Origin of the sequence: Sneathiella sp., from assembly GCF_047631475.1 — a bacterium.
Classification (GTDB): domain Bacteria; phylum Pseudomonadota; class Alphaproteobacteria; order Sneathiellales; family Sneathiellaceae; genus Sneathiella.
Window position 1 is genome coordinate 1 of sequence record NZ_JBLHZT010000016.1, and the last position, 56,850, is coordinate 56,850.

The following is a 56,850-nucleotide window of genomic DNA, read 5'->3' on the forward strand; positions in this document are numbered from 1 at the left end:
GGTCACATGAATGGCGGTTCCCTTGGAGGCCGCAAGCAGCATAAGACCCATAATCGACGTACCAGAGACCTCATTTTCGTCTTTTTGGACGATAATGTCTGCGTCGAAACTCTCTGCACATTTTACGAATTTTGCCGCGGCCCGGGCATGTAGTCCGCGATTATTCTGAATAATCAGGTCTTGAGAATGGACCATTATATTATAATCCAGTCTTGCCTAATTCTTGTCATTCAATAGATGGGAAGCGACATTAATATATTTGCGACCTGATTCCTGTGCTGCCGCGACCGCTTTTTGCATATCATCCTCGCCCCGCATGCTAGCAAGCTTGATCAGCATGGGCAGATTGATACCGGCGATCACTTCCACATTGGCTTTTTCCATCACTGAGATCGCGAGATTTGACGGCGTACCGCCAAACATATCGGTCAGTAGAATAACGCCCGATCCAGATTCAACATCTCCCACCGCATTGAGAATGTCCTGACGACGCTGTTCCATATCGTCATCAGGGCCAATTGAAATAGCCCGCACCTGATCCTGAGGTCCCACCACATGCTCCGTTGCGGCGACAAATTCCTGTGCCAAACGACCGTGCGTTACCAATACCATTCCAATCATTCCAAGTGCCTCTCTGACAAAGAATCTCGTTACTATACTGTACTATTCAGTGGTTTAAAGACCGGATTTCGCCATGTCCCGATGAACCAGATGGGTAAAATACCCTTTTCTCTTGATCCGGTCATGAATATTTTCAGCCACGCAGACTGAGCGGTGCCGTCCCCCCGTACACCCGATGGCAATCGTCAGGTAGGATTTCCCCTCGGCCTGATATCGAGGCAATAGTAGTTCCAGCATTTTTTCCAGTTGGTCCATGAAAGGCTCGAACGCCTCATCCTGTCCGACAAAATCAGCCACCTGCTGATCCTGCCCCGTCCCCGGCCGCAATGTCAGGTCATAATAGGGGTTTTGCAAAAACCGCACATCAAAAACCAGATCTGCTTCTCGGGGCACCCCCTTCTTAAACGAAAAAGACACGACTGTCGTCGACAATGCGGGCTGATCCTCAAGACTGAACTGACCGATCAGGATCTGACGCAATTCTGGCAACGACAAAAGCGTACTATCAATCAGGATATCAGCTTTTTCCTTCAAGCGTTTCAAAAGGATCTGCTCTCGTTTGATACCGTCCGCAACCGGCCGGTCGGTGGCAAGCGGATGGCGCCGACGGGTTTCGGTAAACCGGCGTTGCAACACCCCTTCATCACATTCCAGAAACAACAATCGAACGCGGTTATTGCCCTGCGACCGATGCTCTTCGATCAAACTGTGTAATACATCTGCTGAAAAACCAAATGTCCGGCTATCAACACCAACCGCCACATTCTGCCCGCCCTGACGGGCAATTTCAGCAACCAGACCGGAGAGCAGGGAAAGCGGAATATTATCCGCAACATCCCACCCTAAATCTTCAAACTGCTTCAGGGCCGTCGTTTTCCCTGCACCAGACAAACCCGTGACCAGCACAAGGCAGGGACCGGTTTCCGGATCAAGGGGCGTTTCAGGCAGATCATTCATAGGGGCTATCCTCCTGCAGAACCGATATTCCCTGCCTTTGCAGTACCAAATCAACCATTAATTTTACTCTCGCAACAGCAGACGCCGCAGCGCCGTCTAACTGGAATAAAGGCACTGTACGGTTATCAACAGAAAAGTGATAGGACCTTTGCGGAAATCGTTCCATCTGTTCCAGGCGAACCAGATCGCAAACATATAATAGAGGTCGCTCGGCAACAATCGGCAGGCAAATAAGGCCCAGACCACGAACTTCCATCTGTCCCGCCGTTTGCGCAGGGGCGGTGACAATAATCTGATCCTGCACCGGATGCAGTTCGACATAATCATCCGCAATCAGATGGGCCCCATCATCAATCAAGCGCAAGGCCAGATCCGATTTTCCCATACCGGAAGGGCCGCGCAATAAAATAGCGTGGTCGTCAATGGAAACTGCCGTGGCATGCATTCTGATCATGCCCGCACACTGCCGTGAAGATCCGTCTCTGTCAATGATCGGAAAGCCAGCCTATTTTGGTAGTCTGATGGTAAATTTCGCGCCGAGAACCGTCCCGTCAGAGCTCATTCGGTTTTTCGCAGAAATCGATCCGCCATGGGCCTCAATAATCAGCTTCGAGATGCTCAGCCCCAGTCCTGAATGACGCCCAAAACCTTCAGATTGTGGCCGTTCTGTGTAGAAACGGTTGAAAATGGCTTCCAGCTTGTTTTCCGGAATGCCCGGCCCCTGATCCTCGACATCAACCTGAACCCAGTGAACGCCAGCGCTGTCTTTTTCCTCTGTCGCCCGAACAAGCACCCGGCCCCCATCCGGCGAAAAGGACATTGCGTTATCGATCAGATTTCGCAGCACTTGACCCAAGCGACCCGGCGCCCCTTCGATCATTATATTGCTGCCTGTGATCTCCACATCTACATGAACGTTACTTTTGACATGCCCATTACCATACATATCAACCACGCTATCGATCAGCTTGATGATCTCTACTGGCTCGCCCTCAGTCCGCGACAATTCGGCATCCAGACGGCTGGCCGCAGAAATATCGGTGATCAAACGGTCCAGCCGTTTCACATCACTGGAAATCACGGCTTCAAGCTGTTTTCGGGTTTCGGCATCTTTTACCCGTCCGAAAGTATCGACCGCCGTTCCAAGAGAAGTCAGCGGGTTTTTAAGCTCGTGCGCGACATCCGCGGCAAAAGCTTCGACCGCGTCCATCCGATCATAGAGCGCCGCCGTCATTTCTCTAAACGAAGTTGAAAGATCGCCAATTTCGTCCTGGCGGGCTGAAAAATCAGGCATATCCACGCGTCGCCCCAAACCAAGGCGGACTTTATCCGCCGCTTCGGCCATCTGGTGAACGGGTTTGGCAATGGTCCGCGCCAGATACAAGGACAGAAGCAGATTGATGACAACTGTAATTGAGATGACAATCAGGGTGGTGACCTGCGCTGCCCGAACGGCCTCGTCAATTTCATGACCGTCCTCGATCAGCAGCAAACTCCCCAAAACATGTTTGAAACCTTGTACGGGGATCGATGCTGTCAGGAAAAGCTGGCCTTCCTTTGTTTGGCGAATAACCGTCCCGATATCCCCTTTCAGCGCCCAGCCCACCTCTTCAAAATCTTCAGAACGAAGGGAGTTGTCGCCGGGATACAGGGGATAATCCTGGCTAACCGGCATCAAATCGGCTGCAAAATCATACAGGCTGCCAAAGAATTTTCTAACCTGACCGGTATTTTCTGGCGGTGGCAAAGGTTCAAAAACAATTTCACGCCCCGCTGAAATCAAAAACCGGCTATCCGCGATCAACGTCCCGCTGCCGTCATACAAGCGAGCCGGGGTGTTGGTTACAACAGACAGGCGGCGCAGGACGCGGCGAATACTCCGCGAATCAAGGGTCAGGCGTTGAACGGAACCACTAAGCGCCACTTCGCGCAAGGCCGCCTCACCAAGCGCGCCCGCGATCAACCGTCCATTGGTTACCAACGCCTGCAATCGTGCTTCAATCAGGCCGGAACGGAACTGATCCAGATACAGAATGCCACCCGCCAAAAATATCACTGAGAAAAGGTTGATCGCCATAATGCGCCGGCCAAGGGACGAGAAAGGTCCCCACTTCCGGGCTTCCCGATTTTCTGTCGATCGAATACGCTTTCCTGACGTCTGATGGCTTTTAGTTTCTGCCGTCAGTGTGTCTGTCTGGTCAGCCGATCCACCGGACCCGTTCCGCTTCATACAGTGATCCTATTTATCCTTGAAACGATATCCTACGCCATACAAGGTCTCAATGGCAGAGAATTCCGGATCAACAGATTTGATTTTTTTACGCAAGCGTTTGATATGACTATCAATTGTACGATCGTCCACATAAATATTGTCGTCGTAAGCAGCATCCATCAACTGATCCCGGCTTTTTACATGGCCGGGGCGATAAGCCAAGGCGTGAAGCAGCATAAATTCTGTCACCGTCAGCGTGACTTCCTGGTCATCCCAGAAACAGGCGTGACGAACACTGTCCAGCCGCAGCTTGCCCCGTTCCAGAACCTCTTCTTCTCCGCCCTCTTCATCACCACTTTTCACCCGGTGACGCCTTAGAACCGTCCGAATCCGTTCGACGAGCAACCGTTGGGAAAAAGGTTTCTTTACATAATCGTCTGCCCCCATTTTGAGGCCCAGAAATTCATCAATTTCGTCATCTTTGGACGTCAGGAAAATAACCGGCAGATTGGAGGTTCTGCGCAAACGGTTTAACAATTCCATGCCATCCATGCGGGGCATCTTGATATCCAGTACCGCCAAATCCGGAGGGCTTTCCGCAAAATCATTAAGAGCCTGTTCGCCGTCCGAGTATTTGGAGACAGAAAAGCCCTCTGATTCCAGCAAAATAGAAACAGTGGTCAGTATGTTCAGGTCATCATCGACCAGGGCAATTCGAGTGGTCACAGTTTGTCCCCTTTTAGGCTTTCCCCATAATATGGAATTACCCGAACAAATTCTATCCTGCATTTGACCGAAATAAGGCAAGAAAGCGACTTAAGAGTGAAATAAGGCACGGAACGCATAAAATCACTTGCGTGGATTCTCCGTATTCGCACCAAATCAGAAGATCGTTCGCAAGTAAAAAAACCTGTCCAATTGGTCAACCGGGAAATACTGCACAAAAATGAACGGTTAATTTGGTCAATGTGAAAACAAATCGATATGAATACGAAATAAGAGCGAAAATGACCAAAAAAAGTTACCGTTTTTTGACACTATTTCCCGGTCCTTTATTGCACCTATTCCTACCGCCGCTTATCTTGATCCAACATTCTCAACATATAGCTAATCGATTATCTTTGGAGAAACACTGTGGAAGAGACGGGACCGCAAAAGAGCAACTACGGGCTTGATAATCAGGGACTCGGGGGCGTTGGCAAGGCAAATTGGAACCTTTCCGCCCCTTCTCTGTATAAAGAAGCCCTAACACGGAATGAAGCCACACTGTCTGAAGGTGGCGCCCTTGTTGCCCTGACCGGTCAACATACAGGCCGATCCGCCAACGACAAATTTATCGTCAAGGAAGCCAGCAGCAAAGACAATATCTGGTGGGGCAAGGTCAACAAGCCTTTTGACGACGCAAAATTTGCCACTCTCCATAAAAAGATGATCGATTATCTACAAGGCAAAGAGGTTTTTGTTCAGGATTGTTATGCAGGCGCCCATCTGGACCATCGTCTTCCTGTCCGGATTATTACCGAATGTGCCTGGCACAATCTTTTTGCACGAAACATGTTCATACAGCCCGAAAAAAGCGAACTGGCTGAATTCAAACCGGAATTCACCGTCCTTCAGGTGCCCTCCTTTGAAGCGGACCCGGCCGTCGACGGAACCCGTTCGGAAGTATTTGTTCTGGCGAATTTTGCAGAAAGACTGGTCATCATCGGTGGCACATCTTATGCCGGTGAAATCAAGAAATCTGTTTTCTCCCTGCTTAATTATCTGCTTCCTGAAAAAAACATCATGCCGATGCATTGCTCTGTGAATGTCAGTAACGCAGGCGACAGCGCGGTCTTTTTTGGCTTGTCAGGAACGGGCAAAACAACCCTGTCAGCAGATCAAAGTCGCGAATTGATCGGCGATGATGAACATGGCTGGGCTGACGATGGTGTGTTTAACTTTGAAGGCGGCTGTTACGCCAAGGTTATCAATCTGTCCCGGGAAGCCGAGCCGGAAATCTATGCAACCACAGAACGGTTTGGAACCGTCCTTGAAAATGTGGTCATGAATGAAGACGGCGTTCTTGATCTGGATGACAACCGCTATACAGAAAATACCCGGGCGTCCTATCCGATCCATTTCATTCCAAATGCCAGTGAAACCGGCATTGCGGGGAACCCTAAAAACGTCATTATGCTAACCGCAGATGCGTTTGGTGTTCTGCCCCCCATCTCCAAGCTGTCATCAGAACAGGCGATGTATCACTTCCTGTCTGGCTATACCGCAAAACTGGCGGGCACGGAAAAAGGGTTGGGCAATGAACCACAGGCAACCTTCTCAACCTGTTTTGGCGCCCCTTTTATGCCACGTCATCCTTCTGTTTACGCAAACCTGCTGGGTGAAAAAATCGAAAAACATGGTGTGAATTGCTGGCTTGTCAATACGGGCTGGACAGGCGGCGCCTATGGCACCGGACACCGTATGCCGATTGCCCATACCCGCGCACTGGTCAACGCCGCCCTTGACGGCACCCTTGCCAATGTTGAGTTTGAAAAAGATCCGTATTTTGGCCTTGCCATGCCAACCGCCTGTGCTGGTGTTCCCAGCGAGATTCTGAACCCAAGAAATACCTGGGCAGACAAAGCGGCCTATGACAAACAGGCGTCTCATCTTGTCACCCTGTTCATCGAGAATTTTGAACAATTTGCCGAGTATGTGGACGCGGAGATTATCAAGTCAGCGCCAAGAAGCGCCTGATCTGGATCGTCCATAATTCGAAAAAGCCCTTGTTTCCAGACAGGGGCTTTTTTATTGGATTATTAACCGTCAAAAAGCGTATGGTGCGTCCCTCAAACAAGGATGAACCCTCATGCGCGACGCCGTTATTTTTGATATGGATGGCCTGTTACTGGATACGGAACGCATTTCTTTGGCCGCGTTTAAACAAACCTGTGACGCCTTTGACCTTCCCTTTGACCCAGCGCTGTATAATACGCTCGTGGGCTGCAACATGGTCCATATCGAAGGCTTGCTCAACAAGAATGTAGAAGCCTTTCCTGGCACCCCGTTTATGGATATGTGGCAGCAGATCTATCATGATGAAGCAGTTATGAAACCTGTGCCTTTAAAAGAAGGCGTGGTTGATTTCCTGACCTTCCTGGAGGCCGAGAATATTCCGCGGGCTGTGGCAACATCCACCGGTTACAAAAAGGCCGTGCGTAAATTATCCAATGCCGGAATTCTGGATTTTTTTCATCATCTGTCGACCGGTGATCAGGTCACCAACAGCAAGCCCCACCCGGAAATCTATTTGCAGGCTGCGGCGAAGCTGGATATTCAGCCGGAACGCTGCCTTGCGCTTGAAGATTCTGATAATGGTGTGCGGGCAGCCCATGGGGCCAATATGCTGGTTTTTCAGATCCCCGATCTGGTTGATCCCTCGCCGTCCGTTCGAAAGCTTGACCACCGGATTATCCCATCCATGAAAGTGGCACACGCCCTGTTCAAGGCCTGAACGCACCGTATCAAGGGGCGCAACCAGACCGATTTTACTGGAGCCTTTGCGCCCAGGTCTGTAAAGATAGCCTATTCTTACCGATGTCCTTGCGCACCGAGATTGTCATATGTGGACTATTTCCCTCTCTGTTCTTCCGATTTTCCTGCTCCTGATTTTGGGGCATGTGCTGCGGCGTTGGCAGTTTCCCGGTGAAGCCTTTTGGCCATTGGCCGACAAACTGACCTATTGGGTTCTTTTTCCGGCTCTTCTGTTTTACCGGACGACAACCGCACCTTTAGGCGGTGAAATGGTCGGGACTTTTGCAATGGCGTTGCTTGGCGCCTTGATAATCAGCGCTGTTATCGCGGTCGGATCCGCAAGATTATTTGGGATTTCCGGCGCGGTGAGCGGCTCCTTGTTTCAAGGGGCCACCCGTCATAACACCTTTATTGCCTTTGCCACCGCCGATATGCTTTTTGGATCGGACGGGCTATTGATCGCCGCTGTCGCCACATCGATACTGGTCCCGCCAACAAACCTGTTCTGTGTCACCGCATTAGTCTTGTATCAAGGAAAAACAGGGACAACCTCCCTGAAAAAAAGGCTTGTTCAGGAACTGGCCCGGAACCCCCTTCTGTTGGCAATCGGTGCCGGTGTTTTCCTGAACCTTTCCGGCATTGGCAGTCTGCCGGTTATTCACGATATGGCGAATATTCTGTCCCGCGCCGCCCTGCCAACCGCTCTTTTATGCGTGGGGGCCGGATTGCATATTCGCGCTATGAAAGCAGAAACCCGTTCGTTGGTTATCTCAAGCATCTGTAAACTGGTTCTGTTTCCTGCCGTTATGATCGGGGTTATTCTGGCCACTGGGCTGGACGGAACAGCCGCTGTCATTCTGGTGATTTATGGTGCCGTACCGACGGCCAGTTCCGGGTATGCGCTGGCCAAACAACTGGGCAGTGATGCAGATGTCATGGCCGCCATCATTACGATACAGACCTTTTTGTCCATGATCACACTGCCCTTATCCATTGCCGTTGCGTCGGCCTATTTTCTAGGCGGCGCTTGACGACCCTTCGATATCCAGAACAGATGGATTTTCCCCGCATAAACGACAGTGCGGGTCAGGCCGTACTTTCACCTTTCTGAAATCAGCATAAAGCGCATCATAAATCAAAAGCTGACCAGACATGCTTTGCCCAATCTGTAACAGCTCTTTTAGAACCTCAACCGCTTGTAACGATCCCATGGTTCCGGCCAAAGCCCCAAGGACACCGGCCTCTCCGCATGTTTGAACCACATCGGGCGGCGGCGGCGCCGGAAATATACAGCGGTAACAGGGATGATCACCCTCTTCATAGGCCTTATAGGTCGAAAGCTGTCCTTCAAATTGCAGCATTGCTGCAGAAACCAGCGGTTTCTTTAGGAAAAAACAGGCGTCATTGATCAAAAAACGGGTCGTGAAATTATCTGACCCATCCGCAACCAGGTCATATCCTTCAAAAAGACGGCGGACATTGTCAGCCGTTAATCGTTCCGCATACGGTATGATTTTTACATCCGGGTTGATCCGCGCAACAGACTGCTGTGCACTTTCCACCTTCGGCCGCCCAATATCAGCAGTTCCATGGGCAATCTGACGCTGCAGATTGGATAAATCCACATGGTCATCATCCACTACTCCGATTGTGCCAACACCCGCCGCCGCTAAATACAGAACCAAGGGGGAGCCAAGGCCCCCCGCCCCGATAACCAGCACTTTGGATCCCAGCAATTTCTTCTGCCCGATACCCCCCACTTCCCGAAGGATAATGTGGCGGGCGTAGCGATCCATCTGTTCATCGGTAAGGTTCATTCCTAGACCCCGTCAAACAGGGCTGTTGTCAAATACCGCTCTGCGAAGGACGGAATGACCACAACAATGGTTTTCCCTTTCATATCAGGGCGTTCCGCGATTTCCAGCGCGGCTGCAACGGCAGCACCAGACGAAATGCCCACCGGAATTCCCTCTTCACGAGCCACAGAGCGGGCCGTTTCAAACGCGGTTTCATTTCCAATGGTCAGAATTTCATCAATCAGGCTGGTATCCAGATTGTCCGGCGTAAAACCAGCGCCGATACCCTGAATTTTATGAGGGCCAGACTGGCCGCCCGACAAGACCGGGCTATCTTCAGGTTCAACAGCGATGATTTTCACATCTTTGTTTTTCTGTTTTAGGATTGTCCCCACACCGGTCAATGTTCCACCCGTGCCAACACCCATAACCACAGCATCCACTTTACCGTCAGTATCTGCCCAGATTTCATCTGCTGTTGTCACTTTATGGACCGCGGGATTTGCCGGATTTTCAAACTGCTGCGGAATAACGGCATTTCCAATCTCTTCAACCATTTCATTAGCCCGGGCAATCGCACCGTTCATCCCTTTGGCGGCTTCTGTCAGTTCCAGATTTGCCCCAAGGAGTTTCAACATTTTGCGACGCTCAATGGACATGCTTTCAGGCATGACCAACGTCAGATCATATCCTTTTGCCGCACAGACAAACGCCAGACCAATACCCGTATTGCCGGAAGTTGGCTCAATAATTTTCGTCCCGGGATTAATTTTGCCAGCATCTTCCAGCGCTTCGATCATGGCAACGGCAATCCGATCTTTCACAGACGCCAGAGGGTTGAAGAACTCCAGTTTCAAAAGAATATCGGCGTTTTGACTGCCAAACCGTTTCATACGAACCAGAGGCGTGGATCCGATCGTATCAATAATGCTGTCATAAATTTTTCCGCGAGGGGCATTAATATCCATGTGTTTGTCCAATTCTGATTAAGGTCAACCCGCCAAAAACGGGAAATCTCTGTTGTCTTTAAATCTCAAATGTACCACTGGCGCGCGGGGCAACCCCGTCGCAATCCGTATTGGTTTTTCTGCAAAGGTCTTCCAGCGTGACCTGATCCAGTTGTTTCAGCATTGCCGCTTGGGCATCCATCCATAAAGGACCAACAACCTTCTGGCCGATCTCAGACGAGAAAATCTGATTTTCACCTTCTGTATCAGCCTCGCTGATCACGCGAACAATATCGCCGGCTGTAATGCGGCGTCTCTCCCGCGCCAGGCGATACCCGCCCCGCGGACCCCGGACGCCTTTCAGAATACCCGCATGAACAAGCTGTTGCATAACCTGTTCCAGATATCGCTGCGGTATTTTCTGACGCTGGGTAATCTCCTTGGATTGAACCGGGTCCGGTCTTGCATTAAACGCAATATCAACCACGGCTTCCAGCGCATACAACATTTTCTTTGGTAAATGGAGCATCGCCTTATCCTCTCGCTGCGGCAACACCGGTCGAGCCAAATCCGCCTTCCCCGCGCACCGTTTCCGATAACGTTTTCACTTCAACCCAGCGCGCCTGTGTCACCGGGGCCACGACCATCTGGGCGATCCGGTCCCCCCGCTCGATCACAAAGGTTTCCTGCCCCATATTCATCAGGATGATCCCAAGCTCTCCGCGATAATCAGCATCAATCGTACCGGGCGTATTGGGGAGGGTTATCCCTTTCTTCAACGCCAGACCGGAGCGCGGGCGAATTTGTGCTTCATACCCACTTGGCAGGGCAATTTTTAATCCTGTTGGGACCAACGCGCGATGCCCCGGTTCAATTTTTACAGGCTCGGATACCGCCGCCCGAAGATCCATTCCAGCGCTGTCCGGCGTTTCGTAGGCCGGAAGGGGAAGCCCTTCTGAATGGGGCATTCGGGTGATCTCAACGGAGACATTTGACATTAATTCTTACCTTGAAAATGTTCTGAAATTCGCAGGGCCAACGCAACGGCCACTTCTTTTTTTGTAAGCGTGGGCCACGGATCAACTCCACCACCCGTTATCAGGATGGCGCTATTTTCATCGCCTCCAAATGTGCCGGTTTCGGGACTGACATCATTGGCGACAATCCAGTTACATCTCTTTCTGGTCAATTTGGCCTGACCATTTTCAATCACATTCTGTGTCTCTGCGGCAAAACCGACCACCAGTTCAGGACGGCCTGTCTGCATCTGTGAGACTGTCGCCAGAATATCCGGATTTTCAGCCAGAGTGAGGGACGGGAGCGCACCGTCCTGTTTTTTGATTTTCTGGTCCGACCCGTTTTCAACTCGCCAGTCGGCCACGGCCGCAGCGAAAATTGCCCCGTCCGCTGGCAGTGCATTTTCCGTTGCCACCAGCATCTCCCGGGCGGATTGAACCTGTACGGTTTTAACCCCCTCGGGTTCAGGCAGTCGGGTGGGACCGGAAATAAGTGTTACATCCGCCCCCAATCCAGCCAGCGCCTCTGCGATTGCATATCCCTGCTTACCCGAAGATCGATTGGCAATGTAACGCACAGGATCGATCGGCTCATGGGTCGGACCCGCCGTTACGATCATTTTCCGTCCGGCAAGGGGGCCCGTCGGTAGACGATCGTGAAAAAAATTGGAAATTGCATCCGCCAGCACTGAGGGTTCCGACAATCGGCCCGGCCCAAATTCGCCGCAAGCCATATCGCCTTCTTCTGGCCCGACGACCAGAACACCATCTTCTTTCAATTGGGCAAGATTTCGCTGGGTTGCAGGGTGATCCCACATCCGCACATTCATCGCGGGCGCAATCATCACAGGCTTATCGGTCGCCAACAGGGCAGTACTGGCCAGATCATTGGCCTGACCCGTGGCCATTTTCGCCAGAAGATCAGCCGTGGCCGGAGCAACAACAACCAGATCAGCTGAGCGCGAAAGCTGAATATGGCCCATCTCCGACTCGTCATCCAGATCAAACAGATCCGTATAGACTTTTTCGCCGCTCAAAGCCGCCACCGAAAGAGGGGTTACAAATTCCTGCGCCGCCTTTGTCAGAATGGCGCGGGTCTTTATATTCCGCTTTGCCAACAGGCGGATAAGCTCCAGACATTTATAGGCAGCGATACCGCCGCCGATCACCAGAAGCACTGATTTTTGAGAAGTCACCGTAAATCCGCCTATTTCACTTATCTTTTATGTAAATAAGATAGTTATCTCACCAACTCGGTGCAAGTACTTATTTAACTAAAGGAAATCAGCAATTTAATTAGTGCAGAACCGCCGTCAGGAGATACATCAGGACCGCGCCAGCTGTGACGCCTGTGACAAGATAAAACCCAGCAGAAACTTCCCGCTGCATCGGTCCGTCCGCTGGGTCCGTCTTCTGATCTTTCTGACTTTCCCGCTCTTCAATCAAGGTCAGCAGTCTGTCTGTTTTCGTCACCAGGTCAGGCAGTTTGTTCAAAAAGCCAAGGCCATCTTTGACTATTTGCGCGGCTTTCGCTTCTGGCCCCATATTTTCCAGCATCCATTCTTCAACGGTTGGATGAGCCACTTCCCAGAAATTGACTTTGGCGTTCATGCTTTGGGCGACGCCCTCGGCGGTCACCATGGTTTTCTGGAGCAAAAGCAATTGGGGCTGGGTTTCCATTTCAAAGGTTTCCGTTGTCTGAAACAACTGAACCAGCAGACGCCCCAGCGAGATCTCATCCACAGATTTACCAAGAATAGGTTCACCGATAGAGCGGCAGGCCTGCGTAAAAGCATCCAACGACTTATGCGGCGGAACATATCCTGCCTCAAAATGAACTTCTGCTGCCCGGCGATAATCTCCGACCAGAAAGGCAAAAAGCATTTCGGCCATAAACAGGCGGGTCTGACGATCCATGCGCCCCATAATGCCAAAATCTACCGCGACCAGTTTCCCGTCGTCGGTAATAAACAGATTGCCGTGATGCATGTCCGCGTGAAAAAAACCATCCCGCAGAACCTGTTTGAGAAAGACCCGAATGACAACGGCACTCAAGGCCTGCATATCATGGCCCGCTTCAATGATCTCATCCCGGTTTGACAGGCTGATCCCATCAATCCGGCTTTGGGTCATCACTCGCTTGGCCGTGCGCTGCCAGTCAATTTCTGGAACAGAAAATTCGGGATCACCTTCAAAATTCTCGGCCATTTCCGCCGCAGCGGCCGCCTCCATCCGCAGATCCATTTCCAATTCAACAGACTGTTCAAGAATTTCCACAATCTTTGTCAGGCGCAAGCGTTTGAAATTCGGTTGAAACCGCTCCGCAAGGCCAGAGATCCAAAAGAAAAGACGCAAATCCGTTTGAAAGGCTTCTTCGATATCGGGCCGCAGAATTTTAACAGCCACTTTCCGCCGTTCTGTACAAACCGCGTCAGGGTTTTCTTCCGTTGGCGCCGGGATGCTGTCTTCGACCTCGGCATAATGGACTTGCGCAATAGACGCCGCGGCGATCGGTTTTTCGTCGAACGACACAAAAACTTCGTTCAGTGGACGTTCCAGCTCCCGCTCTACCGTTTCCTTGGCTTTTTCATATGGAAAAGGGGGTAATTTATCCCGCAAATTACCAAGATCCTGCGCAATCTCTTCTCCCAGAAGATCCGACCGAACGGACAATGCCTGACCCAGCTTGATAAAACTTGGTCCCAGCGCCTGCAGGGCGCCGGCCAACCGCTCCCCTTTTCGCAAATGCTGATGAGACGGCGCACCGATCGCAAATAAAGGCAGGATCAAACGCAGTAGCTTCACATGAAGCGGTGCTTTTTCCAGCGTGTCCAAAAGAAAAAGGGCATCAAAGCGCGCAAGTGTCCGCACGACGAATAAAAGACGAAGACTGTTATGAAACCCACGAAACACTATTTTCCCCTATATCCGCCAGGCCGAATGCAACGCCGCAATGCCACCTGACAGCCGACGGAATTTGGCCTGCCCCATGCCCGCCTCGACAATCATGTCCCGAAACGTTTCTGCCTCTGGAAATTTACGAATGCTTTCGGCCAGATATTGATAGCTGGCTTCATCATTGGCCACAGCACCGCCGATTTTTGGCAATATTTTAAAGGAATAAAAGTCGTAGAATTCTTTCAGGCCGGGCAGTGTTACCTCACTAAATTCCAGACACAAAAAGCGACCACCTGGTTTCAAAACGCGCCGCGCCTCCCGCAGGGCCTGCGGGATATCCGTGACATTCCGGATCCCGAAAGCGATGGTATAGGCATCGACGGATTTATCACCCAGCGGCAGGTTCATCGCATCACCGTTCACCCACTGCAAACCGCTTAACCGACCCTGATCCAACGCCCGATCCTGCCCCACACTCAGCATTGCATGGTTGATATCCAGAACAGTAACCTGACCCTCGCCCTTAACCCGATCAAGAAACCGAAAGGCAATATCACCGGTCCCGCCAGCCACGTCCAGCAAATGCTGGCCTGGACGGGGGGCCAGCCAATCGATCATGGCCGTTTTCCATAACCGATGGACGCCGGCACTCATCAGGTCGTTCATCAGGTCATAATTTTCGGCAACACTGTCGAAAACACCCCGAACCATTCCTGCTTTTTCTTCCACAGGAACATCTTGAAAGCCAAAATGGGTTTTCTCTGAGGTCTTGTTCTCGGAAGGATCTGAGGTAGTCATAACGGGCCCCGAAACGGAAGTTGGAACGAATATGCGTTCTTGTTTTGCCTATATTACACCTAAGTGCAAGCACCAAATTTGTCCATAACCCCAAACAAAAGAAGGATACTTTTTTAATTTGGCGATGGTTTTGATCGATATTCGGGCTTACACTGGGGCCATGCCTGAATTACCCGAAGTAGAAACCGTTGCGCGCGGTCTGGAAAATGCCCTGATCGGCCAGTCTTTTACATCTGTCATCCTGAGACGTGCCAATCTTCGCTTCCCCTTTGCCGAGGGGTTCGCACAAACCATTACAGACAATAAAATTGTCCATATCGGACGGCGAGCCAAATACCTGCTGATCCATTTTGCCGATCAAACCGTTCTGATCGGGCATCTTGGTATGTCCGGCAGCTTTCGTATCGACGAGAAAATCACGCCAGAGCCCGAAAAGCATGATCACATGATCCTGAAAACAGGCAACGGGACCACCGTCCGTTACCATGATCCCAGACGATTTGGTTTTATGATCCTGACAACAGAAGATGAAATGGACACCCATCCGCAACTTATGAATATTGGGCCGGAGCCGCTGGGAAATGACTTTAACGGTCCGGTTCTCGCGGCCCGCCTTAAAGGAAAGAAAGGGCCCATTAAAACCGCCCTTTTAGATCAGAAAACCGTGGCAGGGGTGGGCAATATCTATGCCTGCGAAGCCCTTCATCTGGCGGGTGTGTCACCCAAGCGTATCGCCGGAACCATCGCCGGAAAGCGGGCCGACGCCCTGGCCGGCGCCATTCGGCAAGTATTACAGGATGCCATCCTGTCCGGTGGCTCAACATTAAGAAATTACAGCACAACGTCCGGAGAGCTTGGATATTTCCAGCATAAGTTCCAGGTATATGACAAGGAAAACACTCCTTGCCCTAGAGAAAACTGTAAAGGAACCATCAAACGGATCGTACAATCTGGCCGATCAACCTTTTTCTGTTCTTCGTGCCAGCGATAATGCTGGACAAGCGTTTGTTTGGGAAGATAATGGCGGCCAGAAAATTTACTGGAGGATGTTATGGCTTATAAGAATATTATCGTCGAAACACATGAAGCGGTTGGCCTGATCCGCCTGAACCGCCCTGAAGCTTTGAACGCCTTGTGTCAGGAACTGACCGAAGAAATGGGTGAAGCATTAGACGGTTTTGAAGCTGATGAAGCCATTGGCGCGATTGTGATTACAGGCTCTTCCAAAGCCTTCGCCGCAGGTGCCGATATTAAAGAAATGAAATCCAAAAATTATATGGATGTCTACAAAGCGGACTTTATCAGCGCCACGTGGGAACGTGTTACAACTTGCCGCAAACCTGTGATCGCAGCGGTCGCTGGCTATGCACTGGGCGGCGGTTGTGAACTTGCCATGATGTGTGATTTCATTCTGGCAGCAGATAATGCGCAGTTCGGGCAACCTGAAATCAAACTTGGGACCATTCCGGGCGCCGGCGGAACCCAGCGCCTCACCCGTTTTGTCGGAAAATCGAAAGCCATGGAAATGTGCCTGACTGGCCGGATGATGGATGCAGAAGAAGCAGAACGCTCTGGTCTGGTGAGCCGTATCGTGCCAGTGGATGACCTTGAAAACGAAGCCTTGAAGGTGGCAGGCAAGATTGCCGACCTTTCCCAGCCGATTGTGATGATGGCAAAAGAAAGCGTCAATAAAGCCTATGAAACCACGCTGAAAGAGGGAATCATGTTTGAAAGACGCGTCTTTCATTCCACTTTTGCAACGGAAGATCAGAAGGAAGGCATGTCAGCGTTCGCTGAAAAACGCTCTCCTTCCTTCAAAAATCAGTAATGAGACCTGTTTCTTTCCTCGAAAACCGTGGTTTTTTTACGAAAGAAGCAACAATTTACCATTTTCTGCCGTTTAATCGGGATTCACTGTTGACGGCAGAATAATGGCTGGCTATAACCCGGCTTCCGAAATTCGAAGCTAATGTACAGGATTGTCATGGCGCATCATAAATCAGCTATTAAGCGCATCCGGCAGACAGAAACCCGCACCGAGCGTAATCGCGCACGGCGCAGTCGCATCCGCACTTTCGTAAAGAAAGTCGAAATCGCGATTGGAGAGGGTGATCAGTCTAAAGCAAACGACGCGCTACGTTTGGCTCAGTCAGAGCTCGGTCGCGGTGTTGTTAAAGGCGTAGTTAAAGCCAACACAGCATCACGTAAGATTTCACGATTGAATTCACGCGTAAAGGCACTGTCTGCTTAAGACAGTCTCTTAACAACGAGAATCAAGCCGTATCCGAGGTATCGGGCGCGGCTTTTTTTTCGCGTAAATTCGGTGATTTTTGGCCGATTCAAATTATTTCAATTTTCCATATATTTTAATAGTTCCTGATTTTTATCAGTCGGCTTACTATATATTGTAGGTCAACATTTTCTTTGATCTATTCGCCTATTTATTTTTTGCATTTGGGCTCAGGCTCTCTTGCATCTGTGGAAAACTTCAGATTAAATTCACCGCCATTGGGAGCATAAACAGATAATTGATAGCGTCAGATCACTGGTTTTGGGGAACCTAACGAACCGGGCGTGATTTAAAAGGGGGAAGTCCTTCCTTCGCGATTCAAGTCACCTATCTCGACTATCTTTTCAGGTTTATTACGTTCTACCAAACACAGCAGGATTACTCTGCAGTGAACGGATTTTTTGTCCGCCTTTTGTATATTTTTGGACATTTATTTTTAAGGGAAGGCTACATTTAATGACTGCCGACGGGACCCAGACCCAAGAAAAACAATATGCCGGGGACATTACTGTCCATGATGCATGGGATCTTTTGAAATCGAATCCGAAAGCGGTTCTTGTCGATGTCCGGACCAATGCCGAATGGGGATATGTCGGCTTACCGGATCTGTCTCCTTTAAACAAAAAAACCCATACCATTTCGTGGGTCCTGTTTCCGGATATGTCGGTAAACCCGCATTTCATTGAACAGCTCAAGGCCGCACAGGAAAATCCTGAAAGCCCGGTCCTGTTTCTCTGTCGCTCTGGCGTGCGCTCGATCGCAGCTGCGATTGCCGCGACAAATGCCGGCTTTACCGAAAGCTATAACATTCTCGGCGGTTTTGAAGGCGATCTGGACGAGAACCGGCACAGAGGAACCCAAACTGGGTGGAAAGCAGAAAATCTAAGTTGGGTGCAAGGCTGAAATGGCAAGCAGAGAACCATTAACGGTTGGTAAGAACCACTCAGACTGTTGGGGCCGCGTCAGGGATCGCCTGCTTGATGAATATGGCGAAGCAACCTTTAATTCCTGGCTTAAAAATATCGAACTGGATGAAATTAACGGCACCCACGTTAATATGTCTTTGCCGACCAAATTTCTGCGAGACTGGGTGATTAACAACTACGCCAATCGCATTCGTCAGATCTGGTGCCTGGAAGACCCAACCGTTCAATCCATCGACATCCATGTGAAGGAAGCGCGCTCGGAACCGGCGTCCGCACCCGCACAGCAGAACCGCGCCAATGGGACTGCGCCATCAATGCGGGTCAAGGTTGTCGATACCGGCGTGGACAAATTTGACGCACAGGACAATCTTTCCTCGCAACTGGATCCGCGTTTTACTTTTGAAAATTTCGTGGTTGGCAAGTCAAATGAACTGGCCCACGCGGCGGCACGACGCGTTGCAGAAGCCCGCGACAACATCCCGTTCAATCCGCTTTATCTTTATGGTGGGGTTGGCCTGGGTAAAACCCATCTGATGCATTCAATCGGTCATGCGATTTCGGTTAATTGTCCACACAAGAAAGTCCTGTATCTTTCAGCTGAAAAGTTCATGTACCGCTTCATCCGGGCCCTTCGATATAAAGACACCATGAACTTCAAAGACCAGTTCCGGTCTGTGGACGTTCTGATGATTGATGATGTTCAGTTTATTGCCGGAAAAGAATCAACGCAGGAAGAATTTTTCCACACCTTCAATGCTCTGGTTGACCAAAACCACCAGATCATCATTTCAGGGGACCGGTCGCCAACCGATCTGGAGGGCATGGAAGAACGAATGCGATCCCGTCTGGGCTGGGGTCTGGTTGCCGATATTCATCCGACTGATTACGAGTTGCGCCTTGGCATCCTGCAATCAAAAGTCGAACAGGCCAGCATTTCGATTGAACCGCGGATCCTGGAATTCCTTGCCCACCGGATCACCTCAAATGTACGCGAGCTGGAAGGCGCCCTGAACCGGGTTCTGGCCTATTCCGATCTGGTTGGTCGCGACGTTACCCTTGAAAGCACTCAGGAAGTCCTGAGGGACCTTTTAAGGGCCAATGATCGCCGGATCACCATTGAAGAGATTCAAAAACGGGTCGCTGAACATTTTAACATCCGAATGTCAGACATGCATTCCGCCCGCCGGGCCCGGGCCGTTGCCCGGCCTCGACAGGTCGCCATGTATCTGGCCAAACAGCTGACCAGCCGTTCGCTCCCAGAAATCGGGCGCAAATTTGGTGGCCGGGATCATACCACTGTGATGCATGCGGTTCGCAAAATTGACGAGCTGAGAGAAGGCGATGTCTCTCTGTCTGAAGATATTGATCTGCTTAAACGGATGCTTGAAAACTGATTATAAAGGCGGCAGCACGCTCACATTTCCAGCCTAACTCCTTGTAATCCCACTATTTGTTAATCACGGATCCAGCGGGATCCTTTTGTGCATCAAATAAGTTGGGGAACCGGGCATCATCTGATATAGTGTGCCACGGATTGAGCAATCATTTCTGGTGCAGCACGAACAGTGATTCAAGTTTTTGAATCAAGTTCTTATGTTCCACTATAGGATTTATCAGCCGTAGAATAATAGTTGATCTGAAACCCCATTATCAGGCAAAATGGTGTTTCATAATACGTCATGCCTGAAAGCTTAGTTGGGACAATGAAATTAACAATCGAACGCAGCACCCTGCTCACCGCATTGAACCATGTCCAGAGTGTGGTAGAACGCCGGAATACTATTCCTATTCTTTCCAATATTCTATTGAACGCTGACAATGGGACACTGGGTCTGACAGCGACAGATCTTGATCTGGCAATCAATGAACAGATTGCGGCGGAAGTCCTCACATCAGGATCGATCACCGTGCCAGCCCATCTGCTGTATGACATTGTGCGCAAATTGCCGGACGGATCACAGGTTGAACTGGATTACCAAAGCGCGGAAGGTCGAATTTCTGTACGCGCCGGTCGCTCTCAGTTCGCGTTGTCCTGTTTGCCGAAAGATGATTTCCCGATCATGGAAACTGGCGAATTGCCGCACCGTTTCACGCTTTCCACGGCGGAACTGAAACGCCTGATTGATAAAACCCGCTTTGCTATCTCAACCGAAGAAACCCGCTATTACCTGAACGGTGTTTATCTTCACGCTGCAGACAATGACGGCATACCCGTATTGCGTGCAGTCGCAACGGACGGACATCGCCTTGCCCGGGTTGAAACCCCGATACCGGCCGATGCCGAAAATATGCCCGGCATCATCATTCCGCGCAAAGCAGTCAACGAATTGCGCAAACTGATTGATGACACAGATGGCAATATTTCCATTTCCCTGTCTGACAATAAAATATGCTTCTCGTTTGGCGGATCCCTGCTGACCTCCAAATTGATCGACGGCACCTTCCCGGATTATGAACGGGTCATCCCATCTGGAAATACCAAAGTTCTGGAACTGGACGGCAAGACGTTCGCACAGGCTGTTGATCGCGTCTCGACCGTCTCAACAGAAAAATCACGCGCCATCAAACTTACCCTGACAGATGACACGGTCACTCTGTCGGCCACAGGCTCGGAAAGCGGCAGCGCTACCGAAGAACTGGCGGCCAGCTATAGCTCGGGTGATTTGGAAATCGGTTTTAATTCAAAATATTTATTGGATATTACAGGACAGATCGAAGGGGAAAACGCCCATTTTGTTCTGGCGGATGCTCAGTCTCCCACCATCGTCAGAGATGGAACAGACGATGGCGCCCTGTATGTTCTTATGCCTATGCGCGTTTGACCCTGGTTGGGAATTCCTGACCAGATATCCAATTAGGAGCCTTTATTGAACTCTCATGCCCTAACACGGCTGGTTTTGACAGATTTTCGCAACTACACGTCCTTGAAGGTTGAAATCGATACCCGGCCTGTTGTGCTTACTGGCCCGAACGGCAGTGGGAAAACCAACCTGCTGGAAGCTATTTCTTTTCTGACACCTGGACGGGGTTTGCGCCGGGCGACGCTTTCCGATCCTGCGCATATTGATGGAAAAGGGGGCTGGGCCGTGTCCGCACACATTCTGGACGATGGGCTTGAGCGAACGGTTGGTACTGGACTTTTGGCCGTCAATCAGACCTCGGACGGGCGCGAGAAACGAACGGTTCGACTGGATGGAGAAACCCAGTCTGGAACAGCAGCGTTAACAGGCTTGTTAAGCATTTCCTGGCTCACCCCACAGATGGATAGACTGTTTCAAGAAGGGGCGTCTGGAAGGCGCCGGTTTTTGGATCGGATGGTTTTTGGTCAGGATCCCAGCCATGCCAAACGCACAACGACCTTTGAAAAAATAATGCGCGAGCGGAACCGTCTTTTAAAATCGGGCCGACTGGATCCCCATTGGCTGAGCTCGCTGGAACAACAAATGGCAGAACAGGCAATCGCGATTACCGCCGCCAGACTGGAAACAGTCGCACGGTTGAACGGGGCTATGGACCTGTCTGAACCGACGGCAACCCCGTCTGCCTTTCCAAAGGCAGATATTGCACTGGTGGGGGAACTTGAAAAACAGATGGTTGGCCTGACCGCCCTTGCCACCGAAGATATGTACCGGGAAAGATTGGCGAAAAACCGAAAAATCGATGCCGCAGCAGGCAGCACGACCTTCGGCCCGCACCGTAGTGATTTGGAAGTTATCCACAGGGAAAAGGGTCAAAAAGCCCGACTTTGTTCAACCGGTGAACAAAAAGCACTATTAATATCAATTATCCTTAGTAATGCGCGTCTACAGACTGGATTACATGGCAAAGCCCCGGTATTATTACTGGACGAAATTACTGCTCATCTGGATCAGAAAAGACGGCTGGCATTGTTTGATGAATTAACCGACATGAATGTGCAGGCCTGGATGACGGGTACAGATTATTTGTTATTTTCCGAGCTCGGATCACGGGCTCAGTTTTTCACGGTTCAGGCAGGCACGGTTACGCCCGCCCAGATGAACTGAAATAAGGGACGTTACGTATGAGTGAAGTGCAAAATCAGACCGCTGCTGAAGAGTATGGCGCCGATTCCATCAAGGTTTTGAAAGGCCTGGATGCCGTGCGTAAACGCCCCGGCATGTATATCGGTGATACGGATGACGGTTCGGGTTTGCATCACATGGTCTATGAGGTTGTGGACAACGCCATTGATGAGGCGCTGGCCGGGCATTGTGATCTTGTTTACGTCGCACTGAACAGCAACGGATCCGTCACGGTTCGTGATAATGGGCGCGGTATTCCGGTTGACCTCCACGAAGAAGAGGGCATGTCCGCCGCCGAAGTGATTATGACACAGCTTCATGCAGGCGGTAAGTTTGATCAGAACTCCTACAAAGTCTCGGGGGGTTTGCATGGTGTGGGTGTCTCTGTTGTAAACGCCCTGTCCAATCGTCTGGATATGAAAATCTGGAGAAGCGGCAAGACCCATGAAATCAGTTTTGCACACGGCGATTCAATCGAAAGCCTGAAAATTACAGGCGACGCACCGTTCAAAGAAGGCACCGACGAGCTTCTCACCGGAACGGAAATTTCGTTTTTTCCATCAGAAGACACGTTTACAAACGTGAAGTTTGAATATTCCACACTGGAACATCGGCTACGGGAACTGGCGTTTCTGAACTCTGGCGTTCATATCCAACTGAACGACTTCCGCTCGGCCGAGCCGGTTACAACGAACCTGCATTATGAAGGCGGTATTTCAGCCTTCGTAAAATATCTGGATCGCTCCAAAACGCCATTGATCAGCGACACAATTGATTTTACGACGGAAAAAGAAGGCGTAACGGTCGAAGTTTCGCTGGAATGGAATGACAGCTACCACGAAAATGTCCTGTGTTTTACCAACAATATTCCACAGCGCGATGGAGGCACCCATTTGGCTGGTTTCCGGGCCGCGCTTACACGGACCATCAATAAATACGCAACATCCAGCGGGATTGCGAAAAAAGAAAAAGCCTCGATCACCGGAGATGATGCCCGCGAAGGCCTGACCTGTGTAGTCTCGGTTAAAGTGCCGGATCCGAAATTCTCGTCCCAGACTAAAGACAAACTGGTTTCCAGTGAAGTTCGGCCGATTGTTGAAAGCAGCGTCAATGACGCACTGGACCAGTGGTTTGAAGAACATCCAAAAGATGCAACGACCATCATTGGCAAGATTTTTGAAGCCGCTGCTGCCCGTGAAGCCGCCCGAAAAGCGCGGGAACTTACCCGACGCAAAGGGGCGTTGGATATTTCCAGCCTGCCTGGAAAACTGGCAGACTGTCAGTCAAAGGATCCGACCGTTTCTGAACTCTTCCTGGTGGAGGGTGATAGTGCGGGTGGTTCAGCCAAACAGGGCCGGGATCGTCATAATCAGGCCGTCCTTCCATTGCGCGGTAAAATCCTGAACGTTGAACGCGCCCGATTTGATCGGATGCTGTCCTCAACTGAGATCGGAACCATCATTACCGCATTGGGCACCGGGATCGGCGCAGAAGAATTTAATATCGAAAAGGCCCGTTATCATAAAATCATCATCATGACCGATGCGGACGTGGATGGGTCGCATATTCGAACCCTTCTCTTGACCTTCTTCTACCGTCAGATGCCTGAACTGATTGAAAAAGGGTATCTGTATATTGCACAGCCACCGCTTTACAAGGTAAGTCGCGGTAAATCATCCGTCTATCTGAAGGATGAAACAGCCATGGAAGATTACCTGATCGAACAAGGCTCTGAAGATGTTGTTCTGACCCTTGCCAATGGCGAACAGATTTCGGGGCAGGATTTGCAGGCGCTAATCAATCGGGCCCGTAAATGCCGCAATCTGATCGAAGCGATTGCCCGCCAGCATGCAAAATCTGTGGTCGAACAGGTCGCCATCGCCGGTGCCCTGAGTGACGAAATCCTCAACGATCCGGTTCGAGGACCGGAAGCCGCTGATTTTGTCGCGAAACGTCTGGATGCCATGTCCTCTGAAACGGAACGCGGTTGGGTTGGCAAAATCCTTGAAGATTTCAGCCTGCATTTCTCACGCGAGGTGCGCGGCGTCACCGAAGTTCAGCATGTTGACAGCAATCTAATTCATTCTGCCGAAGCGGGCGAATTGAACGCCATGAAAGATGAATTGCAGGAAACCTACAAAAACGCGGCGACTTTTACCTATAAAGATAAAAGCGAGACAATCAATTCTCCGATCGAATTGCTGGACGCTGTACTGGCCCTTGGACGGAAGGGGCTTTCCATGCAGCGCTATAAAGGACTGGGCGAAATGAACCCGGACCAGCTTTGGGAAACCACCTTGGATAATGAAGCCAGAACCCTGTTGCAGGTAAAGGTAAATCACGGGGATGAAGCCGACGAAGTCTTCTCAACCTTGATGGGTGATGTCGTAGAACCTCGCCGGGAATTCATTCAGAATAATGCCCTGCAAGTCCGCGTTCTGGACACCTAATGGACCAGAAATAAACACTGATTAAAGGCGGCATATGCCGCCTTTTTTTATGTCTCTTTTAGTCCTGCTCTGGCAGCTCATCCAGCAGGGGGATATCCCCCAAACCATCTTCCCAACCGGCTTTATGGGCCATCATGATATGCGCATCCGGTTTTTTCAAGACAGGCGTATCCAGACACCCTGCCGGCACCATAAGCAGTCCGGCTTCTTTATTCTCAGTCGGAAGAGAAGAGCCACATAATGAACAGAAGCTTTTCGTATGAAAGCTGCCGGGCAGGGTATATTGGCGCCTGTATTCGCTGCCAGATACCCACAATACACTTCCGTTGGAGGTAAAAAGATTTGCCGCATGAACAGAACCCGTATCTTTACGGCAGCGCGTACAATGGCAGAGGTAGAAGTGGTCAAAGGCCCCTGAAATGTGAAATTTAACTTTCCCACACAGGCAAGAACCTGTAGTTTCTTTATCCATTATACACCCAGTGTTAAATTCTAATATAGTCGCGTAACGTCACATTAACCTTATGCCGTTAGTATTTTAAATATTACATATTCACCTCGCAAGGAAACGCCCTCTGAAAAATCACAGACTGGCGTTGGGTTCTGAAGGAAAACCGGGAATGAAGTTTGTCGCTATTTTAAGTTTAGTTGTTTGTCTGCTGGGAACCAGTACTTCCGCATGGGCCGCCGGTAAAGTATCAAAAGATGTTCGCGATGATGCGGAATATATGATGCGCAAAGTGGTCGAAGACATCCACAATTATAATGTGCGGACAACGGTTACTGATATTACCCGGGATAAATCTATCGAAGTGGTCGCATTTGCGATCAAATTCATTCCAGAACGGATCGACAAAAAACTGGGCGAAGTTTTCTCCTGCGCGCTTGTATCTTTAAAAACCAAAATGAAAAGCGGGAAATCTGCTAAAGCCCAGATCAAACGGAAGGACGAGATTTGCAAAGGCAAAATCACCGGCCGTGTCAAATATGTCGCCAATATCCGGTAATTGGCAGGTTCCAGAAAACACCAACTGCCAATTCCATATTTCTGCCTTAAATTAGAACCAGTTTCAGGTACTATTGAAACTGGTTTTTTATTGTATTGCGGATCTGATTTAGAATGAAAAAAGGCGTAAAAGCTCCTAGTTACGAGCAGCGAAAGCCTCCCGGCAACACAAGGGCGACCGCGAAAAAACCTTCAAAAACCAATCGCACCAACAAAAAAACACCAAAAGATGTCAAAATCCCGTCTGATCATGGTGTGTTCAAGTCCCTGATTAACTGGGGCGGGACCGTTATGCTTTGGGGATTGCTGCTGGTCGGTATCATTCTCGGATATTTTGCCTATACGCTGCCGGATATTTCCGGGATCGATGTCATTGAAAAACGACCCTCTATTGTTCTGGAAACCCGGCATAATGCCCGTTTTGCAACTTATGGGGACCTGTATGGCCGACTGTTAAAACCCGATGAAATCCCTGAGGTTATGAAACAGGCGGTTCTGGCAACCGAAGACAGCTATTTCTACCAGCATTTTGGCGTAAATCCGGTCAGTCTGGTCAGGGCCGCATGGCGCAATTATCAGGCAGGCCGCGTTGTTGCGGGCGGTAGTACCATCACTCAACAGCTGGCAAAGAACCTGTTCCTTACTCCTGAAAGAAGCATGGGCCGGAAAATTCGCGAAGTCCTGCTCGCCTTTTGGCTGGAAGCAAATTACTCGAAAGAGGAAATACTGGCCCTGTATTTGAACCGGGTCTATTTCGGCTCTGGCACCTATGGCATTGATGCCGCCACCCGTAAATACTTTGCCAAACCGATCGAACAACTCTCGACCTCAGAAGCGGCTTTACTCGCCGGGTTATTAAAAGCCCCGACCTATTATGCGCCAACCGTCAATCTGAAACGATCCCAGCAACGTTCAACCGTTGTTATTCGGCGCATGCAGGAAGAGGGATACCTGACCAAGGCAGAGGCGGACCAGTTGGTCAAGAAGCCTGCGACCTTACGCAATGTGGGCAGCGGCTTTAAAAATGTTCGCTATTTTTCAGACTGGATTGTGGCAGAGGTGCAATCTTTCCTTGGGCGCACGGAAGAAGACCTGATCGTTACTACCACGCTTGACCTCACCATGCAGAAACAAGCCGAACAGGCGTTGGAAAAACAGCTGGCGAAAAATGGCAAGAAATATGACGTTGAACAAGCCGCACTGGTTTCCTTAACACCACAAGGGGCAATCAAAGCCATGGTTGGGGGACGGCGATATTCGAAATCTTCTTTTAACCGTGTGACGTCGGCACGCCGGCAGCCGGGCTCGGTGTTTAAGACAATCGTCTATACTGCCGGTTTTGAAGCAGGTCGCGCCCCAAATGACGTATATGTGGATGGTCCCATCAATATAAATGGCTGGAAACCCAATAATTATACCCGACGCTATGATGGCGCCATGACGCTCAGGGACGCCTATGCCCGGTCCATAAATACTGTCGCGATCAAACTGACAGAAGATATTGGCCGGTATAAAGTTGCAGAAATGGCAACCAAGTTGGGATTAACGGGAAACATGCCCACCCACCCATCCATTTCGCTCGGAACAAACGAAGTTACCCTGCTTGAAATGACGTCCGCCTATGCGGTCATCGCCAATGGCGGCAAAGGCGTGTTGCCATATGGGGTGTTAAAAATTCGCAATCAGCAAGGCAAGATCCTGTATCAACGGAAAAGCTCGGGGTTGGGAACGCTGATCAGCGGCAGAACCGTCAACAACATGCGCGATATCATGGCCACGGCCATCAAAAGCGGAACGGGTAAAGCCGCCAACCCCGGATTTGACGCTGCCGGGAAAACCGGCACGACACAGGATTACAGGGATGCATGGTTTATCGGCTTTACCCCCACCCTTGTTACCGGTGTGTGGTTTGGGAATGACACTGGAAAACCCACAAAGAAAGTAACCGGCAGTAATTTACCAGCCTATGCCTGGCGGGATTTTATGAAAGGATCGTTGGGCAAAAATCAGGGGGTTCCTTTTGCAAAAGCCGCAGAAAAACCGGCCAGCAGTCAGGAAAGTATCTGGCAACGAATTGTCAAAACCTTTAGCAACCCATCAGGCGCCACCGACACAGGGTCTGGAAATCAAGGTTCACAGCCAACAGTTTTGCAGGAATATCCCGGGGACGATCAGAAACCTTAAGGCGGGGCAATATCCGTTCAGGCCAGTTCCAGTTTTCGGCTTAGAAAAACGGAATACCAGGTAAAAGTGGTAACGCCCAAGGCCAGAATAATGAGCACCATCGGCAGGGCTGAGCCACTATAAAAGGGCGCAACGGCCATACTGATGACCCCCGAAAATCCCAACAATAGAAAACCCGCCATCGCAGAGGCCGCACCCGCTTTTTCCGGAAACGGGGCCAATGCACCGGCCTGACATTGGGGGACAACAATCCCGACACCCATATTGTAGAAAATCATGGGGACGACAATGGCCAAGGCTGAAGAGGGAAAGAATGACCACAATACCAGCATCAACGCGCCGCCCCATAACGTTAGACCCGTGCCCACCTGGAGGGTTCGACGTACCCCCAGCCATGCCGACAGTTTTGGGCCCAGAAAAGTGCCGGTAATATATCCCAAAACCACTGAGCCAAAATAATATCCGAAATTCTCCGCAGGCACGCCGATCAATTGAATAAGCACAAAGCTTGACCCTGAAATAAAGGCAAACATACCCGAAAAGCATAACGCAGCGGTTATCGCATATCCAACAAAGGCATGGTTCCGAAACAGGTCCCGGTAATTTGTGACAATATGGATCGGCTTAATTGCGAAGTGGTTCTTTTCCGGCAGGCTTTCCCGAATTTTCATCCCGGTAAAGCCGAACAAAAGAACGCCATAACCAATGAAAAAGATAAAAATTCCATGCCAGCTAAAATAGACCGTTATATAGCCCCCTATAATCGGTGCGATCGCCGGCGCCAAACCCATTATACTGCCCATTCTTGAAAATTGCCTGGCGGCCTGTTCGCGCTCATACAAATCCCGCACCATGGCTCGCGGCACAACAATGCCGGCGCAAATCCCAAAACTTTGAAGGACCCGGTACAGGATCAGCTGATAGATGGAGGTCGCCAGAATACAGCCGAGGCTGGAAACAATAAAGATCGCCAGTCCCATCAAAAGAACAGGTTTCCGTCCAAAACGGTCCGTCAGGGGACCATAGATCAATTGAAAAACGGCAATTCCCACGACAAACAAGCTCAATGTCAGTTGAACTTCAGAAATGGTCGTTTGAAAATCACCCACCAAGGTCGGAAAGCTGGCAAGATACATGTCTGTTGACAGCGGACCCAACGCGACGACCGCGGAAAGGAAGAGTGTAAAACTGACGGATGTATGAACCAGCTGCCTCATGAAACCACCTCTTTTGGTGAAGTATGAAGACTACCCCTTTTCACCATTAGGTTGCACCATATTTATGAACCTTTGACCCATTTTCTTTCAGCCAGGCTTTTGCTTTTTCAGTATCGGGACATAATCGTCGGTTTAAACGCCAAAAATCCCGTGAATGATTGAGATGCACCAGATGACACACTTCATGACACACAATATAGTCTACGACAAATTCAGGCATGAAAATCAGGCGCCAGGAAAAATTTAAATTCCCGGCAGACGAGCAACTGCCCCACCGGGATTTCTGATCTTTAACGGTGATCCGCCCAAAGGAAACCCCTGCTTTTTCAGCATATTCAGTTACTTTTTCCAGAATAAGACTGCGGATATGGCGTTTTGCCCAATCTTCGAAACGCCGGGCCATATGGGCTCGCTGTCCGCAAACCAGTATCTCACGACCCTCGATACTGACAACACCGCGCCTATCGGGGCAATGTCTCAAGATATATTCTCGCCCTAAAACCGGAACCATTTCAGCATCGGAAAAAGGCACAGGCGCGTCGATTTTCGCCAATTGCGCCAGCACCCAGCGATGTTCTTTTTCGACAAAGGACAAGGCAGTCGCGTCACTGATCCCACGGGGTAGAACAACCGTGACAGACCGGTTCGCTTCAACCCGGATCTTTAATCGTTTTGCCCGGGCTGATCGGCGCAGAACCAACGGAACATCCTGTCCCAGCGCTGAAAGAGAAGGAAATGCAGTCAGGCACAATCCTCCCCGGGCCAATCCACGATATGATCTTCCAGATCACCCGCAATCCGTTCAGAAATAGACCGACCAAAGACAGAAACACCTGCCTTATGAACCGATTGAGGATCACCCGAAATCAACGGATGCCAGTCATATAGGGGTTTTCCTTCTGATAACCGGCGATAGGCACAGGTTTTAGGCATCCAGGATAAATTGGGGATAACCTCCGGCGTCATGGTGACACAGTCAGGCACCAGTTTGGACCGCCGTTCGTAATTCCGACAGCGACAGGTTTTCAAATCCAGCTGACGACAGGCCACGTTGGTAAACGCAATTTCAGCCGTCTCTTCGTCTTCCAGCTTTAAAAGGCAGCATTTAGCGCACCCGTCACACAGGGATTCCCACTGTTCGTCACTCATTTCTGAAAGCGGTATTTCTTCCCAAAAGGGTTTTTCTGACACAGTCTACTAATCCAAAAGGTTATCGATCAGGACAGTTTATCATGCTTTCGGACAAATTTGCCAATACGCGGCGCAATATATTTTCTGAATTTGGAGCCATTGAACACACCGTAATGGCCAACGCCTTCCTGTTCATAATGTTCGCGTTTTGACTCAGCCAGATTGGTACAAAGATCATGGGCCGCAACGGTCTGTCCGATACCAGAAATATCATCCAGCTCGCCCTCAACCGTCAATAGTGCGGTTTTCTTGATCGAAGATGGCTTAACCAACTGTTCTCCCCGATACAGCATTTCCCCTTTTGCAAGAAGCTGTTTCTGAAAAACGGTTTCGATGGTTTGCAGGTAATATTCAGCGCTCAGATCCATGACGGCGTTATATTCGGAATAAAAACTCCGATGTTTATCGGCACTATCACCATCCCCTTCAACCAGATGTTCGAACTGCTTGAGATGGGCTTCCATATGGCGGTCCAGGTTCATACTGACAAATCCGCCAAGTTGCAGAAAGCCAGGATACACCTTCCTGAAGGCGCCCGGATAAACAATAGGAACATGATGAATAACTGTACGTTCAAACCATTCAAGAGAATGATCCATCGCCAGCTTACACGGAACCGTAGGGTGACGGCGCGTATCGATGGGGCTTCCCATCAGCGTCATGGAAAGCGGGACATTTTCATCGTCTTCTTCTGACATTAGCGCAACAGCGGCCAAAACAGGCACACCGGGCTGACAAACCGCCAATACATGTGTCTCTGGCCCCAGAACCGTGAGGAATTCGCGAAGATAGTCGATATAATCGTTCAAATCGAAACCACCTTCGAAAAGGGGCACCGAAGATGCGTCGCGCCAATCCGTGATATACACATCATGGTCTGGCAACAAGGCCTCAACCGTTCCACGTAATAACGTTGCAAAATGCCCTGACATTGGGGCGACAACCATTATTTTTGGATCTTTTCGACTGGTTTCCCGCTTGAAATGTTTCAACTGACCAAAGGGCAGGCGATGTATAATTTCTTCAGCGACCGGGACAGGTTTTCCGTCAATCGTTGTTTCGTGCAGTCCGAAAGCAGGTTTCCCATGATATTGAGTGGATTCTGCGAACAGTTCGTAGGCCGCGGCCATTGTTCGGGCTTGCGGAGTTTCCGCCATAGGATTAAAAGGGCTGCGAAGCACCTGTGACTGAAACTGAGCCGACATCCTTAAAGGTGAAAGGGCCAGTTTTTGTAGTTCGTTGAACTGATATAGCACAAATATACTCCTTGAAACTCTTCGCACGCGGGCGACGCGATTGAATATTCAGAACGGATAAGCCTATTCTGATTCTCGCTGCAATGCAACATAACACAATAATTATTTAAAATTCGTTGTAATAATTGCAACTTTCTTTCGGCTCCTGTACCTATTTAACCGATATGCCTAACCTGGAGCCTAAGAATGAAACGTTTAGCAGCAACCCTGTTCCTGATGATCTTCACCATCAGTCAACCACAGGCCGCAGCCCTTTTTGGTGAGCATGAGGTTTTTGATGCTGCAGTACAAAACGATCCGGAAGTGATTGAGCAATATCTCCTCAAAGGAGAGAATGTAAATATTCGAGACAGTTCGAATACGCCGCTTCTTGTGCGCGCTGCTGAAGCAGGGGCCGTTTCGATTATCGAAATTCTGATCAAGCACAAAGCCAGCCTGAACCTGAGCGACAAGCATGGAAACACTGCGATCATGCAGGCGGCCGTTCAGGGCCATCCCGAAGTTATCGAGAAACTGCTAAAAGCAGGGGCAAAAGTTGATGTTGAAAATAAACAGGGTGAAACTGCCCTCATCAAAGCAGCAACATCAGGCAATCTCGATGCCGTTAAAATTTTGATGCAGTATGACGCCGATCTGGCGTTCACAGATTTCACAGGTAGAACGGCTCTCGATCATGCGAGAGAGAGCCGCCACCATGATGTTATTCGGATATTGGAAGCCCTGCGTTAATTACGGGGCTTCAGCCGCTTTAAGCGCCGCCTTCAACGGGTTAGCGTGGCTGATATCCACATTCCGGTGAATGACAATATCATCAACGGATACTGATTTACCGTAATATGAGGCGTTCCAGCCTTCTTTCGCATCCAAAATAGAGCCTTCAACGGACGCACCGATAAACAGGCCTGCATTCTTCGCAAAAGAGAAGATGTCGGCTTTCATATTGGTTGTACTGGACGCCCCCAGATCCTTACCAACCGGACCAACCGCGGCGCTAACATCTGCGCCCAGCTTAACCTGATTGTTAATAATCGCCTTTAGCCCTTTATCAGTCATGATGACCAGAACAAGTTCTTTTGCTTCAGCGCCGATTTGCAGACCAAAACTTGCCTGCCCCATCGTATAAAAAGCAGGTGAACTCCAGTCACTATTTTCTTTGCGGCTTAACAGAACGCCGCTACCGCCCGCACCGCCGACAATGAACCCTGCTTTAAGCACTTGCGGAAAAACAACAATTCCTTTTGAAACCGCTAACAATTTGCGAAATTGAGCCATGTCCGTCTGTGCTGCCAGTGTTTCAACAGTCAGTTTCGCTTTTTCCACCAGTTGTTCTTGTTCATTGGCAGCCTGCGCCATCTGAAAGGTTCCTGAAAACAAGGCGATGCTAGCAATCAGCATCGTAATTGCATTCCACAAGCCAAAGCGTTTCCTAATGTACATTATATCCCCCTAAGTGGATGTGAGTTTTCATTTCGTATGCGATACGAAATGAGAATTTGTTGCCGTTACAATATCCGGTCGGTTCTGTTTTAACAATCCTGCATTATATCACTAACTTGGTATTTATTTGGCCAATACAAGTTGAGCTTTCTACTAAACACAATAAATGTGACAGTATTAGGGACAATTTTTGTCCGTATATTAAAAAACGGCGTAAACAGTATGAAAAACAAACAGGATAATTTTCGCAAGCCATCCCAAAAGAAACCTTTTCACCATGGGCGGTGGCGGTTCAGAAATTTGCCAAATCCTGATTTAACACACGGCACCAGACGGGAATATGTGTCTTTTCTTCGCAAGATGCTGAAATTCCAGAATGAACAGGTCGACATTCCGGATGGGCATGTCATTCCGCAGGATCTGGCGGCCGAACACATGCACAAGCATCTTAATTCTGATCAAGACAGTCTGACCTGGCTGGGACAGGCATGCTTTCTGATAAAGATTGATGGTATCACCATCCTCACCGATCCTTATTTGACGGATTTTGCGTCCCCAACGCCCTTTGCAGGCCCCAAAAGATTTGTCGCCTCTGGTATCAACCTGAAGGATTTACCCTCGATTGATTATCTCCTTCTGTCTCATAATCATTATGACCATCTGGACAGCAAGACCATCCATCAGATGAAAGAGCGACGGGACATGACCATCGTCACCCCCTTGAAACTTGGCTCATATTTTAGACGCCGCGGCTTTAAAAAAGTCGTGGAGATGGATTGGTGGGACAGTCTCAATGCCAACGGTGTCACCGTTCATGCTCTGCCCTCCCAGCATTGGTCAAAACGAACACTGCTGGATCGGAATAAAAGCCTGTGGGCATCTTTTTCCATTCACGGAAAAAAGAATAAACTCTATTTTGCCGGGGATACGGGCTATGCGCCACTTTTCAAGGATATTGGCAAAGAATATGGTCCCTTTGACTATGCATTGGTCGGTATTGGTGCTTACGAGCCACAAATCCTGATGAAACCCCACCATACAACACCCGAAGAAGCAGTAAAAATTGGCGAGGATGTCCGAAGCCGAACATTGGTTGCTATGCATTGGGGAACAGTTCGATTAACCTTGGAACCCTTGTTCGAACCGCCCGGCCGGTTCACACAGGCTGCCGCCAAAGCAGGATATAATGAAACACAAAGCTGGGTAATGAGCATTGGAGAAAGTCGGCCCCTGATCTAACAGGGCGCGCCGATGGTAATAACCAGATGACCGCTATTGACAGTCTGCAAGACGAACGAAACCAAAAGGATATTCTAACCCGGTCCTCCGGCGTCCGCCTTCAATCCTTGGTCTATATCCGATGGTTAGCCGTTTTAGGCCAGACATTTGCGATTATCCTTGTCCATTGGGGGATGGGCTACTCCTTGCCCCTGATACCCGTTTTTTTACTGGTGGCCGCCAGCGCATTGGTCAATATTTTGATTGCCATAAGTCAGCCGTCAACTATGCGCCTAACAGACGGCGGGGCGATCCTCTATCTGTTCTACGATGCCCTTCAACTAACAGGCCTGTTATATTTGACAGGCGGTTTATCCAACCCGTTTTCACTGCTTTTCCTGGTGCCTGTAACGATCTCGGCAACCAACCTGTCCTTGAAAGGGACCATTTTTCTGGGCCTGACAACCATCGCCGCCATTACGTTTCTTGGCCTGTATCATGAACCTTTTCCGTTACCAGAATCCGAACTGCAGCTATCCAAAACCTATATTTTTGCTATTTGGTCCGCCTTGGTTCTGGGAACCCTTTTTCTGTCCGGATATGCGTGGCGTATTTCCTCAGACAGCCGGCGCATGACAGATGCCTTGACCGTTGCCCGTATGGCCCTCGCCAGAGAACAGCAACTATCCGTTGTTGGCGGCATTGCGGCGGCGGCGGCCCATGAACTGGGCACACCGCTCAATACAATTCTACTGGTATCCGAAGAGCTTTCCCGCGAATTTCCAGAAGGCAGTGAACATGCTGAAGACGCAAAACTCCTGTATACACAGGCAAAGAAATGCGCCGAAGTACTGGCGCAGCTATCAACCGCGCCAACCCATAACCGCTTTTTGAAACAGGACGCGCATCATAATTATCTGCCCCTGCAAAGCCTGGTATCACTGGTTGCTGAAAAATATTCCGATAGGGGGGCCACCCTGTCCATTAATACAATGGGCGATATGGATGATCAACCGAGGCTGTTTGCCACCCCGGAATTACTGCATGGCCTTGGAAACCTTGTCAGCAACGCCGCTGAATTTGCCAAGGAACAAGTGACGATAACCCTGATCTGGACGGACACGGTTGTCGACGTAATTATTGAAGATGACGGACCCGGGTTTAGCGACGAAATTCTGGACCGATTGGGAGAGCCCTATACATCAAGCCGGGCCGGACATGGCGGTATGGGCTTAGGGGTGTTTATCTCGGAAATGCTGATCCGGCATTCGGGCGGAAATATCAGTTTTTCAAATGCTTCTCGAGGCGGGGCCCGGGTGAAAGTTGAATGGCCGCGAAAACGGCTCGAAAAAGAAAATCCCTATCTATAATAGCAAAGGGACGATATGCTAAAACCAGTTGCGTTGCGGCAGGAGTGGTGACACATGGACAAAAAAAACCTGTTAATCGTGGATGATGACGAAATTTTCCTGAACCGGCTGGGCCGATCCATGGAAAAAAACGGCTTTACAGCGACACTTGCCAATAGTGTGGCAGAGGGTAAAACAAAAGCCCTGAACGTTAGTCCTGATTATGCTGTTGTTGATCTTCGGCTGGAAGATGGAAATGGCCTTGAAGTCGTGGAAGCCATTCGGAAAATCTGTCCGGACGCTCGCATCGTCATGCTGACCGGTTATGGCAATATTGCCTCTGCCGTCGCGGCTGTCAAAGCCGGTGCCATTGATTATCTTGCAAAGCCGGCCAATGTGGATGATATCGTCAATGCCCTTAATGCAACGGGCGATACGAAGCCATCACCCCCGGAAAACCCCATGTCAGCAGATCGTGTTCGCTGGGAACATATTCAGCGGGTGTATGAACTGTGCGACCATAATATGTCTGAAACAGCACGCCGGCTGAACATGCATCGACGCACCCTGCAACGCATTATGGCAAAACGGTCCCCACAATAAGATGCGGGATAATGAACATCACATCCTAACGGGAGATGCCTGTCAGGAACTGGTGCGCCTTGACGACAATTCAGTGGACCTGATTGTTGCCGACCCCCCGTACAATCTGGGCAAAAATTACGGCAATAACAAGGATCTGAAGGACAAAGAAGACTATCAGAAATTTACGCGATCCTGGCTTGTCGAAGCCCACCGTGTTCTTAAACCCGGGGGGTCGTTATATTGTTTTATGGGCGTAAAATTTATTGCCCGCCTGTATCTTCTTCTGGAAGATGATCTGCAAATGACGCCGCAAGGCTGGATCACCTGGCATTACACGCAAGGAATGGGCCGTAAAAAAGGGTTCTCCCCCCGTCACGAAGACATTCTCTGGTTTTCAAAAGGGGAAAATGCCCTTTTTAATCTGGACGAGGTCCGGGTCCCGCAAAAATATTTTCGAAAACGCAATAACATGACCGGAGCCAATCCAGGTGATGTCTGGCAGTTTAGTCACGTTCATTATTGTGCAGCGGAACGTCAGCCACACCCGACCCAAAAGCCGGAAGCCCTTATCGAAAGAATAATTGCAGCCTCCTCAAAAGAGGGGGACCTTGTTCTGGATCCGTTTATGGGGAGCGGCACCACCGCCCGGGTTGCCCAGATACTGGGGCGTCGGTCCATCGGTTTCGATATTAATCCGGACTATGTGGCCTTGACCCAGCAGCGGCTTTGTGAGCCCTTTGAAGGCTTTGACAGTATTGATCCCCGAAAAGATAGAAATCCAAAAGATCAGCCGAAATTAACGAAGGAAACCGTTTAGTCAAAAAAAACGGCCCCGAAGGACCGTTTAAAAAGCTTAATAACGCCAGTTTTCAAGCTGTCTTAGAATTAGAGTGATTTCCTGCGTTTACGCCATCCCATGAAACCGAGAAGCGCAACACCCGCACCATACAAGGGGAGTGCCGCTGGAAGAGGCACGACTGAGATATTCAAGTTTGCGTATTCGAAAGCATTCCCGGCAGATCCGAAGACAACCTCGTCAAACAGAATATCCTGAATGGAAATCGTGGCCGTTGTCATGCCACTGAGGCCAACGCCTGGTGCGGCAAGAACAGCGCCAACGTCAAAATTTTCTACAAGAACATCGTTCAGGTAAAAAGCCAGTGTATTGTAGCTGTCAATGGAACCCCAAAGAAACTCAAGGCTTGTCTGGGTATTGCTTCCAAAATCATAGGTGGCAGTTGCACCGCCCTGAACAGACGTATAACTCGCGCCTGCATTCGCACCGGACCATGGTGACGTATATAATCCACCCAATGAACCTGAAATACCTTCATTCACTGTACCGGTTGTAGAGGTTGCAGCAAGCATACCTTCAACCGCTGGATCAGTGAAATCCAATGTAAAGGTGGAAGCCTGTACTGGTGACACAAACAGGACCAAAGCACCTGCAGCTGCCACAAAAAATTTACTAAGCGTCTTCATCAAACATCCCCAAAAAAGTATTCTTTATCGCTCTATGTGGCGAAAGCCTCGGTACGAAGTAAGTCGGAGCGAACTGAATAAGGGTTCATTACATGCCTCTAAAATGCCTGCGTTAACCCATTCCTGTCAATATCAATCCCTGTGATGGCCCTCATACTCAACATCAATTCTGTCGCAAAACCGCAGAAATACTGACTTTGCAAGAAGTAAAAAAAATCATAAAATTCAATGCATTAAGGTTAATAAGGTAATGTATATGGTTAACAAATACATGCACTTTTAAAAAGATTTAAAACTGATTCTCTTCTAAAATGTGATTTTTTTGTCATTAAGACCCATTTTTCAGGCCACAAAAAGGATCAGCCCCTTATTATGCTTGCTTTAATATTTTTGCCTTACCCATAGTGCTCAAATACAACATGCATCGTAATAGGGGATACACAGCATGCGGGTTCTTTTTCTGCATAATAACTTTCCAGCCCAATACCGGCATGTGGCAAAATCTTTAGCGGAAAAAAAGAAAAACCGCGTGGTTTTTGCCTCTCACCGGGCCGTGGAGAAAATTCCCAATGTTATCAACCTGATTTACAAGCCCCACCGGGAAGGGCGTAAAGAAACCCATCACTATTTACGCACAACAGAAAATGCCGTTATTAATGGCCAGTCTTTGTTTCGCGCCTGTATTGATTTAAAAAACAAGGGCTTTACCCCGGATATCATTTGCGCCCATTCAGGTTGGGGGCCAGCCCTGTATGTAAAAGACGTTTTTCCAGACGCCAAGCTGCTTTGTTATTTCGAATGGTATTATCACGCCTTTGGATCGGACGCGGATTTTCTAAAAGAATCCAATATCAATTTCGATGATGCTGGTCGTATTCGAACCAAAAACCTGCCTGTTTTAATGGATTTGGCGCATTGCGACTGGGGTCAAATCCCGACGCAGTTTCAAGCCTCGCAGTTTCCCGACACTTTCAAATCCAAATTATCGGTCCTGCATGATGGTGTTGATACAGACTTTTTCAAACCCAAACCGGACGCCCCAAAAATCTTTGGCTCTCTTGATCTGTCCCATGCAGATGAAATTCTAACCTACGCAACCCGCGGAATGGAGCCCTATCGCGGTTTTCCGGAATTTATGCGCGCCGCGAACCTGCTCATGAAGCAAAGGCCCAACCTCCATGTAGTCGTTGTGGGTCAGGACCGTGTGGCCTATGGCAAAAAGCTGCCTGAAGGAGAGAGCTGGCGAACGCGTATGATTGACGAGCTTAACCCGGACATGTCGCGGCTTCATTTCACTGGCCTGCTTCCCTATGCTGATTATCTGAAAGTACTTCAGGCCTCCACTGTCCAGGCATATCTTACAATACCGTTTGTTCTTTCCTGGTCGCTGATCGAGTGCCTGTCCTGCGGTGCATTGGTTGTTGCCAGCGACACGGACCCTGTAAAAGAGGTTATACGCGATGGGGAAAACGGATTTTTAGCGGATTTCTTCGATCACGAGGCGTTCGCCGACAAAATCGCCTATGCCCTGGATCATCATAAAGAACTGGATGATATTCGAAAATCAGCCCGCAAGACCGTGATGGACCAGTATGCCCATAAAAAACTGTTACCCCGTCATCTGCGCCTGATCAAGGATATTGCCAACGGAACACTCCCCCCGAGTGAAGGGGCCATAAGCGGATAAAACAAGGGTCATGGGCCCTCGGAAAACAAACTGGCGATTTACACGATGACCTCATCTATACTATTACCCTTAAGGGTCAGAAAATTGAGGATAATCCACTTTGGAACTTGAAACCTATTTCCAGGAAGAACTGGAAGATCACGCTGAAATTCTGGCGAAAAGCCGTGCAACGCTGCAAACGCCCTTTATGGAAATGCTCGCAGCATGGGAAAAATCGATCCTCAATGGCGGGAAAATACTGTTTTTTGGTAACGGGGGGAGCGCTGCTGACGCCCAGCATTTATCGGCCGAACTGGTGATCCGTTTTATCAGCGACCGCGCACCCATCGCAGCGATCGCCCTCAACACCGATACCTCAGCCCTGACAGCAGGCGCTAATGATCTGGGGTATGACGCTGTTTTTGCCCGGCAGGTAGAAGCCCTTGGAAAAGCTGGCGATGTTGCGGTTGGTCTTTCGACATCGGGAACCAGCCCCAATGTGGTTGCAGCCCTTGAAATGGCCAGACAAAAAGGACTGGTCACCTGTGCAATGACCGGCCGGGATGGCGGCGTGATGCCGAAACTTGCAGATCATACTTTGATTATCCCGGCGCACTCAACTCGGCGCATCCAGGAAATGCATATAACCTTCGGGCATATGCTGTGTGGTGCTTTGGAAAAACGATTAAAACTGGCCTGATCCATGACAGAAGCGATGCCCCTGAGCGTGATCATTGAAAATTTCAAATCCCTATCCGTCCTGTGTCTGGGCGATGTGATGCTGGACCGCTTCACCTATGGGACTGCCGGACGCATTTCACCAGAGGCCCCCATTCCTGTCCTCAGCATTTCTCATCAACAATCCATGCTTGGCGGAGCGGGCAATGTGGTGCGCAATATCTTGTCCCTTGGCGGATCAGCCACCCTGGTTGCCGTGATCGGCGATGATCCTGAAGGGCGGGAAGTCCGTCATCTCCTTGAAAAGGAAGATAAGCTTACCGATGCGCTCATTTCATCGGGACGTCGGCCAACAACTGTAAAAACCCGATATATCGCTGATGGCCAGCAGTTATTAAGGGCTGATGCAGAAGCCTCTCATGCGTTGGGGCAGGAAACCGCACAAAAAATAATCGCCGCTTTCAAGGCCGCGCTTGATCAATGCGACATCGTTATTTTATCAGACTACGCCAAAGGCGTATTATCTGCTGAGGTTCTGTCCGCAGCCATCAAATTGGCAGGATCGGCTGGAAAACCTGTTATTGCTGATCCGAAATCCACAGATTTCAAACGATATGCCGGTGTTACTTTATTAACACCGAACCGAAAAGAAATGACCGCTGCCGCCGGCCTACCCTGTGACAGCGATACCCAGACCGAAAAAGCCGCCCGGTTCGTCATGCAACGGGATAGTATCGATATGCTGCTGGTTACCCGGTCAGAAGCCGGTATGAGCCTTGTTTCAGAGAGTTCAGCCCATCATATTCCGGCGCAGGCACAGGAAGTCTTTGATGTGTCCGGCGCTGGCGATAGTGTTATTGCAACTTTGGCCCTTTCCATCGGAGCCGGGGCGTCTCCGGCAGATGCTGCAACGCTTGCCAATTTAGCAGGCGGCATTGTCGTTGCCAAAACGGGCACCGCTGCGGTATCAACCGACGAGCTGTCCGCCGCCCTGCATAATGAGGAAGTACGGCAGACCGACGAGAAAGTCACATCCCTCAGTCAGGCGCTGGAAATTGTAAATAACTGGCGGGCACGGGGTTTGAAGGTGGGTTTCACCAATGGCTGTTTTGATCTAATCCATCCGGGCCATATTTCCCTGATTAAACAATCAAAAGCCGAATGTGACCGTCTGATCATTGGCCTGAACACTGATGACAGTATCAAGCGCTTAAAAGGACCGGATCGGCCTGCTACAAATGAAACATCCCGGGCCATTGTTCTGGCAAGTCTTGAAGATGTAAATCTTGTTGTTCCCTTTGCAGAAGATACCCCCCTTAAGCTAATTGAGGCAATTAAGCCTGATATTTTGGTAAAAGGGGCCGATTATACCGTTGAAACTGTCGTTGGGGCCGATTTAGTGATGGATTATGGCGGACGGGTTCATCTGGCAGAGCTGAAAGAAGGTTTCAGCACAACACGGACCATTCAGAAACTTCTGGATATCGATAAGAAGAAAGCACCTTAAAGCATGGCACAGCAGTATCTTGTAACAGGCGGCGCGGGTTTCATCGGCTCCAACATTGTGGCGGCCCTTTCTGAACGGGGCGATATCGTTCATGTCTGTGACTGGCTGGAAACGGGCGATAAATGGAAAAACCTGGCCCATCATGTGATCGCTGATTTTATCGATCCCGATAGCCTGCAAACTTGGTTGAACGAAAATGGTCAATCTTTGGATGGCATAATCCATATGGGTGCTATTTCAGCAACGACCGAGCGGGACGGCGACCAGATTTTAATGAAAAATTATCGCCCCACCAAAGCATTATGGGACTTTGCCACCCATCATAGCGTCCCTTTTATCTTTGCCTCCTCTGCGGCAACCTATGGAGATGGAGAAGCCGGGTTTGATGATGATCAAAGCGAAGACGCGCTGGAAAAACTGTCTCCTTTAAACCTGTATGGCTGGAGCAAACATGCCTTTGACAAATTTGTCGCGCGGCAGGAGAAAATTGGCGCCCAAATGCCACCGCAATGGGCAGGCTTGAAGTTTTTCAATGTTTATGGTCCAAATGAATATCATAAAGAAGGCATGAAAAGTGTAATTGCCCAGTCTTACCCGAAAATCGCGGCAGGAGAGGCTGTTACCCTTTTCAAATCCCACAACCCGAAATACGAAGACGGGGGTCAGCTGCGGGATTTTGTTTATGTGAAAGACTGCGTGAAAGTCATTCTCTGGCTTCTTGAAAATCGCACCGTTTCAGGATTGTTCAATCTGGGAACGGGGAAAGCAAGAAGCTTCAAGGATCTGGCATCAGCAACCTTCAAGGCAGCCGGGGTAGACGAAAAAATCCAGTATATTGATACCCCTGTCTCCATTCGCGACAAATACCAGTATTTCACAGAGGCCAACATGAAAAAGCTGCGCGATGCTGGGTATGGCGGTAATTTCTACAGTCTGGAAGACGGGATTGCCGAATATGTGACTGACTATCTGGCAAAGACAAACCCCTACCGGTAATCCAGCGCACGCAAATGTTATTCAATGTGACGCGATCTGAAACGCCTGCCCACCTATATTCAGGGAACGCCAATCATTTTTTCAGGGGTTAGATGAAGAACAACCGGATCGCTGCTTTACTGTTTCTTTCATTTTCGCTGTTCTTCTTTCAAGGGCTGACGGCAAGCACCCTGCTTGCTGCGCCAGCCGCAGAACTGGATCCGTTTTGGAACAGGTCTGACGAAACATCGGCCCAAATGATCGACCATTCGGCCCTTGATCAGTTTCTTTTAAGACATCGGGTAACAGGAACAGACGGGATTGCCCGAATTGCCTATGAACAGGTCACATCCCAAGACAAAGCATCGTTAAAATCCTATCTTGGCAGACTTCAGAAAACCCGGGTCCTGTCGTTGAACCGGAAACAGCAATTTGCCTTCTGGGTTAATCTGTATAACGCGGCCACACTCGATCTGATCCTGGATTACGCCCCGCAAACCAGTATCAAAGAGATCAATATCTCCCCCGGGTTCTTTTCCGTCGGTCCATGGAAAAAGGACATTCTGACGGTCGAAGGACAGCCCGTTTCGCTGGACAGGATCGAACATTCTATTTTGCGCCCCATCTGGCAGGATGCCCGGGTCCATTATGTTGTGAACTGCGCGTCTCTCGGATGCCCTGATATCCCGGAACAAGCACTGAACGCAGAGCGGTTGGAACAACAGCTGGATGCCGCCGCCCGAGCCTTTATCAATCATCCAAGAGGGGTCACATTGGAAGATCCGGAAACCGTTGTGATTTCCAGCCTGTATAACTGGTTTTCTAAGGATTTCGGACAGTCTGATGCTGAAATTCTGGATCATATCCGAGCCTTTGCCGATCCTGCCCTAAAACAAAAGCTGAAAAATATCACTGCAATAGAGGGGTATCGATATGACTGGTCCCTCAACAAAGCGGCTCACTCAGATCTGAAGTCGTAACCGTTCGGCTGCCTGACGGGCAAATCGCAGGGTTATATTCCGCCGGCGCGCCGCGTTCAGCGTAACCTCTTCACAGGGTCGCAAAATTTCGGCATGAAAGGGGTCAGCAATGATAATACCCTGCGTGTCGGGCAGCAAATCCAATGGGAAATCATCTGCAACCGCAAAATAATAGCCATCGCAAAATTCCAGATATTCCGGCCATTTTCCATCGGATCGAAAATCTGCCGGGCTGCTTTTCACTTCGGCCACTAGAATATGACCCTTTTTGTTAATCCCCATCACGTCGACCCGTCGGCCAGACTTCAGTTTAACTTCTGTCATACTGCTATAGCCAAGGGCAGTAAAAAGAACCTGTACGCCCGCGGCCAGCCGTTTTCCAAGATCTGATCGGGCCTGCGTCATAATCGTTTCGGTGTGGAGTTTTTCAAATAGGTCAACATTTCCTGAAGGCGCGCTTCAGACAGATTGCGAATTTCTTTTGCCAGTAAATTGGCATATTCCGTGGCAACCGGTGACAGACCACTGGTATCAACCGTGGCTTTGGGGTGAGATAAGGCGGCAAGCCTGTGTAAATCCTCTGCCTCATCCCAGATAATATTGAAATAGGTGCAAATCTGTTCGACAAGGGACCAGGAAGGAAGGCCCCGCCGACCATGTTCCAGCGCAGACAGATAGGCCGAACTGATGGCCAGATCCTCGGCCATTTTTTTCAGGCTGATATCCTGTTCTTCTCGTAACGTTCTCACACGTAGACCAAAAGGCGTCACACCGGGTTCTCCTTCACCTTAACGGGCACGCTTCATCAAAACATAAAGGGCACCAGCGCCTCCATGTTTGATCTGGGCCGTCCGATAGTCAAGTACCAGGCGCTGCAAATCAGGTTCTGCGAGCCATTTGGGAACCTCTTCTTTCAAAATACCCCGGCGCCCCCCGCCCATATAAGGCGCATCATCCGTCTTATCGACCGATGATCCTTTACCCGTAATGACAAGAACGCAGCGTTTTCCCTGCAAATAGGCACCGTTCAGAAAAGATCGAAGGCGTTGATGAGCAACCCGCCGGTTCATCCCGTGCAAATCCACCCGGCCTTCAATGACCATCTTTCCTTTGCGCAATTTTTCAGAACTGTTTCGGTCAAGCCCCGGAACCGATTGCCGGGAGGATGGGACAACACTTTCACGAAACAGCGCATTATCCGTGCCCTTCCGATAGGGTGCGGAACTGGGGCTATGTTTAAGGGCAGCTGCTTTTTTCCGGGGATCAGCCCGTTCTTTGGGAACGGATATCTCTTTTTCCGGGATTTTTTTGGCAAATTCTTCAAAACCGGTAAAACGATTGCTACGGATCGGCGTGACATCTCTTAGAACATAGTTCCATAGATACAGATCCTCGTCGGTCAGGGCTTTCCCTGATCCGCGCTTTTCCGGTTTTGATTTATTCGCTTTTCGAGCCATCACCCACCAAAATCACATGCAATCGCTTGGGACCATGGGCGCCCATTATCAGCCGCTGTTCAATATCCGCTGTTCGGGACGGGCCAGAAATAAGGTTTACCGTACGCGGCAGACCCTGGTCACCCTTCTTGTCCCGAAGGGCATCCCACGCTTCTTCATAAGAGCCTTTCATATCCGATATATTGAGAACGGCAATATGATTTTCAGGCAGAAAATTGATGGTTGATGGCGTCATGGCGCCAGATGCCATCATTAAAGTCCCTGTTTCTGCCACACCGGCAAACGCCGGGGAGACCCCAACCATATCTTCTTCTGCACCGGCACCCGTAACAATTTCCAACGTTGGCAAATCTGCCCAGTTCAATCCGGAAATCGCTTCGCTGGGCGATATTTTAAGGCGGGAGGGCAGGTTATGCTGTTTCAGATATTCCTGAACGCGCGCAGGAATGTCGTCAGCACTCTCAACCCGTTCGACCGTTGTGGCCAGTGCTTCCATTTTGCTTTGAAACAAATCAACCTGCTCAGGCAAGGGTCGTTGCCCCCGTTTTGGGATCAGGTTCTTCTGATGCTCCGCCATTCTTTGTTTCAAGATATCCGCATGCTCGGATTTCAGGGGTCCGCGCCCTTTTTGCGCCCGAATACGGCTTAGGATTTTGGCTTTCGAACTCATTTACTGCGCCCTCCCTGCTTTTTCCATTGCTGCATAAAGGTCGAGCCTTGCGGTGCTGGCAGATCCCGAACAGCCGTCCACCCATTGGCAAATGGCAGGGATTTAAGGCGACCTTTTTTTCCGGCCATCCTGCTCAAAATCTGTGCCGCCAGCCCTGTCGCAAACTGATATAATCGTGGGCGTTTCGCAAAATATCCCCAAAGTTCTATCCCCCATCGTTCAGGTTTTGGGGAAACCTGTTTTTCAAAGGCTTCTTCTCGCCAATGACGCAGGATCTTCGGCAGCGGTATGCGCACGGGGCAAACCTCTTCACACCGACCACAAAAGGTGGAAGCATTTGGTAGATCGCGGGCTTCCTCCAGTCCCACCATTTGCGGATTTAACGCCGCTCCAATGGGTCCCGGATATACCCAGCCATAACTGTGGCCACCGACAGCATGATAAATCGGGCAATGGTTCATACAGGCGCCGCATCGGATACAACGCAGCAATTCCTGCAATTCCGTACCGATCATTTCAGACCGGCCACCATCCAGCAGGATCACATGAAAATTTTCCGGTCCGTCCAGATCATCGGATCGTTTTGGTCCAGTGGAAAAGGTCGTATAAACGGACATTTCCTGACCTGTAGCGGAACGCGCCAGAACCCGCATCACGGTGCTGACATCTTCCAGCGTCGGCATCACTTTTTCAAGGCTGGCAACAACAATATGGGTTTTTGGCAAAGACTGGGTGAGGTCGCCATTTCCTTCATTGGTCACAATCACCGTTGAGCCGGTTTCCGCCACCAGAAAGTTTGCCCCGGTTATGCCCACATCGGCCGTGACATATTTATGCCGAAGAACAGCCCGGGCTTCGCCAACCAGTTTTTCAAGATCTTCTTCCCGTTCTGTATAACCATACTGTTGGTGGTGTTCATGAAACAATTCAGTTACCTGTTCCTTGGTTTTATGAACTGCAGGACCAATAATATGACTGGGCGGTTCGTCAGCAAGCTGAATGATATATTCGCCCAGATCCGTCTCAATCGGTTCAATCCCTTCAGAGGCGAGGAATTTGTTCAGGGCAATTTCCTCTGTGATCATGGATTTACCCTTGGTCACTGTTTTGGCATCCACCTCCCGGCAGATTTTCAAAACAGCGGCCCGCGCGTCTGCTGCGGTGGAGCACCAATGAACATGGCCACCCTGTTCGGTGACTTTTTCCTCAAAATGCTCCAGGTAATAATCCAGGTTTTCCAGAACGTGATCTTTAATATCCCGTGCTTTGTCGCGCAAATCCTCAAATTCCGGCAGATCGGCTGCCGCGTTTGCCCGTGCTGTTGTAAATCCGGTTTTTACCCGGTTCAATGCTGCCCGCAGATCATCATCCTGCATGGCCTCATGAGCGTTTTCCTTGAATTTCCGGCTGGTAACCTGCATCAGCGTCCCTCCCCAAGGCCCGGGCCATCGGCCATGCCCGCCAAAATTTCAGCAATATGCAAAACTTTGACTTTATGGCCTTTTCGATGGAGGCGTCCCGCAATATTCATCAGGCACCCTAAGTCCCCGGCGGTCAGCATGTCTGCGCCGGTTGCCAGAATATTATCGATCTTCCGATCCACCATTTCTTCCGAGATTTCAGAATATTTGATACAGAACGTGCCGCCAAACCCGCAGCAGGCTTCCCGGTCTTCTGCTTCGATCAGATCCAGTTCATCAACGGCACTCAATAAAGCCCGAGGTTGAGCAACGACCTTCATTTCCCGAAGGCTGGAACAACTGTCATGATAGGTTATTTTTTTGTCCAGTTTAACCCCTTCTGGCGCGTAATCGCACACATCTTTCAGGAAGGACACCAGTTCAAACGTCCGGCTGGCAAGGTCTTCCGCCTCAAGCAGCATCAGCGGATCGTCTTTGAACATCTCCGGATAATGTTTTTTGATCATACCGGCACAAGAACCCGATGGCGCAATGACATACCGAAAACGCTTAAACGTCTTGATTACGTTCCGGGCGATTTCCTGTGTACTGCGTTTATCTCCGGAATTATAGGCCGGTTGGCCGCAACAGGTTTGTGCATCCGGTACAATGACGGTAAACCCGGCCTGTTCCAACAATTTTACCGTCGCAAAACCAACCGACGGACGGTTGATATCTACAAGGCACGTGACGAACAGCGCCACCTCTTTTGTCTCTTGCTTCTCAGACATGCAAATATACTCCCAAGCTCTGCAGGGAACTATACTGTCATCATTACGGTTTAGCCAGTCGGGACAGCGGAACTTTTTTCAAGATATTCCTTTGCCACCTTGTTGGGCAAGAATATCCAGTAACGTCCCGTACTCTTCATGGATCCCGCTTTTTCATAGGCGTCCGGACCATGCCCCCAGAAGACATCACCGCGCACCGGGCCCCGGATCGCACCGCCCGTATCCTGCGCCATCAGCAGGTGATTAAAGGGGTCCATAGCGGATGAGGATCCTTCCACCTCCGTTTCAAGCCAGACAGGCACCCCCAGCGGCATCCATTTACGGTCTACAGCCAGGCTGCGTTTTGGGGTAAGCGGCACCCCTTGCGCGCCAATTGGAGCAGACGTGTCGAGTTTCCTGAAGAAAATATACGAGGCGTTTTTATTCATAACCTCTTGGGCCCGGTCAGGATTTTCTTCCAACCACTGACGGATTGCCTGCATGGACATTTTTTCCCGCGGCACATGCCCTTCTTCGATCAGGGTTTTTCCGATCGCGAAATAAGGATGACCGTTTTGTGCAGCATATCCAACCCGTAAATCGCCCCCTTCCTCCAGTTCAATACGGCCAGAGCCTTGAATATGAAGGAAAAAAGCATCTACAGCGCTATCCACCCAGACGATTTCCAGATCCCGGTTTTCCAGCGCCCCACTTTCAATATCCTTGCGCGTCGGATAGGGAAACAGTTCGCCATTTTTGACCTGCCCTGCAATCCGCTGCCCCTTCAGGCTGTCGCGAAAGCGGCCTAGATGCACCATAACCAATTCCGCCGGGCGCAAATATAAGGGCGTGTTGTAAATTTCTGATTGTGTAAGGCTGCCCTTCAGGCTTGCTTCATAATAGCCCGTAAATAATCCTACAGGATCAACATTATTACGCACCTCAAACGGGGTGAAATTTGTTTCCAGGAACTGCCGGATGGTTGTTGCTTCTGAAGGCAGTGCAAAAGCCTGCTGACACAGTTCTTTCCAGTCGACAGCTCGGCCGGCAATCAGATTTCCGCCCATCGAGCGATCATCGGGATAGCGCTGTATCCGGTTACAGGATTGCAAAAAGGACGGCAGGAATTGTTCTAGATTATCCTGCTGCCAGCCGGAAAGGTCGGAGAAATCAGCAGGTTTTAGGGTCAACGCATCGGTTGTCTCTTCATCCTTCTGAAAATACAGAAAATAACCCGCACCCAATACAGCCAAAATCACCAACAGGATCAGTGCTGTGAAAATACCCGTCTTTTTCGTCACGAAACAGACCTCTCTCTGGATCAGTCAGCGCTTGTTGTCGTGATAAGCAGCCAGTTCGGGTTATTTGAACCAAGGTGACGGGCAAATGTCCAAAGCTCTTTAACCACATGTGGGTAAGGATCGCCGTTCACGACAACGCCTTCTTCATCTTTTGTCATGGAGATCATCTCTGCTTCAAAACGCACCGTAATTTCGGCGTCTCGTCCTTCCAGCGTCGCAGCTTCAATTTTAGAGGACTTAATAGCAAGAATATCCGTACTCATCACCAGATTATCTTTTTCACGCTGTTCAATCGCATCTTCAAAATTGCGGTAAACCTCCTCTGAAAGGAGATCTTTCAGCATTCCGCGATCCCCTTCTGCGAAAGACATAACGATGGCTTCATAGGCGGCCTCTGCCTGGCTGGCGAAAATATCCCCCTGAAAACTCCGATCAATTTCGTGCATCTGACGCAAGGTCTGACCAAGTGGAGTGGTATCGGCGGGCAGGGGATCTCTTTCAAATTCAATTCTGTCGTTCATCGGAACAACATTATCCGGTTCATCATCTGCCTGATGATCTTTTGGATCAGAATATGGTTTTCGGGTTATTTCTTCCCGAGGCTGCTGTTCATGCCCCATGCGCTTGCCGAGCACTCCGCGCAATCGGAAAAAAATAAAGGCAGCAACCATTGCCAACAAAATAATGTCTAGGAAGAAAGATCCATCGTCCATAATATATAATTCACACCGATTATCGTAATTGACAAAATCTTTCCTATTTATTGGAAAGCCTTATACTTCAAGGTAGCGAGTTCGTGTTTCAAGGTCCAGACGGTTCTTTGTCCAGCCTTAAAACAATTATCCGCTACCTTCTAAATAGAAACCCTGAGAAGGATAAACAAGTTTGCCATTGTTGTTTTTAGCAGCCTTGATCGCAATCCCGATTATAGAGATCACTGTCTTTATCGAAATCGGGGGAGAAATCGGGGCCTTTAATACGATTATTCTGACCATCCTAACCGCTGTTGCCGGTATGATTCTCCTTAGAATTCAAGGGTTATCCATACTGACGCAGGCGCAGGCGCGCATTCAAAAAGGGGAAACCCCTGCCAAGGAAATTTTAAATGGTCTGTTGTTGGCGATTGCCGGACTTTTTCTTCTTATTCCGGGATTTGTAACAGATTCTATTGGATTTTTGCTGTTTTTACCACCGATCCGGTCTTTTTTGGCTCTTTGGTTGGGAAAACGTTTTATTCTGTCCGCCCGGCCTGGTTATGACGGTTCTTATTCCAGCGGATCATCAACCGTGATCGACGGTGAATTTCATGTGGTTGACGAGGAAGACGACAAAAAGTCCGAGGACATCACAAAAATCGGGACAAAAAACAACCCCAACCCAGACAGTCCCTGGTCAAAAGACAACTAGAGCAGGGCGCGTACCACTTGTTCCGCCGTCCAATACATGTTAGCCAGTCAACTAGAATTGGGCACCTGTTCTGTGCCTTTCATATGGAGAAAAGTAAATTATGGCTGAAAACGAGTCAGGTCAGGCTGCTGCTGGTGCAGAGACTGAAAATGATGGACCAATGCTGTCGATTATCACGCAGTATATTAAAGACCTTTCCTTTGAAAACCCGAATGCCCCAGCAAGTCTGAACCCTGAATTGCCAGCACCGACCGTTGAAATCGGTGTGAACGTCCAGGCTACTGCCCTGACGGAAGAAAATTACGAAGTTGAACTTCGCATTCAGGCGACAGCCAAACATGGGGACGAAACAGCATTTATTGTTGAGCTGGTCTACGGCGGCATGTTCCTGCTGAGAAACTTCCCATCGGACTCCATGGAAATCATGTGCATGATCGAATGCCCGCGTTTGATCTTCCCATTTGCCCGTCGGGTTATTTCTGATGCAACACGGGATGGTGGATTTTCACCTCTGCAGTTGGATCCTATTGATTTTGCGGGCCTTTTTTCCGCTCATAAATCACAGCAGAGCGAAGCAGGCCACGCCTGATTGCTGCGGTGAATTTATCAAAAACCGCCTGTTCAATAACAGGCGGTTTTTTTATTCCTGACGCCAGATCGGATCTTTTATTGCCTCCAAAAAAGAGGCATGAGCGGCAAGCTCCTCTTCGGTCGGGGCATGCGCACGCGGCGGGCGGATTTCGGACTGGCGGGTAACAAGTGTTGACGTGCCATCAGCCTCTGGCGCCAATGACAAGCCCCGTTGACGCCCCCCACGCAACTCAAGATAAACTTCAGCCAATAATTCCGCGTCAAGCAATGCTCCATGTTTAACACGGGCCGTATTATCGATTTTAAACCGCCGGCAAAGCGCATCCAGATTAGCTTGGGCCCCTGGAAACATTTTGCGCGCCATCGCTACGGTATCAATGGATTGTGACATGGGAATCGGCTTGCGCTTCAGCCGGATCAATTCTGCATTGATGAATTTCATATCAAATTCAGCATTGTGAATGACAAGCGGCGAGTCACCGATAAATTCAAGGAATTCATCAATTTCTTCGGCCATCACTTTATGACCTTTCAGAAACGCTTCGCTTAATCCGTGAACTTTAAACGCCGCTTCGGGCATGTCCCGTTCAGGATTGATATATCGGTGAAAAACACGGCCCGTCGCCATGTAATTTTCCATCTCTACACAACCGATTTCAACGATACGATCCCCCGTTGATGGATCAAATCCCGTCGTTTCCGTATCCAGCGCTATTTCCCGCATTCTGTTAGGCTCCTCTCAACAGATCAACCAGCTGTTTTACCTGTTCAAAGGTTTCTTCTTCCGTGCAGTCAGTATTAATCACGTGATCCGCCTTCTGCCGTTTTTCCGCATCGGGCGTCTGGCGCGCCAGAATTGTATGAAACTTTTCTTCGGACATATCCGCTCTCTCCAATACCCGCGATTTCTGGACATGATGAGGTGCACTGACCACAATGATCGTATCGAAGTTTTTCTCACCGCCCGTTTCAAAAATCAAAGGAACATCCAGCACAACCATGTCATGTCCATTTTGTTCCGCTTGCGAAATAAAATCAGCCCGGTCCTGACCCACCAGCGGGTGAACAATCTGTTCTAGTTTCTTTATGGCCTCGTCATCTCCGACAACCAGCTTACTTAATGTTGGGCGGTCTACGCGCCCATCTATGATGGCGTCTGGAAAAACGGCACCGACTGGCTCTACAGCAATCCCGCCCGGCTCATATAATTCATGAATTCTGGCATCCACATTGTAAATCGGAATATCCAGTTTTTCGAACATTTTACCAACGGTCGATTTTCCCATCCCGATGGATCCGGTCAGACCAAGGAGTTTTATTGTCATTTCTTGTTTAACCCTTGTAATACATAGTCCCGTAATGCCGCATCAACTTCAGGCTTGATGCCAAACCAGGCTTCAAACCCGGCTTTCGCCTGATGCAAAAGCATACCAAGCCCATCCACGGTGCGGTATCCTTTTTCCCGGGCCTGTCGCAATAAATCTGTTTCCAACGGCACATAAACAATATCGGTGACAACACATCCGTTTTTCAATCCATCCAAATTCATTTCAAGCGGATTCTGCCCTGTCATGCCCAAACTGGTTGTATTGACCAATAGATCGGCCTCTTTGCAAAAAGCGGCGCGTTGCTCCCATTGAATAACGTCAATTTTTTCGCTTTTCATATCCTGCACAAGATCAACGGCCCGCTGCCGGGTACGGTTGGTCAATACTATACGGCGAAAGCCCATCATCAGGCAGGCAAAGACAATAGCTCGGGCAGCGCCGCCCGCGCCAAGGACAAGCGCTGTTTTATCGTGAAAGGTTTTAACATCCACATGTTCAGCTAAAGAATCCTGAAATCCCAGACCATCCGTATTCCGGCCAATCAACTGCCCCTCTTCGTTGACAACCACCGTGTTTACCGCACCGATCTTCTGCGCCGCTTCTTCCACAATATCAACAATATCCATGGCTGCTTCTTTCAGCGGAATTGTCAGATTTGTTCCGCGAAAAACAGATCCTTCTGACAAACATTCCTGAGGAAGTCTGTGCAACGTATCTTTCAGGTTTTCCGGGCGCACTTCCCGGGCAAGATAGTCGGCATCCAGACCATATTTTTTAATCCAGTAGCCATGCAGACGCGGTGATAATGAATGGGCGATGGGAAATCCCATCACACCGGCATTTTTCTTCATGTGATTACAACCTTATGACCGCGAAGGAAATCAAGCAAAGGCAACAGGGGAAGTCCCATGATTGAAAAGAAATCTCCGTCGATTTTTCGAAATAACTGGGCACCAAATCCTTCCAGATGATAGGCACCGACTGACCCTAAAATATCCTCACCGGCCTGTTCCAGATATCGGGTAAGAAAGTCATCTGTAAAATGACGCATTGTCAGGGCGGCCTGATCTGTATGATGCCAGATCACGGTATTGGATTTTGCAACACAGATCCCGTTGCTCAAATAATGGGTTTTCCCGCGTAAAGCCGTCAAATGGGCCCGCGCATGCTCCATATCTACAGGTTTATCAAACCATATGGACCCGCATTCCAGCATTTGATCCGCACCAATAACCAGATGTTCAGGAAAGGCTTTTGATATTTTAAGCGCCTTCAATTCTGCCAACGATACCGCGGTTTCCATGGCAGTTGCACCTGCGGCATGCATGGAATGCTTCATTTCCTCTTCATCGACTTTAGGGGCAACCTGTTCAAACGCAAGGCCGACATTTTTAAGAACCGTTGCCCGGGCTTCACTGGAAGACGCCAGAATAACAGATGTATTAGTGGAAGCGTTCATCAGGTCCTATTCCTAAAAATGATCTTTTCGGTGGGTATTAAAAAGGGTGATGATCTGGGCGGCCGTTTCCTCAACCGACCGGCGGGAAACATCAATGATTGGCCAGCCTTTTTTCGTACAAAGCTTGCGGGCTTCAATCACCTCTTCCTTAATGCGGTCTTTATCCACATAGTCCGTTTCATGGGTTTCTTTTAACGAAAGCAACCGGTTTTTACGGATCTGGGAAAGTCTGTCCGGGCTGGTCGTTAAGCCAACAACCAATGGTTTGTTCAACGTAAAAACCTGTTCAGGCAGCGGGATCGCGGGAACGATTGGAACGTTCGCGGTCTTCAATCCCCGATGGGCCAAATAGAAAGATGTGGGTGTTTTTGAGGTTCTGGATACCCCGACCAACACAATATCAGCGTCATTCAAACCATCAGGCATCTGTCCGTCATCATGGGCCATGGTATAGTTCAGTGCTTCAATTCGATCAAAATACTCCTGGTTCAGCGTATGTTGGCGGCCAGGTAAATTGCGGCTTTCCTGTCCCAAATATCCGGAATAGGCCATTAATACGGGATCCAGAACAGAGACACAGGGCACTTTTAATTTTTTGCAGCCTTTTTCCAAGGTGCGCCTTAAATCCTTATTTACCAGAGTAAAGAGAACCAAACCCGGATTTTTATTAATGGAATCAAGGATATCATCTAATTGTCGGACGGTCCTTGTCATAGACCAGACATGTTCTTTCGGGTCAACCTTTTCAAACTGGACCAACGCCGCGCGGGACATGGATTGAAGGGTTTCACCCGTAGAATCCGAGACAAGATGAACGTGAATTTCAGACATATTTAGGGGTTCCGGCTAACCTGTGGATTATGTGAATAACAGGGATAACATGGCTGTTACGCCAGTATCAAAATAATTCATCATCGTAATACCTGATTCCTCCCCCTCCTTGTCAGAACGTGAATAACTTTAAACACCAAATGGGAAAAATGTGAATTTCTCACAAAATGGTTTTCCTCAGAAAAGTTATCCCCATATTCCCCACTATTAGAGAGCCGGGAAAAACGCGCTTATTTGATAGTTATTCGCAAATCTCTATAAGAACTGGATTTTATCCACAAAAATCCTGTAAAGACTGTGCATGAATAATCATCCCCGTTATCCACAGGGATCAACAACAACTACAACCTATTTATAAATATATCTATTTAATGGGATAACTTTTTAGAAAGGGAACAGCGTGTCCAACACCGCTTCAAAACGCATGATCAGGGCTTTAAAAAAAGAAACCCTAGACCGGCCACCTTTTTGGCTAATGCGTCAAGCAGGACGATATTTACCGGAATATCGTGAAACCCGGGCCAATGCAGGATCCTTTCTCGATTTATGTTATAATCCAAAACTCGCAGAAGAAGTGACCTTGCAGCCGCTTCGCCGATATAACATGGATGCTGCCATCCTGTTTGCTGACATTCTCCTGATCCCTGACGCCCTTGGCCAACCATTAGCCTACAAGGAGGGGGAAGGACCTGTTTTAGACGCTGTACGCTCAGCAAAGGAGCTTGCATCGCTGAGTCTTGATAATCTTCATTCCGTTTTAAACCCGGTTTATGAAACAGTTGATCGGTTATCTTCCTCATTGCCAGAAAGCTGTACCCTTATCGGATTTGCAGGCGCACCCTGGACAGTTGCCACTTATATGGTGGAAGGACGCGGTTCAAAAGATTATGTGAACATTAAAAAATGGATTTATTCTGATCCAGACGGTTTTCAGCAGCTAATCGATCTTCTGATTATTTCAACCACCGAGTATTTGTTAAAACAAATTGAAGCCGGGGCAGAGGTTGTACAAATTTTTGATACGTGGGCTGGTGTATTGCCCGATGAAGAATTTGCCAAATGGGTAACCGATCCTACCGCTAAAATTATTACAGCCATTCGGGCGCGCCATCCGGACTTTCCAATTATCGGCTTTCCAAAAGGGGCCGGCGGAAATCTGAGCCAATTTGTCAAAGAAACGGGTGTCACAGCCGTCAGTCTGGATACAGCCGCCCCACTGGAGTGGGCGAAAACCGAAATTCAGCCTCATGTAACGGTTCAGGGAAATCTGGATCCCATCTTGCTGGTCACCGGTGGTCAGAAAATGGTTGATCGCATTCATCACATTCTGGAAACATTGGGAAGTGGTTCCCATATCTTCAATCTAGGCCACGGTATCATTCCCCAAACCCCTCCTGAAAATGTGGGTCTTTTGGCAGATACCCTTCACAACTGGAAGCAATAGGACACATAATGGCGCGAAAAGCGGTTGTTTTATTTAATTTGGGCGGACCCGATAATCTTGAGGCTGTTGAGCCTTTTTTGTTCAATCTGTTTTATGATCCTGCCATTATTCGCGTTCCAAAACCGATCCGCTATCTGATTGCCAAACTGATTTCCAAAAGACGGGCCCCCATTGCCCAGGATATTTATCGCAATATTGGGGGATCGTCTCCACTACTGCAACAAACCCGTGACCAGGCGGCAGCCCTGCAGACTCGTTTAACAGACCTGCTGAAATCCGATGAAGTGAAGGTTTTCATTGCGATGCGTTACTGGCATCCAATGACAGAGCAGACAGTGCGAGAAGTTAAAGCGTTTGGTGCGGATGAAGTTATTCTATTACCGCTCTATCCGCAGTTTTCCACCACGACAACGGGCTCTTCGGTGAAGGAATGGAAAAAGTTCGCCAAGCAAGTTGGTCTTGATGCTGTAACAACAGAATTATGCTGTTATCCTTATGATAAAGGCTTCATTGACGCAAATACGGCACTTATTTTGGAAAAACTGCAACAAATTCCGGAAAATAAGGATCGTCCGCGATTGTTGTTTTCGGCCCATGGCTTACCAAAGAAAATTGTTGATGCAGGGGATCCGTATCAGTGGCAGGTCGAGCAATCAGTTGCGGCAATTGTCAAAAAACTGAACATTCCGGATCTGGATTACACGATTTGTTATCAAAGCCGTGTTGGACCTGTTGAATGGATTAAACCGGCAACGGAAGATGAAATTGAACGGGCTGGAAAAGAAAACCGTTCTCTCATGATCATCCCGGTCGCGTTTGTTTCTGAACATTCCGAAACGCTTGTAGAGCTTGACATTGAATATGCTGAACTCGCGGAACAATCAGGGGTGCCGGACTATTATCGGGTGCCAACAGTGGGTGTTCATGCCGAATATATCAATGGTCTTGCCGATCTTGTTCTGGGCATGGAACGCGGGAAGATGACAAGTTT

Annotated in this window: 60 protein-coding genes (1 of these 60 only partly in view); 27 read left to right on the plus strand and 33 right to left on the minus strand. The window is 49.4% G+C overall.

The window, feature by feature from the left end; translation table 11 throughout:
* From ACJAYR_RS08470 to ACJAYR_RS08495, 6 genes are all read right to left on the minus strand, one after another.
* The coding region (locus ACJAYR_RS08470; RefSeq protein WP_415236200.1) for an HPr family phosphocarrier protein at nt 1-195 on the minus strand (195 nt) is incomplete at its 3' end.
* Nucleotides 196-216: 21 nt separating this feature from the next.
* Entirely contained in the window at nt 217-621 is a 405-nt protein-coding gene (locus ACJAYR_RS08475; RefSeq protein WP_169543690.1) for a PTS sugar transporter subunit IIA, read from the minus strand.
* Nucleotides 622-675: 54 nt separating this feature from the next.
* Nucleotides 676-1,578: an RNase adapter RapZ gene (rapZ, locus tag ACJAYR_RS08480; protein WP_415236201.1), complete on the minus strand. Its 903-nt coding sequence runs from the start codon at nt 1,576-1,578 to the stop codon at nt 676-678.
* Nucleotides 1,571-2,032, minus strand: a complete 462-nt coding sequence (locus tag ACJAYR_RS08485) for an HPr kinase/phosphorylase (protein ID WP_415236202.1) — start codon at nt 2,030-2,032, stop codon at nt 1,571-1,573. The genes rapZ and ACJAYR_RS08485 overlap by 8 nt, the downstream gene beginning before the upstream one ends.
* 51 nt (nt 2,033-2,083) lie before the next feature.
* Nucleotides 2,084-3,808, minus strand: a complete 1,725-nt coding sequence (locus tag ACJAYR_RS08490; protein ID WP_415236203.1) for a stimulus-sensing domain-containing protein — start codon at nt 3,806-3,808, stop codon at nt 2,084-2,086.
* 9 nt (nt 3,809-3,817) lie between these two features.
* The gene (locus ACJAYR_RS08495) at nt 3,818-4,516 is read right to left on the minus strand and encodes a response regulator transcription factor (RefSeq protein WP_415236204.1); all 699 of its coding nucleotides are present in this window, start codon (nt 4,514-4,516) and stop codon (nt 3,818-3,820) included.
* 408 nt (nt 4,517-4,924) lie between these two features.
* Here ACJAYR_RS08495 and ACJAYR_RS08500 point away from each other — a divergent pair, with 408 nt between their 5' ends.
* The 3 genes from ACJAYR_RS08500 (at nt 4,925) to ACJAYR_RS08510 (ending at nt 8,337) form a co-directional block, all read left to right on the plus strand.
* Complete coding sequence (locus ACJAYR_RS08500) at nt 4,925-6,529, plus strand: phosphoenolpyruvate carboxykinase (protein WP_415236205.1); 1,605 nt, start codon at nt 4,925-4,927, stop codon at nt 6,527-6,529.
* 112 nt (nt 6,530-6,641) lie between these two features.
* On the plus strand, nt 6,642-7,286 hold the full coding sequence (locus ACJAYR_RS08505) for an HAD family hydrolase (protein ID WP_415236206.1): 645 nt from the start codon (nt 6,642-6,644) through the stop codon (nt 7,284-7,286).
* A gap of 109 nt (nt 7,287-7,395) precedes the next feature.
* Nucleotides 7,396-8,337, plus strand: a complete 942-nt coding sequence (locus ACJAYR_RS08510; protein ID WP_415236207.1) for an AEC family transporter — start codon at nt 7,396-7,398, stop codon at nt 8,335-8,337.
* On the opposite strand, the gene ACJAYR_RS08515 is transcribed toward ACJAYR_RS08510, so the two are convergent.
* From ACJAYR_RS08515 to ubiE, 7 genes are all read right to left on the minus strand, one after another.
* Nucleotides 8,323-9,123, minus strand: coding sequence for a HesA/MoeB/ThiF family protein (locus ACJAYR_RS08515; protein ID WP_415236208.1), 801 nt, complete (start codon nt 9,121-9,123; stop codon nt 8,323-8,325). The genes ACJAYR_RS08510 and ACJAYR_RS08515 overlap by 15 nt on opposite strands.
* A 2-nt stretch (nt 9,124-9,125) precedes the next feature.
* On the minus strand, nt 9,126-10,070 hold the full coding sequence (gene cysK / locus ACJAYR_RS08520) for a cysteine synthase A (RefSeq protein WP_415236209.1): 945 nt from the start codon (nt 10,068-10,070) through the stop codon (nt 9,126-9,128).
* A gap of 58 nt (nt 10,071-10,128) precedes the next feature.
* Complete coding sequence (locus tag ACJAYR_RS08525; RefSeq protein WP_169543700.1) at nt 10,129-10,578, minus strand: RrF2 family transcriptional regulator; 450 nt, start codon at nt 10,576-10,578, stop codon at nt 10,129-10,131.
* Between the two features lie 4 nt (nt 10,579-10,582).
* Nucleotides 10,583-11,047, minus strand: coding sequence for a dUTP diphosphatase (dut, locus tag ACJAYR_RS08530; RefSeq protein ID WP_415236210.1), 465 nt, complete (start codon nt 11,045-11,047; stop codon nt 10,583-10,585).
* Entirely contained in the window at nt 11,047-12,261 is a 1,215-nt protein-coding gene (coaBC, locus tag ACJAYR_RS08535) for a bifunctional phosphopantothenoylcysteine decarboxylase/phosphopantothenate--cysteine ligase CoaBC (RefSeq protein WP_415236211.1), read from the minus strand. Before coaBC ends, dut begins: the two co-directional genes overlap by 1 nt.
* Before the next feature lie 100 nt (nt 12,262-12,361).
* Nucleotides 12,362-13,978, minus strand: a complete 1,617-nt coding sequence (gene ubiB, locus ACJAYR_RS08540) for a 2-polyprenylphenol 6-hydroxylase (protein ID WP_415236212.1) — start codon at nt 13,976-13,978, stop codon at nt 12,362-12,364.
* A 9-nt stretch (nt 13,979-13,987) separates the two neighbouring features.
* Nucleotides 13,988-14,761, minus strand: coding sequence for a bifunctional demethylmenaquinone methyltransferase/2-methoxy-6-polyprenyl-1,4-benzoquinol methylase UbiE (gene ubiE, locus ACJAYR_RS08545; RefSeq protein ID WP_415236213.1), 774 nt, complete (start codon nt 14,759-14,761; stop codon nt 13,988-13,990).
* 124 nt (nt 14,762-14,885) lie between these two features.
* Between ubiE and mutM the strand changes: the two genes are divergently transcribed.
* From mutM to gyrB, 8 genes are all read left to right on the plus strand, one after another.
* Nucleotides 14,886-15,752 (plus strand): bifunctional DNA-formamidopyrimidine glycosylase/DNA-(apurinic or apyrimidinic site) lyase, encoded by an 867-nt coding sequence (gene mutM / locus ACJAYR_RS08550; RefSeq protein WP_415236265.1) that lies wholly within the window; start codon nt 14,886-14,888, stop codon nt 15,750-15,752.
* A gap of 60 nt (nt 15,753-15,812) precedes the next feature.
* Nucleotides 15,813-16,589, plus strand: coding sequence for an enoyl-CoA hydratase (locus tag ACJAYR_RS08555; RefSeq protein ID WP_415236214.1), 777 nt, complete (start codon nt 15,813-15,815; stop codon nt 16,587-16,589).
* Nucleotides 16,590-16,745: 156 nt separating this feature from the next.
* The gene (gene rpsT / locus ACJAYR_RS08560) at nt 16,746-17,012 is read left to right on the plus strand and encodes a 30S ribosomal protein S20 (protein WP_169543708.1); all 267 of its coding nucleotides are present in this window, start codon (nt 16,746-16,748) and stop codon (nt 17,010-17,012) included.
* Nucleotides 17,013-17,507: 495 nt separating this feature from the next.
* On the plus strand, nt 17,508-17,954 hold the full coding sequence (locus tag ACJAYR_RS08565) for a rhodanese-like domain-containing protein (RefSeq protein ID WP_415236215.1): 447 nt from the start codon (nt 17,508-17,510) through the stop codon (nt 17,952-17,954).
* Between the two features lies 1 nt (nt 17,955).
* Nucleotides 17,956-19,371, plus strand: a complete 1,416-nt coding sequence (gene dnaA, locus ACJAYR_RS08570) for a chromosomal replication initiator protein DnaA (protein WP_415236216.1) — start codon at nt 17,956-17,958, stop codon at nt 19,369-19,371.
* 309 nt (nt 19,372-19,680) lie between these two features.
* The gene (dnaN, locus tag ACJAYR_RS08575) at nt 19,681-20,799 is read left to right on the plus strand and encodes a DNA polymerase III subunit beta (RefSeq protein ID WP_415236217.1); all 1,119 of its coding nucleotides are present in this window, start codon (nt 19,681-19,683) and stop codon (nt 20,797-20,799) included.
* Between the two features lie 45 nt (nt 20,800-20,844).
* A complete protein-coding gene (recF, locus tag ACJAYR_RS08580; RefSeq protein WP_415236218.1) occupies nt 20,845-22,002 on the plus strand; it encodes a DNA replication/repair protein RecF in 1,158 nt (385 codons plus the stop codon).
* A gap of 17 nt (nt 22,003-22,019) precedes the next feature.
* Complete coding sequence (gyrB, locus tag ACJAYR_RS08585) at nt 22,020-24,470, plus strand: DNA topoisomerase (ATP-hydrolyzing) subunit B (protein ID WP_169543713.1); 2,451 nt, start codon at nt 22,020-22,022, stop codon at nt 24,468-24,470.
* 58 nt (nt 24,471-24,528) lie between these two features.
* Here gyrB and ACJAYR_RS08590 read toward each other — a convergent pair whose 3' ends face one another.
* Nucleotides 24,529-24,942 carry a GFA family protein gene (locus ACJAYR_RS08590; protein ID WP_415236219.1) on the minus strand — a complete coding sequence of 138 codons (414 nt, stop codon included), beginning with the start codon at nt 24,940-24,942 and terminating at the stop codon, nt 24,529-24,531.
* 148 nt (nt 24,943-25,090) lie between these two features.
* Here ACJAYR_RS08590 and ACJAYR_RS08595 point away from each other — a divergent pair, with 148 nt between their 5' ends.
* Nucleotides 25,091-25,477, plus strand: a complete 387-nt coding sequence (locus tag ACJAYR_RS08595; protein WP_415236220.1) for a hypothetical protein — start codon at nt 25,091-25,093, stop codon at nt 25,475-25,477.
* A 113-nt stretch (nt 25,478-25,590) separates the two neighbouring features.
* Complete coding sequence (locus tag ACJAYR_RS08600) at nt 25,591-27,660, plus strand: transglycosylase domain-containing protein (RefSeq protein ID WP_415236221.1); 2,070 nt, start codon at nt 25,591-25,593, stop codon at nt 27,658-27,660.
* Between the two features lie 17 nt (nt 27,661-27,677).
* Here ACJAYR_RS08600 and ACJAYR_RS08605 read toward each other — a convergent pair whose 3' ends face one another.
* From ACJAYR_RS08605 to ACJAYR_RS08620, 4 genes are read right to left on the minus strand one after another with little or no spacing between them, the layout of a single operon-like run.
* On the minus strand, nt 27,678-28,877 hold the full coding sequence (locus tag ACJAYR_RS08605; RefSeq protein WP_415236222.1) for a multidrug effflux MFS transporter: 1,200 nt from the start codon (nt 28,875-28,877) through the stop codon (nt 27,678-27,680).
* 46 nt (nt 28,878-28,923) lie between these two features.
* Nucleotides 28,924-29,628 carry a M48 family metallopeptidase gene (locus tag ACJAYR_RS08610; protein WP_415236223.1) on the minus strand — a complete coding sequence of 235 codons (705 nt, stop codon included), beginning with the start codon at nt 29,626-29,628 and terminating at the stop codon, nt 28,924-28,926.
* A complete protein-coding gene (locus ACJAYR_RS08615) occupies nt 29,619-30,068 on the minus strand; it encodes a YcgN family cysteine cluster protein (RefSeq protein ID WP_415236224.1) in 450 nt (149 codons plus the stop codon). The genes ACJAYR_RS08610 and ACJAYR_RS08615 overlap by 10 nt, the downstream gene beginning before the upstream one ends.
* Before the next feature lie 26 nt (nt 30,069-30,094).
* The gene (locus ACJAYR_RS08620) at nt 30,095-31,324 is read right to left on the minus strand and encodes a polyhydroxyalkanoate depolymerase (RefSeq protein WP_415236225.1); all 1,230 of its coding nucleotides are present in this window, start codon (nt 31,322-31,324) and stop codon (nt 30,095-30,097) included.
* 186 nt (nt 31,325-31,510) lie between these two features.
* Between ACJAYR_RS08620 and ACJAYR_RS08625 the strand changes: the two genes are divergently transcribed.
* Nucleotides 31,511-32,053, plus strand: a complete 543-nt coding sequence (locus ACJAYR_RS08625) for an ankyrin repeat domain-containing protein (RefSeq protein WP_415236226.1) — start codon at nt 31,511-31,513, stop codon at nt 32,051-32,053.
* Here ACJAYR_RS08625 and ACJAYR_RS08630 read toward each other — a convergent pair whose 3' ends face one another.
* Nucleotides 32,054-32,761, minus strand: a complete 708-nt coding sequence (locus ACJAYR_RS08630) for a lipid-binding SYLF domain-containing protein (RefSeq protein WP_415236227.1) — start codon at nt 32,759-32,761, stop codon at nt 32,054-32,056.
* 222 nt (nt 32,762-32,983) lie between these two features.
* Between ACJAYR_RS08630 and ACJAYR_RS08635 the strand changes: the two genes are divergently transcribed.
* From ACJAYR_RS08635 to ACJAYR_RS08650, 4 genes are read left to right on the plus strand one after another with little or no spacing between them, the layout of a single operon-like run.
* Nucleotides 32,984-34,000, plus strand: coding sequence for an MBL fold metallo-hydrolase (locus tag ACJAYR_RS08635; protein WP_415236228.1), 1,017 nt, complete (start codon nt 32,984-32,986; stop codon nt 33,998-34,000).
* A 26-nt stretch (nt 34,001-34,026) separates the two neighbouring features.
* Complete coding sequence (locus ACJAYR_RS08640; protein ID WP_415236229.1) at nt 34,027-35,349, plus strand: ActS/PrrB/RegB family redox-sensitive histidine kinase; 1,323 nt, start codon at nt 34,027-34,029, stop codon at nt 35,347-35,349.
* A gap of 54 nt (nt 35,350-35,403) precedes the next feature.
* Entirely contained in the window at nt 35,404-35,931 is a 528-nt protein-coding gene (locus ACJAYR_RS08645) for an ActR/PrrA/RegA family redox response regulator transcription factor (protein ID WP_169543725.1), read from the plus strand.
* Nucleotide 35,932: 1 nt separating this feature from the next.
* Nucleotides 35,933-36,730 carry a DNA-methyltransferase gene (locus ACJAYR_RS08650; protein WP_415236230.1) on the plus strand — a complete coding sequence of 266 codons (798 nt, stop codon included), beginning with the start codon at nt 35,933-35,935 and terminating at the stop codon, nt 36,728-36,730.
* Between the two features lie 68 nt (nt 36,731-36,798).
* On the opposite strand, the gene ACJAYR_RS08655 is transcribed toward ACJAYR_RS08650, so the two are convergent.
* Nucleotides 36,799-37,395: a hypothetical protein gene (locus tag ACJAYR_RS08655; protein ID WP_415236231.1), complete on the minus strand. Its 597-nt coding sequence runs from the start codon at nt 37,393-37,395 to the stop codon at nt 36,799-36,801.
* Between the two features lie 445 nt (nt 37,396-37,840).
* Between ACJAYR_RS08655 and ACJAYR_RS08660 the strand changes: the two genes are divergently transcribed.
* The 5 genes from ACJAYR_RS08660 (at nt 37,841) to ACJAYR_RS08680 (ending at nt 43,201) form a co-directional block, all read left to right on the plus strand.
* Nucleotides 37,841-39,082 carry a glycosyltransferase family 4 protein gene (locus ACJAYR_RS08660; RefSeq protein ID WP_415236232.1) on the plus strand — a complete coding sequence of 414 codons (1,242 nt, stop codon included), beginning with the start codon at nt 37,841-37,843 and terminating at the stop codon, nt 39,080-39,082.
* Between the two features lie 100 nt (nt 39,083-39,182).
* Nucleotides 39,183-39,761: a D-sedoheptulose 7-phosphate isomerase gene (locus ACJAYR_RS08665; protein ID WP_415236233.1), complete on the plus strand. Its 579-nt coding sequence runs from the start codon at nt 39,183-39,185 to the stop codon at nt 39,759-39,761.
* A gap of 3 nt (nt 39,762-39,764) precedes the next feature.
* Nucleotides 39,765-41,246 carry a D-glycero-beta-D-manno-heptose-7-phosphate kinase gene (rfaE1, locus tag ACJAYR_RS08670; RefSeq protein ID WP_415236234.1) on the plus strand — a complete coding sequence of 494 codons (1,482 nt, stop codon included), beginning with the start codon at nt 39,765-39,767 and terminating at the stop codon, nt 41,244-41,246.
* Nucleotides 41,247-41,249: 3 nt separating this feature from the next.
* On the plus strand, nt 41,250-42,242 hold the full coding sequence (gene rfaD, locus ACJAYR_RS08675; RefSeq protein WP_415236235.1) for an ADP-glyceromanno-heptose 6-epimerase: 993 nt from the start codon (nt 41,250-41,252) through the stop codon (nt 42,240-42,242).
* Between the two features lie 92 nt (nt 42,243-42,334).
* Nucleotides 42,335-43,201 carry a DUF547 domain-containing protein gene (locus ACJAYR_RS08680; protein ID WP_415236236.1) on the plus strand — a complete coding sequence of 289 codons (867 nt, stop codon included), beginning with the start codon at nt 42,335-42,337 and terminating at the stop codon, nt 43,199-43,201.
* Here the strand turns inward: ACJAYR_RS08680 and ACJAYR_RS08685 are convergent.
* Genes ACJAYR_RS08685 through ACJAYR_RS08720 form a run of 8 tightly spaced genes read right to left on the minus strand, consistent with a single transcriptional unit; the run spans nt 43,184 to nt 49,512 of the window.
* Nucleotides 43,184-43,606 (minus strand): MmcB family DNA repair protein, encoded by a 423-nt coding sequence (locus ACJAYR_RS08685; protein ID WP_415236237.1) that lies wholly within the window; start codon nt 43,604-43,606, stop codon nt 43,184-43,186. The two genes, ACJAYR_RS08680 and ACJAYR_RS08685, sit on opposite strands and share 18 nt — an antisense overlap.
* Nucleotides 43,603-43,971: a helix-turn-helix domain-containing protein gene (locus ACJAYR_RS08690; RefSeq protein ID WP_169543734.1), complete on the minus strand. Its 369-nt coding sequence runs from the start codon at nt 43,969-43,971 to the stop codon at nt 43,603-43,605. Before ACJAYR_RS08690 ends, ACJAYR_RS08685 begins: the two co-directional genes overlap by 4 nt.
* 18 nt (nt 43,972-43,989) lie before the next feature.
* Nucleotides 43,990-44,658, minus strand: a complete 669-nt coding sequence (locus tag ACJAYR_RS08695; protein ID WP_415236238.1) for a Smr/MutS family protein — start codon at nt 44,656-44,658, stop codon at nt 43,990-43,992.
* Nucleotides 44,639-45,328 (minus strand): LutC/YkgG family protein, encoded by a 690-nt coding sequence (locus ACJAYR_RS08700; protein ID WP_415236239.1) that lies wholly within the window; start codon nt 45,326-45,328, stop codon nt 44,639-44,641. The genes ACJAYR_RS08695 and ACJAYR_RS08700 overlap by 20 nt, the downstream gene beginning before the upstream one ends.
* On the minus strand, nt 45,325-46,749 hold the full coding sequence (locus tag ACJAYR_RS08705; RefSeq protein WP_415236240.1) for a LutB/LldF family L-lactate oxidation iron-sulfur protein: 1,425 nt from the start codon (nt 46,747-46,749) through the stop codon (nt 45,325-45,327). The genes ACJAYR_RS08700 and ACJAYR_RS08705 overlap by 4 nt, the downstream gene beginning before the upstream one ends.
* On the minus strand, nt 46,749-47,519 hold the full coding sequence (locus tag ACJAYR_RS08710; RefSeq protein ID WP_415236241.1) for a (Fe-S)-binding protein: 771 nt from the start codon (nt 47,517-47,519) through the stop codon (nt 46,749-46,751). The genes ACJAYR_RS08705 and ACJAYR_RS08710 overlap by 1 nt, the downstream gene beginning before the upstream one ends.
* Nucleotides 47,520-47,569: 50 nt before the next feature.
* Nucleotides 47,570-48,799, minus strand: a complete 1,230-nt coding sequence (locus ACJAYR_RS08715; protein WP_415236242.1) for a murein transglycosylase A — start codon at nt 48,797-48,799, stop codon at nt 47,570-47,572.
* Between the two features lie 20 nt (nt 48,800-48,819).
* A complete protein-coding gene (locus ACJAYR_RS08720) occupies nt 48,820-49,512 on the minus strand; it encodes a Tim44/TimA family putative adaptor protein (RefSeq protein WP_415236243.1) in 693 nt (230 codons plus the stop codon).
* Between the two features lie 172 nt (nt 49,513-49,684).
* Between ACJAYR_RS08720 and ACJAYR_RS08725 the strand changes: the two genes are divergently transcribed.
* Nucleotides 49,685-50,206 carry an FxsA family protein gene (locus ACJAYR_RS08725; RefSeq protein ID WP_415236244.1) on the plus strand — a complete coding sequence of 174 codons (522 nt, stop codon included), beginning with the start codon at nt 49,685-49,687 and terminating at the stop codon, nt 50,204-50,206.
* A 100-nt stretch (nt 50,207-50,306) separates the two neighbouring features.
* Nucleotides 50,307-50,795 carry a protein-export chaperone SecB gene (secB, locus tag ACJAYR_RS08730; RefSeq protein WP_415236245.1) on the plus strand — a complete coding sequence of 163 codons (489 nt, stop codon included), beginning with the start codon at nt 50,307-50,309 and terminating at the stop codon, nt 50,793-50,795.
* Between the two features lie 51 nt (nt 50,796-50,846).
* Here secB and dnaQ read toward each other — a convergent pair whose 3' ends face one another.
* The 5 genes from dnaQ to ACJAYR_RS08755 are packed head-to-tail and all read right to left on the minus strand — an operon-like array spanning nt 50,847 to nt 54,415.
* Nucleotides 50,847-51,521 carry a DNA polymerase III subunit epsilon gene (gene dnaQ / locus ACJAYR_RS08735; RefSeq protein WP_415236246.1) on the minus strand — a complete coding sequence of 225 codons (675 nt, stop codon included), beginning with the start codon at nt 51,519-51,521 and terminating at the stop codon, nt 50,847-50,849.
* A gap of 4 nt (nt 51,522-51,525) precedes the next feature.
* Nucleotides 51,526-52,122, minus strand: a complete 597-nt coding sequence (gene coaE, locus ACJAYR_RS08740; protein WP_415236247.1) for a dephospho-CoA kinase — start codon at nt 52,120-52,122, stop codon at nt 51,526-51,528.
* Nucleotides 52,119-52,976 carry a shikimate dehydrogenase gene (locus tag ACJAYR_RS08745; protein WP_415236248.1) on the minus strand — a complete coding sequence of 286 codons (858 nt, stop codon included), beginning with the start codon at nt 52,974-52,976 and terminating at the stop codon, nt 52,119-52,121. Before ACJAYR_RS08745 ends, coaE begins: the two co-directional genes overlap by 4 nt.
* Entirely contained in the window at nt 52,973-53,584 is a 612-nt protein-coding gene (locus ACJAYR_RS08750; protein WP_415236249.1) for a Maf family protein, read from the minus strand. Before ACJAYR_RS08750 ends, ACJAYR_RS08745 begins: the two co-directional genes overlap by 4 nt.
* Nucleotides 53,585-53,596: 12 nt before the next feature.
* Nucleotides 53,597-54,415, minus strand: coding sequence for a pyruvate, water dikinase regulatory protein (locus ACJAYR_RS08755; RefSeq protein ID WP_415236250.1), 819 nt, complete (start codon nt 54,413-54,415; stop codon nt 53,597-53,599).
* 424 nt (nt 54,416-54,839) lie between these two features.
* On the opposite strand from ACJAYR_RS08755, the gene hemE reads away from it, so the two are divergent.
* Both hemE and hemH read left to right on the plus strand, forming a co-directional pair.
* Nucleotides 54,840-55,859 carry a uroporphyrinogen decarboxylase gene (hemE, locus tag ACJAYR_RS08760; protein ID WP_415236266.1) on the plus strand — a complete coding sequence of 340 codons (1,020 nt, stop codon included), beginning with the start codon at nt 54,840-54,842 and terminating at the stop codon, nt 55,857-55,859.
* Between the two features lie 8 nt (nt 55,860-55,867).
* A protein-coding gene (gene hemH, locus ACJAYR_RS08765) for a ferrochelatase (RefSeq protein ID WP_415236251.1) crosses the window boundary here: on the plus strand, nt 55,868-56,850 show its 5' portion. It continues 61 nt past the right edge of the window; 983 of the gene's 1,044 nt are visible here — the first part of the coding sequence; the start codon lies at nt 55,868-55,870; its stop codon lies off the right edge, out of view.

Excerpts from the sequence above, each read along its gene's own strand:
- ACJAYR_RS08475 (WP_169543690.1), bottom strand. The coding sequence starts at position 621 with ATGATTGGAATGGTATTGGTAACGCACGGTCGTTTGGCACAGGAATTT.
- rapZ (WP_415236201.1), bottom strand. The coding sequence starts at position 1,578 with ATGAATGATCTGCCTGAAACGCCCCTTGATCCGGAAACCGGTCCCTGC.
- ACJAYR_RS08485 (WP_415236202.1), bottom strand. The coding sequence starts at position 2,032 with ATGATCAGAATGCATGCCACGGCAGTTTCCATTGACGACCACGCTATT.
- ACJAYR_RS08490 (WP_415236203.1), bottom strand. The coding sequence starts at position 3,808 with ATGAAGCGGAACGGGTCCGGTGGATCGGCTGACCAGACAGACACACTG.
- ACJAYR_RS08505 (WP_415236206.1), top strand. The coding sequence starts at position 6,642 with ATGCGCGACGCCGTTATTTTTGATATGGATGGCCTGTTACTGGATACG.
- ACJAYR_RS08510 (WP_415236207.1), top strand. The coding sequence starts at position 7,396 with ATGTGGACTATTTCCCTCTCTGTTCTTCCGATTTTCCTGCTCCTGATT.
- ACJAYR_RS08515 (WP_415236208.1), bottom strand. The coding sequence starts at position 9,123 with ATGAACCTTACCGATGAACAGATGGATCGCTACGCCCGCCACATTATC.
- cysK (WP_415236209.1), bottom strand. The coding sequence starts at position 10,070 with ATGGATATTAATGCCCCTCGCGGAAAAATTTATGACAGCATTATTGAT.
- ACJAYR_RS08525 (WP_169543700.1), bottom strand. The coding sequence starts at position 10,578 with ATGCTCCATTTACCAAAGAAAATGTTGTATGCGCTGGAAGCCGTGGTT.
- dut (WP_415236210.1), bottom strand. The coding sequence starts at position 11,047 with ATGTCAAATGTCTCCGTTGAGATCACCCGAATGCCCCATTCAGAAGGG.
- ubiE (WP_415236213.1), bottom strand. The coding sequence starts at position 14,761 with ATGACTACCTCAGATCCTTCCGAGAACAAGACCTCAGAGAAAACCCAT.
- mutM (WP_415236265.1), top strand. The coding sequence starts at position 14,886 with ATGGTTTTGATCGATATTCGGGCTTACACTGGGGCCATGCCTGAATTA.
- ACJAYR_RS08555 (WP_415236214.1), top strand. The coding sequence starts at position 15,813 with ATGGCTTATAAGAATATTATCGTCGAAACACATGAAGCGGTTGGCCTG.
- rpsT (WP_169543708.1), top strand. The coding sequence starts at position 16,746 with ATGGCGCATCATAAATCAGCTATTAAGCGCATCCGGCAGACAGAAACC.
- ACJAYR_RS08565 (WP_415236215.1), top strand. The coding sequence starts at position 17,508 with ATGACTGCCGACGGGACCCAGACCCAAGAAAAACAATATGCCGGGGAC.
- dnaA (WP_415236216.1), top strand. The coding sequence starts at position 17,956 with ATGGCAAGCAGAGAACCATTAACGGTTGGTAAGAACCACTCAGACTGT.
- dnaN (WP_415236217.1), top strand. The coding sequence starts at position 19,681 with ATGAAATTAACAATCGAACGCAGCACCCTGCTCACCGCATTGAACCAT.
- gyrB (WP_169543713.1), top strand. The coding sequence starts at position 22,020 with ATGAGTGAAGTGCAAAATCAGACCGCTGCTGAAGAGTATGGCGCCGAT.
- ACJAYR_RS08590 (WP_415236219.1), bottom strand. The coding sequence starts at position 24,942 with ATGGATAAAGAAACTACAGGTTCTTGCCTGTGTGGGAAAGTTAAATTT.
- ACJAYR_RS08595 (WP_415236220.1), top strand. The coding sequence starts at position 25,091 with ATGAAGTTTGTCGCTATTTTAAGTTTAGTTGTTTGTCTGCTGGGAACC.
- ACJAYR_RS08600 (WP_415236221.1), top strand. The coding sequence starts at position 25,591 with ATGAAAAAAGGCGTAAAAGCTCCTAGTTACGAGCAGCGAAAGCCTCCC.
- ACJAYR_RS08605 (WP_415236222.1), bottom strand. The coding sequence starts at position 28,877 with ATGAGGCAGCTGGTTCATACATCCGTCAGTTTTACACTCTTCCTTTCC.
- ACJAYR_RS08625 (WP_415236226.1), top strand. The coding sequence starts at position 31,511 with ATGAAACGTTTAGCAGCAACCCTGTTCCTGATGATCTTCACCATCAGT.
- ACJAYR_RS08630 (WP_415236227.1), bottom strand. The coding sequence starts at position 32,761 with ATGTACATTAGGAAACGCTTTGGCTTGTGGAATGCAATTACGATGCTG.
- ACJAYR_RS08635 (WP_415236228.1), top strand. The coding sequence starts at position 32,984 with ATGAAAAACAAACAGGATAATTTTCGCAAGCCATCCCAAAAGAAACCT.
- ACJAYR_RS08640 (WP_415236229.1), top strand. The coding sequence starts at position 34,027 with ATGACCGCTATTGACAGTCTGCAAGACGAACGAAACCAAAAGGATATT.
- ACJAYR_RS08645 (WP_169543725.1), top strand. The coding sequence starts at position 35,404 with ATGGACAAAAAAAACCTGTTAATCGTGGATGATGACGAAATTTTCCTG.
- ACJAYR_RS08650 (WP_415236230.1), top strand. The coding sequence starts at position 35,933 with ATGCGGGATAATGAACATCACATCCTAACGGGAGATGCCTGTCAGGAA.
- ACJAYR_RS08655 (WP_415236231.1), bottom strand. The coding sequence starts at position 37,395 with ATGAAGACGCTTAGTAAATTTTTTGTGGCAGCTGCAGGTGCTTTGGTC.
- ACJAYR_RS08660 (WP_415236232.1), top strand. The coding sequence starts at position 37,841 with ATGCGGGTTCTTTTTCTGCATAATAACTTTCCAGCCCAATACCGGCAT.
- rfaE1 (WP_415236234.1), top strand. The coding sequence starts at position 39,765 with ATGACAGAAGCGATGCCCCTGAGCGTGATCATTGAAAATTTCAAATCC.
- rfaD (WP_415236235.1), top strand. The coding sequence starts at position 41,250 with ATGGCACAGCAGTATCTTGTAACAGGCGGCGCGGGTTTCATCGGCTCC.
- ACJAYR_RS08680 (WP_415236236.1), top strand. The coding sequence starts at position 42,335 with ATGAAGAACAACCGGATCGCTGCTTTACTGTTTCTTTCATTTTCGCTG.
- ACJAYR_RS08685 (WP_415236237.1), bottom strand. The coding sequence starts at position 43,606 with ATGACGCAGGCCCGATCAGATCTTGGAAAACGGCTGGCCGCGGGCGTA.
- ACJAYR_RS08695 (WP_415236238.1), bottom strand. The coding sequence starts at position 44,658 with ATGGCTCGAAAAGCGAATAAATCAAAACCGGAAAAGCGCGGATCAGGG.
- ACJAYR_RS08700 (WP_415236239.1), bottom strand. The coding sequence starts at position 45,328 with ATGAGTTCGAAAGCCAAAATCCTAAGCCGTATTCGGGCGCAAAAAGGG.
- ACJAYR_RS08705 (WP_415236240.1), bottom strand. The coding sequence starts at position 46,749 with ATGCAGGTTACCAGCCGGAAATTCAAGGAAAACGCTCATGAGGCCATG.
- ACJAYR_RS08710 (WP_415236241.1), bottom strand. The coding sequence starts at position 47,519 with ATGTCTGAGAAGCAAGAGACAAAAGAGGTGGCGCTGTTCGTCACGTGC.
- ACJAYR_RS08720 (WP_415236243.1), bottom strand. The coding sequence starts at position 49,512 with ATGGACGATGGATCTTTCTTCCTAGACATTATTTTGTTGGCAATGGTT.
- secB (WP_415236245.1), top strand. The coding sequence starts at position 50,307 with ATGGCTGAAAACGAGTCAGGTCAGGCTGCTGCTGGTGCAGAGACTGAA.
- dnaQ (WP_415236246.1), bottom strand. The coding sequence starts at position 51,521 with ATGCGGGAAATAGCGCTGGATACGGAAACGACGGGATTTGATCCATCA.
- coaE (WP_415236247.1), bottom strand. The coding sequence starts at position 52,122 with ATGACAATAAAACTCCTTGGTCTGACCGGATCCATCGGGATGGGAAAA.
- ACJAYR_RS08745 (WP_415236248.1), bottom strand. The coding sequence starts at position 52,976 with ATGAAGAAAAATGCCGGTGTGATGGGATTTCCCATCGCCCATTCATTA.
- ACJAYR_RS08750 (WP_415236249.1), bottom strand. The coding sequence starts at position 53,584 with ATGAACGCTTCCACTAATACATCTGTTATTCTGGCGTCTTCCAGTGAA.
- ACJAYR_RS08755 (WP_415236250.1), bottom strand. The coding sequence starts at position 54,415 with ATGTCTGAAATTCACGTTCATCTTGTCTCGGATTCTACGGGTGAAACC.
- hemE (WP_415236266.1), top strand. The coding sequence starts at position 54,840 with ATGATCAGGGCTTTAAAAAAAGAAACCCTAGACCGGCCACCTTTTTGG.